40 protein-coding genes and 1 pseudogene are annotated in these 43,247 nt (G+C 61.3%); 25 read left to right on the top strand and 16 right to left on the bottom strand.

Going from position 1 to position 43,247, the window contains the following annotated elements:
* Positions 1-309 precede the first annotated feature (309 nt).
* Positions 310-837 carry an AbiTii domain-containing protein gene (locus BN1115_RS09370; protein ID WP_005356927.1) on the bottom strand — a complete coding sequence of 176 codons (528 nt, stop codon included), beginning with the start codon at positions 835-837 and terminating at the stop codon, positions 310-312.
* 123 nt (positions 838-960) lie between these two features.
* On the bottom strand, positions 961-1,425 hold the full coding sequence (locus BN1115_RS09365; RefSeq protein WP_042656936.1) for a thioesterase family protein: 465 nt from the start codon (positions 1,423-1,425) through the stop codon (positions 961-963).
* 133 nt (positions 1,426-1,558) lie between these two features.
* Between BN1115_RS09365 and recQ the strand changes: the two genes are divergently transcribed.
* Positions 1,559-3,394: an ATP-dependent DNA helicase RecQ gene (gene recQ, locus BN1115_RS09360; protein ID WP_042656935.1), complete on the top strand. Its 1,836-nt coding sequence runs from the start codon at positions 1,559-1,561 to the stop codon at positions 3,392-3,394.
* A 67-nt stretch (positions 3,395-3,461) separates the two neighbouring features.
* Here recQ and BN1115_RS09355 read toward each other — a convergent pair whose 3' ends face one another.
* Complete coding sequence (locus BN1115_RS09355) at positions 3,462-3,764, bottom strand: c-type cytochrome (protein WP_042656934.1); 303 nt, start codon at positions 3,762-3,764, stop codon at positions 3,462-3,464.
* A 105-nt stretch (positions 3,765-3,869) separates the two neighbouring features.
* Here BN1115_RS09355 and BN1115_RS09350 point away from each other — a divergent pair, with 105 nt between their 5' ends.
* From BN1115_RS09350 to BN1115_RS09340, 3 genes are all read left to right on the top strand, one after another.
* The gene (locus BN1115_RS09350; RefSeq protein ID WP_042656933.1) at positions 3,870-5,297 is read left to right on the top strand and encodes a protein adenylyltransferase SelO; all 1,428 of its coding nucleotides are present in this window, start codon (positions 3,870-3,872) and stop codon (positions 5,295-5,297) included.
* 10 nt (positions 5,298-5,307) lie between these two features.
* A complete protein-coding gene (locus tag BN1115_RS09345; RefSeq protein WP_042656932.1) occupies positions 5,308-5,595 on the top strand; it encodes a DUF3630 family protein in 288 nt (95 codons plus the stop codon).
* Positions 5,596-5,754: 159 nt separating this feature from the next.
* Complete coding sequence (locus BN1115_RS09340) at positions 5,755-6,429, top strand: 7-cyano-7-deazaguanine/7-aminomethyl-7-deazaguanine transporter (RefSeq protein ID WP_042059239.1); 675 nt, start codon at positions 5,755-5,757, stop codon at positions 6,427-6,429.
* A gap of 270 nt (positions 6,430-6,699) precedes the next feature.
* On the opposite strand, the gene rraA is transcribed toward BN1115_RS09340, so the two are convergent.
* Complete coding sequence (gene rraA, locus BN1115_RS09335; protein WP_005340678.1) at positions 6,700-7,185, bottom strand: ribonuclease E activity regulator RraA; 486 nt, start codon at positions 7,183-7,185, stop codon at positions 6,700-6,702.
* Positions 7,186-7,332: 147 nt separating this feature from the next.
* On the opposite strand from rraA, the gene BN1115_RS09330 reads away from it, so the two are divergent.
* Both BN1115_RS09330 and BN1115_RS09325 read left to right on the top strand, forming a co-directional pair.
* Entirely contained in the window at positions 7,333-9,186 is a 1,854-nt protein-coding gene (locus BN1115_RS09330) for a methyl-accepting chemotaxis protein (protein WP_042656931.1), read from the top strand.
* Between the two features lie 122 nt (positions 9,187-9,308).
* Positions 9,309-9,959, top strand: a complete 651-nt coding sequence (locus tag BN1115_RS09325; protein ID WP_042656930.1) for a chromophore lyase CpcT/CpeT — start codon at positions 9,309-9,311, stop codon at positions 9,957-9,959.
* A 100-nt stretch (positions 9,960-10,059) separates the two neighbouring features.
* Here BN1115_RS09325 and rpmE read toward each other — a convergent pair whose 3' ends face one another.
* A complete protein-coding gene (rpmE, locus tag BN1115_RS09320; protein ID WP_005340673.1) occupies positions 10,060-10,275 on the bottom strand; it encodes a 50S ribosomal protein L31 in 216 nt (71 codons plus the stop codon).
* A 147-nt stretch (positions 10,276-10,422) separates the two neighbouring features.
* On the opposite strand from rpmE, the gene priA reads away from it, so the two are divergent.
* Positions 10,423-12,630: a primosomal protein N' gene (priA, locus tag BN1115_RS09315; RefSeq protein WP_042656929.1), complete on the top strand. Its 2,208-nt coding sequence runs from the start codon at positions 10,423-10,425 to the stop codon at positions 12,628-12,630.
* 63 nt (positions 12,631-12,693) lie between these two features.
* Here the strand turns inward: priA and BN1115_RS09310 are convergent, their stop codons facing one another.
* On the bottom strand, positions 12,694-13,785 hold the full coding sequence (locus BN1115_RS09310) for a hypothetical protein (protein ID WP_042656928.1): 1,092 nt from the start codon (positions 13,783-13,785) through the stop codon (positions 12,694-12,696).
* Between the two features lie 167 nt (positions 13,786-13,952).
* On the opposite strand from BN1115_RS09310, the gene BN1115_RS09305 reads away from it, so the two are divergent.
* The 5 genes from BN1115_RS09305 (at position 13,953) to dtd (ending at position 19,912) form a co-directional block, all read left to right on the top strand.
* Complete coding sequence (locus tag BN1115_RS09305) at positions 13,953-15,386, top strand: DUF2867 domain-containing protein (RefSeq protein WP_042656927.1); 1,434 nt, start codon at positions 13,953-13,955, stop codon at positions 15,384-15,386.
* A 229-nt stretch (positions 15,387-15,615) separates the two neighbouring features.
* Positions 15,616-16,842 carry an aromatic amino acid transporter gene (locus BN1115_RS09300; RefSeq protein WP_042656926.1) on the top strand — a complete coding sequence of 409 codons (1,227 nt, stop codon included), beginning with the start codon at positions 15,616-15,618 and terminating at the stop codon, positions 16,840-16,842.
* Positions 16,843-17,096: 254 nt separating this feature from the next.
* Complete coding sequence (locus BN1115_RS09295; RefSeq protein ID WP_042656925.1) at positions 17,097-18,338, top strand: malic enzyme-like NAD(P)-binding protein; 1,242 nt, start codon at positions 17,097-17,099, stop codon at positions 18,336-18,338.
* Positions 18,339-18,515: 177 nt separating this feature from the next.
* Positions 18,516-19,388 carry a virulence factor BrkB family protein gene (locus BN1115_RS09290; RefSeq protein ID WP_042656924.1) on the top strand — a complete coding sequence of 291 codons (873 nt, stop codon included), beginning with the start codon at positions 18,516-18,518 and terminating at the stop codon, positions 19,386-19,388.
* Between the two features lie 86 nt (positions 19,389-19,474).
* Complete coding sequence (gene dtd, locus BN1115_RS09285) at positions 19,475-19,912, top strand: D-aminoacyl-tRNA deacylase (RefSeq protein ID WP_042656923.1); 438 nt, start codon at positions 19,475-19,477, stop codon at positions 19,910-19,912.
* Here dtd and BN1115_RS09280 read toward each other — a convergent pair.
* The gene (locus BN1115_RS09280) at positions 19,901-20,581 is read right to left on the bottom strand and encodes a spermidine synthase (protein ID WP_042656937.1); all 681 of its coding nucleotides are present in this window, start codon (positions 20,579-20,581) and stop codon (positions 19,901-19,903) included. The genes dtd and BN1115_RS09280 overlap by 12 nt on opposite strands.
* Positions 20,582-20,751: 170 nt before the next feature.
* Here BN1115_RS09280 and BN1115_RS09275 point away from each other — a divergent pair, with 170 nt between their 5' ends.
* A complete protein-coding gene (locus BN1115_RS09275) occupies positions 20,752-21,660 on the top strand; it encodes a bifunctional GNAT family N-acetyltransferase/hotdog fold thioesterase (protein ID WP_042656922.1) in 909 nt (302 codons plus the stop codon).
* A 54-nt stretch (positions 21,661-21,714) separates the two neighbouring features.
* Here BN1115_RS09275 and BN1115_RS09270 read toward each other — a convergent pair whose 3' ends face one another.
* The 4 genes from BN1115_RS09270 to gntU form a co-directional block, all read right to left on the bottom strand.
* Positions 21,715-23,832, bottom strand: coding sequence for an AsmA family protein (locus BN1115_RS09270; RefSeq protein ID WP_042656921.1), 2,118 nt, complete (start codon positions 23,830-23,832; stop codon positions 21,715-21,717).
* A gap of 31 nt (positions 23,833-23,863) precedes the next feature.
* Entirely contained in the window at positions 23,864-25,933 is a 2,070-nt protein-coding gene (gene recG, locus BN1115_RS09265; protein ID WP_042656920.1) for an ATP-dependent DNA helicase RecG, read from the bottom strand.
* A 190-nt stretch (positions 25,934-26,123) separates the two neighbouring features.
* Positions 26,124-27,473, bottom strand: coding sequence for a CDP-diacylglycerol--serine O-phosphatidyltransferase (gene pssA, locus BN1115_RS09260; RefSeq protein WP_042656919.1), 1,350 nt, complete (start codon positions 27,471-27,473; stop codon positions 26,124-26,126).
* A gap of 150 nt (positions 27,474-27,623) precedes the next feature.
* Positions 27,624-28,964, bottom strand: a complete 1,341-nt coding sequence (gene gntU / locus BN1115_RS09255) for a gluconate transporter (protein WP_042656918.1) — start codon at positions 28,962-28,964, stop codon at positions 27,624-27,626.
* A gap of 244 nt (positions 28,965-29,208) precedes the next feature.
* Here gntU and BN1115_RS09250 point away from each other — a divergent pair, with 244 nt between their 5' ends.
* Genes BN1115_RS09250 through BN1115_RS09240 form a run of 3 tightly spaced genes read left to right on the top strand, consistent with a single transcriptional unit; the run spans position 29,209 to position 32,173 of the window.
* Entirely contained in the window at positions 29,209-29,718 is a 510-nt protein-coding gene (locus tag BN1115_RS09250) for a gluconokinase (protein WP_005340649.1), read from the top strand.
* The gene (gene edd, locus BN1115_RS09245) at positions 29,715-31,511 is read left to right on the top strand and encodes a phosphogluconate dehydratase (RefSeq protein ID WP_042656917.1); all 1,797 of its coding nucleotides are present in this window, start codon (positions 29,715-29,717) and stop codon (positions 31,509-31,511) included. The genes BN1115_RS09250 and edd overlap by 4 nt, the downstream gene beginning before the upstream one ends.
* Positions 31,512-31,531: 20 nt before the next feature.
* Complete coding sequence (locus BN1115_RS09240; RefSeq protein WP_042656916.1) at positions 31,532-32,173, top strand: bifunctional 4-hydroxy-2-oxoglutarate aldolase/2-dehydro-3-deoxy-phosphogluconate aldolase; 642 nt, start codon at positions 31,532-31,534, stop codon at positions 32,171-32,173.
* A gap of 143 nt (positions 32,174-32,316) precedes the next feature.
* Here BN1115_RS09240 and BN1115_RS09235 read toward each other — a convergent pair whose 3' ends face one another.
* Positions 32,317-33,324: a substrate-binding domain-containing protein gene (locus tag BN1115_RS09235; RefSeq protein ID WP_042656915.1), complete on the bottom strand. Its 1,008-nt coding sequence runs from the start codon at positions 33,322-33,324 to the stop codon at positions 32,317-32,319.
* A gap of 89 nt (positions 33,325-33,413) precedes the next feature.
* Between BN1115_RS09235 and BN1115_RS09230 the strand changes: the two genes are divergently transcribed.
* Complete coding sequence (locus tag BN1115_RS09230; RefSeq protein WP_042656914.1) at positions 33,414-34,064, top strand: Qnr family pentapeptide repeat protein; 651 nt, start codon at positions 33,414-33,416, stop codon at positions 34,062-34,064.
* Positions 34,065-34,196: 132 nt separating this feature from the next.
* Here BN1115_RS09230 and envC read toward each other — a convergent pair whose 3' ends face one another.
* Complete coding sequence (gene envC / locus BN1115_RS09225; RefSeq protein ID WP_042656913.1) at positions 34,197-35,546, bottom strand: murein hydrolase activator EnvC; 1,350 nt, start codon at positions 35,544-35,546, stop codon at positions 34,197-34,199.
* A gap of 9 nt (positions 35,547-35,555) precedes the next feature.
* Positions 35,556-37,085 carry a 2,3-bisphosphoglycerate-independent phosphoglycerate mutase gene (gpmM, locus tag BN1115_RS09220; protein ID WP_042656912.1) on the bottom strand — a complete coding sequence of 510 codons (1,530 nt, stop codon included), beginning with the start codon at positions 37,083-37,085 and terminating at the stop codon, positions 35,556-35,558.
* A gap of 246 nt (positions 37,086-37,331) precedes the next feature.
* On the opposite strand from gpmM, the gene BN1115_RS09215 reads away from it, so the two are divergent.
* Genes BN1115_RS09215 through gpsA form a run of 3 tightly spaced genes read left to right on the top strand, consistent with a single transcriptional unit; the run spans position 37,332 to position 39,291 of the window.
* Positions 37,332-37,763: a rhodanese-like domain-containing protein gene (locus BN1115_RS09215; protein ID WP_005340640.1), complete on the top strand. Its 432-nt coding sequence runs from the start codon at positions 37,332-37,334 to the stop codon at positions 37,761-37,763.
* A 50-nt stretch (positions 37,764-37,813) separates the two neighbouring features.
* Positions 37,814-38,284, top strand: a complete 471-nt coding sequence (gene secB / locus BN1115_RS09210; RefSeq protein WP_042059186.1) for a protein-export chaperone SecB — start codon at positions 37,814-37,816, stop codon at positions 38,282-38,284.
* A gap of 2 nt (positions 38,285-38,286) precedes the next feature.
* A complete protein-coding gene (gpsA, locus tag BN1115_RS09205; RefSeq protein WP_042656911.1) occupies positions 38,287-39,291 on the top strand; it encodes an NAD(P)H-dependent glycerol-3-phosphate dehydrogenase in 1,005 nt (334 codons plus the stop codon).
* A gap of 71 nt (positions 39,292-39,362) precedes the next feature.
* Here the strand turns inward: gpsA and nfuA are convergent, their stop codons facing one another.
* Both nfuA and BN1115_RS09195 read right to left on the bottom strand, forming a co-directional pair.
* Positions 39,363-39,941 (bottom strand): Fe-S biogenesis protein NfuA, encoded by a 579-nt coding sequence (nfuA, locus tag BN1115_RS09200; protein ID WP_005340636.1) that lies wholly within the window; start codon positions 39,939-39,941, stop codon positions 39,363-39,365.
* Positions 39,942-40,021: 80 nt separating this feature from the next.
* The gene (locus BN1115_RS09195) at positions 40,022-40,750 is read right to left on the bottom strand and encodes a ComF family protein (protein ID WP_042656910.1); all 729 of its coding nucleotides are present in this window, start codon (positions 40,748-40,750) and stop codon (positions 40,022-40,024) included.
* Between the two features lie 38 nt (positions 40,751-40,788).
* Here BN1115_RS09195 and bioH point away from each other — a divergent pair, with 38 nt between their 5' ends.
* From bioH to BN1115_RS22215, 5 genes and pseudogenes are all read left to right on the top strand, one after another.
* Complete coding sequence (gene bioH, locus BN1115_RS09190) at positions 40,789-41,553, top strand: pimeloyl-ACP methyl ester esterase BioH (RefSeq protein WP_042656909.1); 765 nt, start codon at positions 40,789-40,791, stop codon at positions 41,551-41,553.
* Between the two features lie 71 nt (positions 41,554-41,624).
* The gene (locus BN1115_RS09185) at positions 41,625-41,858 is read left to right on the top strand and encodes a flagellar basal body rod C-terminal domain-containing protein (protein ID WP_042656908.1); all 234 of its coding nucleotides are present in this window, start codon (positions 41,625-41,627) and stop codon (positions 41,856-41,858) included.
* 1 nt (position 41,859) lies between these two features.
* Complete coding sequence (locus tag BN1115_RS09180; protein WP_042656907.1) at positions 41,860-42,627, top strand: putative metalloprotease CJM1_0395 family protein; 768 nt, start codon at positions 41,860-41,862, stop codon at positions 42,625-42,627.
* An 85-nt stretch (positions 42,628-42,712) separates the two neighbouring features.
* Entirely contained in the window at positions 42,713-42,991 is a 279-nt protein-coding gene (locus BN1115_RS09175; protein ID WP_042059175.1) for a hypothetical protein, read from the top strand.
* A gap of 117 nt (positions 42,992-43,108) precedes the next feature.
* Positions 43,109-43,247, top strand: a pseudogene (locus BN1115_RS22215) (IS4 family transposase); the annotation flags it as partial.

Genomic DNA, 43,247 nt, shown 5'->3' with positions numbered 1-43,247 from the left:
TCCGCTATCCGCTATCCGCTTGCGATGGCAACCCACTTTTATTCCGTTCGGGAGGGGATAGAGGGGCGATAAGTCGGTGGGATATGGGAGGGCGGGTAAAGATTGGATATAAGCAGGTGTCCGGGTCTTAGTTGACCACAACAGTTTATGGTGCGCTGGGTTGTCGATAGTGTGGTGGCTGCGGAAATTAAAAGGGCCACCGCTCGGTGGCCCATCGGTGGAGTCTGATCCTGACTCCGGCACTCTAGATTGTGGCAATCTCGCTATGGGTCTTGTCTATGGTGCCCTCCTTGCGCGCCAGGCGCTTACTCAGATATGCCAGTGCTGATGCCGCAAAGCCTTGAAACTGTGTTGAGGCAGCAAGGCCGCGTGCTTGGGGTACTCACTAATGAAATGTTCTATTCCCTCCATCAGTTGTGCACGTAATGAAATCACGGGCTCATGCCAGGCTTGCAGGCATAAATGACCGGGGATCAACTGCTCCTGATAATCTTCCAGCAGCTGCTCTGGCCAAGGTTCAATACCGGAATTGCGTTGCAGTAAATAGTGGGCGGCGGGTTCACGGGCATAAATGAACTGAATTTGGGCCAGATCGCGTTGGCATAGCGTTTGACTGTTGATGTGACAGGTCAAATATTTTCCCGTTTTCAGATCCAGAAAGTGACCGCGTTGCCGACAGGGAACGATGCGATACCAAGGCAGGGGTGAGGATAGAGAATACCCCTCAAGCTCCTGTTCCAACCAGTGGCGACACTCGGGTGTCTGCACCTCGTCGAGCATGGACTCGAGCTGTGTCAACAAGGCTCTGGATGGTTTGATGGCCAGTTTCGCACTCATCGCCTGCAATCCTCCCTCTGCACACAATCCCGACTATCAGTATGGACCTTGTTCGGCCAGAGGGGTAAGGAATCTAATGATTAAAAGTGGATTAGCCGCGTGGTTTTTATGCACTAACTTGGTTCAACCCACCAGATAGGTACCGGTGCCGAAGGCGATGTGGGTGCCCTCTTCGTTGTGCAGCTCCATCCGGGCGACGGCGACCTTGCTGCCAGCCCGGATGATGTGTGCGGTGGCGATAAACTCGTTGCCGCGCCCCGGACGCAGGTAATCCACCCGCAGATCGATAGTGCCTAGGCGGGCGAAGCGCTCCTTGAGATAGCTGGGGGAGAACTCCTCCAGCTCGTCGATGCAGGAGGCTGCGACGATCATGCCGCCCGCTACATCGAGCAGCGTGGCGGTGACGCCGCCGTGCAGGATGTTGTGGAAAGGGTTGCCGATCAGCTTGTCGTCCATCTTGATGCGCAGTTCCACCTTGTCGAAGTCGTAGTGGGTCACCTGCATGCCAATCAGCTTGTTGAACGGCATCTTCTCGGTAAACAGGTTGGCAATGCCACTGAGCGCCATCTTCTTGAGCATCTGTTTCATTCTCTGATCCCAATCCTTGTCATCAAAGCCGAGTAAAAACTCCAGCCAGTCTGCAACAGTTTCTTAACAGTCGCAATGGCAGGTTTATTGTGGGCGGCGGCTGCTTTAGAATGGCGACCCCAAAGGAGAGCCCATGACCGCGATTGCCGAAACCCTGCCAGATCCTCAGCCAGAGAGTCCGCTTGCCTTGCTGCAGGCGGTCTTCGGCTATCAGCAGTTTCGGCCGGGGCAGCTCGAGATCATCGAGCAGATCGTCGCGGGGCGCGATGCGCTGGTGCTCAAGCCCACCGGCGGCGGCAAGTCGCTCTGCTACCAGATCCCGGCGCTGCTGCGGCCCGGGCTCGGTGTGGTGGTCTCTCCCCTTATTTCGCTGATGAAGGATCAGGTCGACAGTCTGCGCGCCAACGGTGTGGCGGCGGTTTATATCAACTCGGCCCTCAGTCGGGAGGAGATGATCCAGAACTTCGCCGCCATGCGTCGCGGCGAGATCAAGCTGGTCTATGTCTCCCCCGAGCGCTTGCTGCAGCACGAGTTTATGGACCGGCTGGCCGAGCTGCCGCTCGGGCTGTTTGCCATCGATGAGGCGCACTGTGTCTCCCAGTGGGGCCACGATTTTCGGCCTGAGTATGCGGCGCTGGGGCGACTCAAGCAGTGGTTTCCGCAGGTGCCGGTGGTGGCGCTCACCGCCACCGCCGACGAAGCGACCCGCAGCGACATGCTGCACCGGCTCGAGCTGAACGATCCCTTTATTCATACCGCCAGCTTCGACCGCCCCAATATCCGCTACAGCCTGGTGGAGAAATTCAAGGCAGCGGAACAGCTGTTGCGTTACGTGCAGAGCCAGAAAGGCAACTGCGGCATCGTCTACTGCTCCAGCCGCAACCGGGTGGAGGAGGTGGCCGAGCGGCTATCCCGCCACGGTTGCAAGGCGGCGCCCTATCATGCGGGGCTGCCGCTCGAGCAGCGCCAGCAGACCCAGGATGCCTTTCTCAAGGATGATGTCGAGATCGTGGTGGCAACGGTGGCGTTTGGCATGGGCATCGACAAGCCCAACGTGCGCTTCGTGGTGCACTACGACATTCCGAAGAACATCGAATCCTACTATCAGGAGACCGGCCGTGCCGGGCGCGATGGCACCCCCGCCGAGGCGCTGCTGCTTTACGATCCTGCCGATATCGGCCGGGTGCGCCGTCTGCTCGACAACATCGAGAATCCCCAGCAGTTGCAGGTGGAACAGTACAAGCTCAACGTGATGGCGGCCTTCGCCGAGGCGCAGACCTGCCGCCGTCAGGTGCTGCTCAATTACTTTGGCGAATACAACGACAAGCCGTGCGGCAACTGCGATATCTGTCTCGATCCGCCCAAGAGCTATGACGGTACCGAAGATGCCCAGAAGGCGCTCTCATGCGTCTGGCGGGTGGGGCAGGCCTTCGGGGTGGGTTATGTGGTGGAGGTGCTGCGCGGCTCGCTCAACCAGCGCATCAAGGATCACGGCCACGACAAGCTCTCGACCTATGGCATCGGCAAGGATCAGAGCCACGAATACTGGATGAGCGTGATCCGCCAGCTGATCCACAAGGGGCTGCTGACCCAGAACATCACCCGCAATCTGGTGCTACAGCTGACCGAAGCGGCCCGCCCCGTGCTGCGTGGCGAGGTGAAGCTGGAGTTGGCGGTGCCCCGCCTGCAGCCTATCTCCAGCCGCAAGGAGAAGCGCAACGGCCTGCTCGACAACGCCAACTACGACAAGCGGTTGTTCAAGGAGCTGCGCGGTCTGCGCAAGCAGATTGCCGAGGACGAAGAGGTGCCGCCCTACGTGGTGTTCAACGATGCGACCCTGGTGGAGATGGCACAGCTGATGCCGATGACCGAAGACGAGATGCTGGCTATCAACGGTGTCGGTCACCGCAAGCTGGAGCGCTTTGGCGAAGCCTTTATGGATCTGATCATCGACTACTGCCGTCGTTAGGGTCGATTAGGCTGCCTAATCGACCACGGTAAGCGTGGCTCGGAAGAACCTAGGGTCAGACGCGAGGTTATTTCAGGCTGGCGTAGAAGGCCGCCAGATTGTCGATATCCGCCTCGGTCAGCGGCGCCATGAAGGGATCCATCAAGGGCTCTTTGCGAGTGCCATCCTTGAACGCTTTCAACTGTTTCACCAGATAGGCGGCATTCTGACCCGCCAGATGGGGGTAGTTGGGGATCATCGCCTTGCCTTCCACGCCGTGACAGGCGGCACAGACCGCCGCCTTGGCTTTGCCGGCTTCGATATCGGCAGCCTTGGCCTGATGACCCCACGCCAGTGCCAGCAAGGGCAGGGCATATACCCATTTTTGCATCTTCTTCTCCTTGAATTGAAAAATGATGGTTGCCAGTGAGCACAAGCGTGGCTGACGGCAGTATAAAGAGTGACACGAGCATACGCAGGGACGAATGGCACAACCATGAAGCTGATCAACACTTTTGCGACCGAGTTGCCCTGGGCCTGTGAACTCGTGGTCCCCCAGCCGCTGCAGCAACCCCGGTTGCTTCATCTCAACCGGGCTTTGCTGGCCGAGTTGGGGCTGGGAGGCGTCAGAGAGGCTGACTGGATTGCCTGCTGTGGCGAGGGAAAAGTGCTGCCCGGCATGCAGCCGGTGGCGCAGGTCTATGCAGGTCATCAGTTCGGGGGCTACAGCCCCCGGCTTGGGGATGGTCGGGCGCTGCTATTGGGTGAGCAGCTGGCGCCGGATGGCAGCCGCTGGGATCTCCATCTGAAGGGGGCGGGTAAAACGCCGTTCTCCCGTTTTGGCGATGGCCGTGCCGTGCTGCGCTCCAGCATTCGCGAGTATCTCGCCTCCGAAGCGCTCCATGCCCTCGGCATCCCCACCACCCGGGCGCTGGTGCTGGTGGGGAGTCAGGAGCCCGTTTACCGCGAGCAGGCGGAGACGGGGGCGACTGTGCTGCGTACCGCTCCCAGCCATCTGCGCTTCGGTCATATCGAGTATTTCGCCTGGAGCGGGCAGGGGGAGAAGATCCCGCCGCTCATCGAGTATCTGCTGCGTCACCATTTCCCCGAGCTGGAGAGTGGCGCCGAACTGTTTGCCGAGGTGGTGCGTCGCACCGCGCGGCTGATTGCCAAATGGCAGGCGGCGGGCTTCTGTCACGGGGTGATGAACACCGACAACATGTCGCTGCTCGGCTTGACGCTGGATTACGGCCCCTATGGCTTTATCGATGCCTACGTGCCCGATTTTGTCTGCAACCACTCGGATCCGGCGGGTCGTTACGCGCTGGATCAGCAGCCCGCGGTCGGTTACTGGAATCTGCAAAAGCTGGCGCAGGCGCTGGCGGGGCATGTCGCCGGTGATGCGCTGGCTGCGGCGCTGGCCCAGTACGAACAGCAGCTGATGTTGCACTACTCCGAACTGATGCGGGCCAAACTCGGGCTGGCGGTGTGGGAGGAGGATGACCCTGCGCTGTTCCGCGAGCTGTTCCGGCTGCTGGCGGCTAACAAGGTCGATTACCACCTGTTCCTGCGTCGTCTCGGTGAAGTGACGCAAGAGGGAGCGTGGCCCGCGTCTCTGCTGGCCCTGTTGCCTGATCCGCGGGGTTGGCAGGCGTGGCTGGAGCGCTATCGGACGCGGTTGGTGCGCGAAGGAAGCGTGGATGCCGTGCGCAAGGCGCAGATGGATGCCATCAATCCCAAGTATGTGCTGCGCAATGCGCTGGCCCAGCAGGTGATCGATGCCGCCGATGCAGGGGATATGCAGCCGTTCGAGCGGTTGTTCACCGCCATGCAGCGCCCCTATGATGAACACCCCGAATATGAGGATCTCGCCACCCCGGCGCCGGCATGGTATTGCGGTGGCGAGCTATCCTGCAGTAGCTGAGAGACAGGGAATGAGCTGGCAGATCAAACAGATAGATAACGAAGCCGCCGTGGTGACGCTGGATTGCCCTGCGCTCGACTGGGACACGTTTCCGGTGTTGGCGCAGGCCTTGCTGCAAGAGTGGGAGTTGCTGCCGCTCGAGCAGGATGTGGGGGCCGACCGCCACAGCTGGCTGCTGGCGTTTGAAGGGAGCCAGTTCCGGCTGGAGTATGAACACTACAGCGGTTGCTGGCTGGAGGCGTTACGCCCGGCGGAGCGGGAGGTGTTGCTCTGGCTCGCCAGGCAACACAAGGAGTAACCATCGCCCGCGAGGCCTGCTCTGTGGCTGGCCAATCCGGGTGCGTATCATCGCATAAAGATTGAACTATCGATTTGGGGGCGTATAATCTCGCCCCTCGATTATCGCCAATGGTGGCGGTATGGGTTCCCTAACCCCATTAACCAAAAAGGTCACAAGATGAATCTGACCCCCGCGCAGTACCAAACGGCGCTTGTTCGCCTGTCGTTGTTCCACATTCTGATCATTGCCAGCAGCAACTATCTGGTGCAGCTGCCGATCACCGTGTTTGGCTTCCATACCACCTGGGGTGCGTTTAGCTTCCCGTTTATCTTCCTGGCCACTGACCTGACGGTGCGGATCTTCGGTGCCGGTCTGGCGCGCAAGATTATCCAGACCGTGATGCTGCCTGCGCTGGCGGTCTCCTATGCGCTCTCCGTGCTCTTCTTCGAAGGGAGCTTCCAGGGTGTTGGCAATCTGGCCGAGTTCAATCTGTTCGTGGCACGCATCGCGCTGGCCAGCTTTATGGCCTATCTGGTGGGTCAGTTCATGGATGTGGTGGTGTTCAACCGGCTGCGACTGATGAAAGCCTGGTGGGTTGCTCCGGCGGCATCCACCCTGTTCGGTAATCTGGTCGATACCATCGCCTTCTTCAGTGTGGCCTTCTGGCGCACCACAGATCCCTTCATGGCGGAACACTGGGTCGAGATCGCAACCGTCGATTACGTATTCAAGTTGCTGATAAGCCTTGGTTTGTTCGTGCCGCTCTACGGCGTCTTGCTGCGTTACCTCAGCCGCAAGCTGGTGGGCGAGGCCGGATTATCCAGCCTGCAGACGGCCACCCGACAAGCCTGATGAAATTGACCACCCTTCGCGGTGGTCAATTTTTTTGCACTTTCTGCAAATAGCGCTTGCCTAGTTAAATGAGAATGATTATTGTTAACTTGTTTTCCGGGAAAGACTTCATTCGTTCCAACGTGATGGACTTCTTGTGAAGGCACGACATTGCTCACATTGCTTCCAGTTAAGGGCCAGTTTATCTGGCCCTCTTTTTTTGTCTTTTTTCAGCAAATTGCAGCCATAAAAAACGGGAGCCAAGGCTCCCGTCGTCACTCTGTCTGTGGCTTACTCGATATCGAGAGCCTCGGGGGAGAGGATCACCCCTGTGGTATCGGCGTAGAGGTGGTCGTCAGGCAGGAAAGTCACGCCACCGAAGTTGACCGGCAGATCGGTCTCCCCTACATCCTTGCTGTCGGCACCGACCGGAATGGCTGCTAGCGCCTGAATGCCGATATCCAGATCTTCCAGAATATCGACCTCGCGGACGCAACCGTAGCAGACAATCCCTTCCCAATCGTTCTCGGCCGCCGTGGTGGCGATGTCGCTGTCGATCAGGGCGCGGCGCATGGAGCCACCGCCATCGATCAGCAACACGCGCCCCAGTCCGTTCTCTTTGACGAGTTCACGGATCAGGCCATTCGATTCGAAGCATTTGACTGTGGTGATGACGCCGCCGAAAGAGGCGCGGCCGCCGAAGGAGCAGAGCATGGGTTCGAGTACATCCACCATGTCCTGATAGATGTCGCACAATTCTGAAGTGTTGTATTCCATAGTGTCAAATCCACGGCTGGAAACAGGTGCAACCAGTATAAGGAGTGGGTGTGGCATTTCAATGAATATTCCTTGCACAGATCACCCGTCGCCGCTTTTCTGCATAAGCTCAATGCAGTCCATTGCCTGGTTTGCGAGAGGTCCATCGTGCTTATACGCCATAAATTGATCCTGAATACCGTGCTGGTGGCGATTGCCATGCTGGTACTGAGTGGCCTGTTTCTCTACTCCAGTCAGGTCAGTCGTCATCTGGCCGATGCCCAGCGCAATGTGGATCAGTTGGAGATCGCCATGCTCAATCTGCGGCGTGCCGAGAAGGATTTTGTGATCCGCAAGGAGATGACCTTCGTCGATCAGTTCAATAAAGTGCTGGCGAGTTTCCATACGCTCAACCGCACTCTGAGTGCCGATGACAATATCAGCGTGGTGCATGGTGAGCTGACCCGGCTGGATCAGCAGATGGGGGCCTATGGCAGCGCCTTCAGCGCCCTGGTCGCTCAGCAGCAGAAGATAGGGCTGGGGCCGGAAGATGGTCTCTATGGCAAATTGCGGGCCGCAGTGCATGAGGTGGAAGATGGCCTCAAGCAGCTGGATCAGCAGGGGCTGCTCATCACCATGCTGCAACTGCGGCGGGCGGAGAAGGACTTTATGCTGCGCTCCGACATCCAGTATCTGGATCGCTTCGAGACCTTGCACAAGAGCTTTCAGGATAGCCTTGCCGCTCTGCCGGAGGCGGATCGCGGCAAGCTGGAGCAGGCCAGCAAGCAATACCGGCAGGATTTTGTCGCCCTGGTGCAGGGAATGCAGGTGCTGGGTCTGAAAGAGGGTGAAGGGTTGCGCAACCAGATGCGGGATCTGGTGCATCAAACCGAACAGGGGTTTGCGACCGTCGACCAACACATTGTCGATGAACTGGAGCGGCAGACCGCTCGCCTCAACAGCTTGATGCTGGTCTGTGGCGGGGTGATTATCGTGCTGATCGGCATCATGAGTGTACTGCTCGGCCGCAGCATCGACCGCCCCATTACCCGGGTGAACGAGACGGTAAATCGCATTCGTCAGGATAATGACCTGCGGCTGAAAATCGAGTTGCAGGGGGCTGATGAAATGGCCCAGCTGGCGGGTAATCTGGACGTGATGCTGGGCGGGTTCCGCACCCTGATCGGCGATGTGAAGCAGAGTGTTCATACCCTGACGGAGGCAGCCGATCACCTCTCGGCCAACGTCCAGCGCACCAGCGAGGGGGCGGCGCGCCAGTTGCAGGAGACCGACATGGTGGCGACCGCCTCCACCGAGATGGGATCCACCATCGAAGAGATCGCCCGCAATACCGAACAGGCCGCCAACAATGCCCAGACCACCAACAACAAGGCGATGGAGGGGCGCACCGCAGTCGAAAATACGGTCAGCCAGATCCGCTCGCTGGCGGGCAATCTGGAAAGCTCGTCCAGGGAGGTGGGGCAACTGCAAAAAGAGAGCGAGACCATCGGCTCAGTGCTGGATGTGATCCGTGGCATTGCCGAGCAGACCAACCTGCTGGCGCTCAATGCGGCTATCGAAGCGGCGCGGGCGGGGGATCAGGGTCGTGGTTTTGCGGTGGTGGCCGACGAAGTGCGCAGCCTCGCCATTCGCACCCAGAAATCGACCCAGGAGATCGCCGGCATCATCAGCTCCCTGCAAAAGCAGACCGGCAGCATCGTCGAGATGATGGCGACCTGCCGTGAGCAGGGCAACCGCAGCTCGGAGCAGGCCAGTACCGCAGGGGAGCTGTTGGGGCAGATCACCCAGGATGTCACCCACATCATGGACATGAGCACCCAGATCGCGGCGGCCATCGAGCAGCAGAGTCTGGTGGCCAACGAGGTGAACCGCAACGTCAACAACATCCGCGACATCGCTCAGGAGTCCAGCACCATGGCGGAGGAAAATGCCAAATCCAGTGATGGGCTCAACAAGCAGGCGCAACTGTTGAATCAGGCGGTGGCGAAATACCGGGTTTAGTGACCGGACTGACATCTTTGCGAGGTTTTCACATCAGAGTGGCAATGATTTGATCGTAATGGCTGTTATTGGGGGCATTCGCTCATATAATCGCCGCCACTATGATGATTCGGAAGGATTCGATGGCAAAGTTGCTGGTGGCCGTATTCGGGCTGTTCTGCACCTGTCTGGTGCTGGCAGGCCCGGCACCCCAGGCCACCCCACTCAAGCCAGGCATGGAGCCGCTGCTCAGCTGGTTCAACGGGGCCTTTACGAGCCGGGAGCAGGCCAGTTACGACAGCCGCTTTACCAGTGCCGAGCTGCGGCTGATGGAGATCTGGCCCGGCTATCAGGGCTACCGCTGGGTCTATGCCGAACAGTACCTGAGCCTGCGCTCCATCCGCCCGTTCCGCCAGCGCATCTACCGCTTCTCCCCCGCCCCTGACGGACGGATCCTGATGGCCGAACTGACCATGCCCCGGGCCACCGATTTTGCCGGCGCCTGGCACGATCCCTCCCTGCTCGACAGCCTGACCCCGCAGCAGCTCTCCTTGCGCCACGGTTGCGAGATCTGGCTGACCCGCACCCCGTCCGGCGAGTATGCCGGTCATACCCGGGTGGGCCACTGCTCCACCGATTTTGGTGGTGCCAGTACTCTGGTGCAGCATATCTGGATTGGCCCCGACAGCGTCAGATTGCTGGATCGTGCCTATGACAACGAAGGACGGTCGCGTTGGGGCAGTCCGGGTGAGGGGTATGTCTATTTGCGTCGTTCCAGAGGATTTGGCCAGTAGGCGTGAATGCGTCTGGCTGCGGGAACGTGAAGGAAGAAAAACAGGGATCGTAAAAAAGGCGCCCGATGGGCGCCTTTTTCAGAATTCTTCAGAAGTAAAATTACTTCTTGGTGGTCATCGCACCGAAACGCTTGTTGAACTTGTCTACGCGGCCGCCGCTAGAAACTTCTTTCTGCTTGCCGGTGTAGAACGGGTGGCACTCGGAGCACACGTCCAGGTTCAGATCTTTACCGATGGTAGAGAAAGTGTTGATGACGTTACCGCAAGAGCACTTGGCGGTGATGGCTACGTAGTCAGGATGGATACCAGCTTTCATGGACAACCTCAATTAATAGGCCGTGTCGCCATCCGATCTCTCGTCGGACACCACACGATTGTTGAACACAGTTTCAAAGGCTGCGAATAATATAGGAAATGCCTGAGATCAGGCAAGTGGCTTCGCAGAAAAAATAGGCAACCCCTGGTGAATTCTTCCCAAACGCTGGATCTGGTTCGTGTCGCTGTCCCGGTACCGTTACGCCGTCACTTCGACTATCTCTCTCCCCTGCCGTTACCTGCCCCCGGTTGCCGGGTCGAGATCCCTTTCGGCCCCCAGACCCTGGTCGGGCTGGTGGTGGAGCATCCGGCCGACAGTCAGGTGCCGCGCAACAAGCTCAAGCCCATCAAGCGGGTACTCGATGCGACGCCGGTGCTGGGGCCGGATATTCTGGCGCTGATGAACTGGAGCGCCAGCTACTACCAGCATCCGCTGGGGGAGGTGTTGCCTCACGCCCTGCCGGTGCTGGTGCGCAAGGGGGAGCCAGCCGCCTATCGGGAGCTGGAGTTCTGGTTTGCCACCGAGGCGGGGATGGCCATCGACCTCAACGAGCTCAAGCGGGCTGCCAAGCAGCAGCAGGCCCTTGCCTTGCTGCGCAAGGGGCCGCAGACCCCCTCCGCCCTCAAGCAGGAGGAGATCCAGAGCGCCGCACTCACAGCGCTGGAGAAGAAGGGCTTGCTGGAGAAGCGCTCGCTGGAGCCAAGCCATGACGGCGACTGGGCATCTCGTTTCGAGCCGGGAGAGGGGCTGCGTCTCAATGGTGAGCAGGCGCTGGCCGTCTCTGCCGTCACCAGCCAGAGCGACAAGTTCGGTGCCTTCCTGCTCGATGGCATCACCGGTTCCGGCAAGACCGAGGTCTACCTGAGCATCCTCGAGCCGTTGCTCAAGGCGGGCAAGCAGGCGCTGGTGATGGTGCCGGAGATCGGTCTTACCCCGCAGACCATCAACCGCTTCCGCCGCCGTTTCAACGTGCCGGTGGTGGCGATGAACTCCGCCATGAACGATCGGGAGCGGCTCGATGCCTGGCTCGCCTGCCGGGATGGCGGCGCCGCCATCCTGATCGGCACCCGCTCTGCGGTGTTCACCCCGTTTCACAACCTCGGCATCATCATCATCGACGAAGAGCACGACGGCTCCTTCAAGCAGCAGGACGGTTTTCGCTACCACGCGCGGGATCTGGCGGTGATGCGGGCCCATCGCGCAGGTATTCCCATCCTGCTCGGCTCGGCCACTCCGTCGCTGGAGACGCTGCACAACGCCCGCACTGGCAAGTATCACCATCTCACCCTGACTCGCCGTGCCGGTAACGCCCAGACTGCCCGTCAGGTGATCCTCGATATCAAGAACGTGCGGTTGCAGGCCGGGCTCTCCCCCCAGCTGGAGCAGCTGATGGCGGAACATCTGGCGGCGGGTAATCAGGTGATGCTGTTTCTCAACCGCCGTGGCTATGCCCCGGCCCTTATCTGCCACCAGTGCGGCTGGAGCGCTGCTTGTGAGCGGTGTGATGCCTGGTACACCTGGCATCAGGCTGGGCGACGACTGCATTGTCACCACTGCGACAGCGTGCGCCCGCTGCCCCATCACTGCCCCGAGTGCGGCAGCAACGAGCTGATTGGCTCCGGGGTGGGCACCGAGCAACTGGAGCAGTTGCTCACCACAGTTTTTCCGCAATATTCCGTAGTGCGCATCGATCGGGACAACACCCGCCGCAAGGGGGAGCTGGAGACCCATCTCGGCGACATCAAGGCGGGCAAGTACAAGATCCTGATCGGCACCCAGATGCTGGCCAAGGGTCACCACTTTCCGGATGTGACGCTAGTGGGCCTGCTGGATGTGGATGGCGCCCTGTTCAGCGCCGATTTTCGCGCCGCCGAGAAGCTGGCCCAGCTCTACACCCAGGTGGCGGGCCGCGCCGGGCGCGCCAGCAAGCCGGGGCTGGTAGTGTTGCAGAGCCACCATCCGGAACATGCCCTGCTGCAGGATCTGACCCAGAATGGTTACGGCCACTTCGCCGATACGGCGTTGAAAGAGCGCCGCCTGCTGGGGCTGCCGCCCTTCAGCTATCAGGGGCTGTTTCGGGCTGAGGCCAACGGCCGTGACGAGGTGCAGCTATTCCTCGCCCGCCTCGCCGATACCCTGCGCAGCGCCCGTTATCCCCATGTTCAGGTGCTGGGGCCCATCAGCGGCTTTATGGAGCGCAAGGCGGGCAAGTTCCGTATGCAGTTGCTGGTGCAGGGGCCGAACCGGGCACCGCTGGCCCAGCTGCTGGATTGGGCGGTGACGGAGCTGGAAGGCTGGCCGGAGACCAAAAAGGTGCGCTGGAGTCTGGATATCGACCCTACCGAACTGAGTTGATGGCGCCGGAGCCGGTCGCTGGCTGTGCTCGTCAGCGACCGGTGGGTGATTCCGTTTTAGGGCTCAGACCCGCAGATCGATCTGCTGTACCCAGCCCCCCTTACCCTGTTCGGTGAGATAGAGGCCTGACTGGCGCAGCACTCCCTGAGTGCCGCTCTCCCCCAGATGGGTGAAGGGGGTGTCGAGAGGGTGCAGCAGGATGGCGCCGATCCCCAGCTCCACCAGAGCGATGGGGGCGTGCTCCGGGTGCCAGAACTGCAGCGCCGAGAACTGGCTATCCCGCGCGTCCAGCACCCCGTTGCCATCCTCATCCAGCGTCGCCAGTTCGCCGAAGCCATTGCCGGAGCGGGCACCAAACAGCTCGCCCCCATCGTCTATGGTGCCGTTGCCATTGCGATCCAGCGCTACAAAGCCGCGCCCTTCCCGCAGACCCGGCAGGCTATCCTCCTTGCCATCCTGATCGATATCGAAAGTGACCCGTGCCTCGGTCAGATCGGCAATCTTGCCATCCAGACTGAGCACCAGCGGATCCTTGAGGGCATTGAGGGTGGTGCGCCGCTGGCTCACCTCCAGCTGACGCCAGTCGAGGACAAAGCCGAGATCGAGCTGAATAGTCTGACCATCCTGAGTCGCTACGCTGGCTGACGCCACCACGTTGAGCTGCTCCTGTTGCAGCAGGGTGTCTGTCACCTCCACCAGTTGATCCGGCTCGGCGGCCTGAGCTGCGGCTTCTCCTTGGGTCACCCCTTCGCTCCCCTCTTCGGTGGGCTTGATCGGCTTGGGCAGCTCGATTTCGTGGCCCAGCATCGCTTCAATCATCAGCTTGATCAGCCGCTGGCGGTTATCCAGCCCATCGTCGGGAATGCCATCCTGCTCTTTGCCGACTTCCGCGGCGGGCGGGGTGGGAGGTGTTGTCGCTTGCTGGCTGGCGGCAGATTGCCTCGCGGCTTGCAGCGTCAGGGCGCTGGCGAGAGTCAGGGTGCTGCGGCGTTCGCCTGCCGCTGCCGTGCTGTTGCCTTCCGGTGGATTGACGGCGGGTGGCACGGGCCCGAGGTTGCGCACCTTACGGCTCTGGGCCTGTTGCTGCCGGTATTGCACCTCCCCCTGGAGGTCGTAGTGATCGATGCGCATACGTTCGCCCTCGGCGCTATACATCTGGTCAGTTATCGACCAGGTAGTGCACAAGGCTTAACACCAAATCGGACTAATCAGGGAGGTGGTTAGTACTAGGTTGCAAGGTGGCGGCGTGGCAGGATGATGGGCATGCGGGTGCTGGCCCGTTTGCCCAAGCGCAGGGCGCAACATGTGAAGAGGAAGAGAGGATGAGAAATTGTCTGGTGATGGGGGCTGCGGGCTACATAGGTTCCTATCTGGTGCCCCACCTGCAAACCCTGGGCTACAGGGTGATTGCCGGGGCGCGCCGTCCCTGCCGCTTGCCGGAGGGGGTGGAGTTTCGCCTCGCCGACAGCCTCAAGCCCATCACCCTGCTGCCTGCGCTGGCCGGTATCGATACCGTGTTCTATCTGGTACACGCCATGGGGGCGGGGGCCGATTTTCACCGGCTGGAGCAGCAAGGGGTGAAGAACTTCGCCGCCGCTGCCCGCGCCGCCGGGGTACGCCGCATCATCTATCTCGGGGCAATCCAGCCCGAGCAGTGCAACAGCCGCCATCTCAACTCCCGCCGCCACTGTGGCGAGCTGTTTCGTGACTCTGGCGTGCCGACGGTGGAGCTGCGCGCCGGCATCATCATCGGGCCCGGCTCGGCGGCGTTCGAGGTGATGCGGGATCTGGTGTTCAACTTGCCGATGATGGTGACGCCGAAATGGGTGCGCTCGCGCACGCCCCCCATCGCGCTCTCCAACCTGCTGTACTATCTGGGCGGGCTGGTGGAGGCTGATGAGGTGGATGGCCGCATCTTCAATGCGGTTGGCCCCGAGCTGCTCAGCTACCAACAGCAGTTGCAGAAGTTCGCCGCCCATATCGGCAAGCGCTGCCCGATTATTCCCATCCCGTTTCTGAGCCCGCGTCTCTCCGCCTGGTGGCTGCAGTTCGTCACCTCGGTGCCGCAGCCGGTGGCCAAGGCGCTTGTGGGCGGTCTCAAGCACGATATTCCGGCCGATGACGGCCCGCTGCGGGCCCTGCTGCCGCAGACCCTGCTCAGCTTCGACGAGGCGCTGGCGGAGAGTCTGGCGCTGGAGCAGAAGCTGGGGGCCGAGCAGCAGGGGCAGGAGACACCGCTTGGCCTGCGCTGGCGCCATCCCGAATATGGCTTCTATGACCGCACCGCCAGCGGCGAGGCGATCTGTCTCGCCTCGCCCGAGGTGGTGTGGCAGGTGTTGCAGCAGCTGGGGGGGGAGAAGCGTTACTTCTACATGAACGAGCTGTGGGTGGTACGCGAATGGATGGATCACCTGATTGGCGGCCCGGCCCGCACCCGTGGCCGCACCAATCCCGATCGCTTCGTGAAGGGGGATATGCTCGACTCCTGGCAGATCCTCGGGGTGGATGAGGGGCGCAGGCTCGATCTGCTGTTCAACATGAAAGCCCCCGGCGTCGGGCGGCTGGAGTTCAACATCCTGCCGGAGGAGTCTGGCCTGACCCGCATCCGGTTGACTGCCCACTGGCATCCGCAGGGCGCCTGGGGGCTGGCTTACTGGCTCGCCATGCTGCCGTTCCACCTCTTCATCTTTCAGGGGATGACCGAGGCGATCGCCAAAGAGGCAGAGGCGAGGGCCGGTATCCCCGTCATGGATTGAACGGGGCGGTCTGACCGTCCCCGTTGCCACACTTTCGCCGTTCACACCACAGCAAGGGGCGCCTTACCAGGGCGCCTTTTATGCCGATTTTATGCATAGTCAGCAAGACTCGTTCGAGGTGAAATCTTCGTTTTCGCCCGATATGGGTGTGCGTCTTGTCGCAAAGACTGGCATCATGCCCTGCTATTTATGCAGTTCAGGTGTGTGACTAATTAATAAAGAAGGGATTATGAAGAAAAAACCGTCAATTTTGGGGGGCGCCTGCATCATCGCCAGCGTCTGCGTGGGAGCCGGTATGCTCGGTCTGCCGAGTTCGGGGGCGGGGGCCTGGACCCTCTGGTCGGTGCTGGCACTGACCGTCACCATGGTGATGATGACGCTCTCCGGCTGGATGCTGCTGGAATCTTTCCAGCACCACGACATGCGGGTCTCCTTCAATACCGTGACCCGCGAGCTGCTGGGGGAGAAGCTCAATCTCCTCAACAACCTCTCGGTCTACTTTGTTGGCGGCATTCTGCTCTACGCCTATATCACCTCCTCCGGTGCCATTTTGCAGGGGGTACTGGGGATCGACAGCAAGCTCGCCTCGGTGCTGTTCGTGGCGCTCTTCTCGCTGGTGGTGTGGCACTCGACCCGCGCCGTTGACCGCATCTCTGTGGTGCTGATCGCCTTCATGATCCTCAGCTTCGCCCTCGGTGTGGCCGGTCTGCTCGGCAATATCAAGCTGCCGACCCTGCTCGATCTGGCGGGCAGCGAAAACCGCTACGCCCCCTATGCCATGGCGATGCTGCCGGTGGCGCTCACCTCGTTCGGCTATCATCACTCGGTTGCCTCCCTGCGCGCCTACTACCAAAACGAGCAGCAGGCCAGATGGGCCATTCTGGGGGGAACCCTGATCGCGCTGGCGCTCTACGTGCTCTGGCTGCTGGGGATCTTTGGCAACCTGCCCCGTCAGGATTTTGCTCCGGTGATTGCCAAGGGAGGTGACGTGAGCGTGCTGCTCTCCGCCCTTTCCGGGGTAATTGAATCGGAGAAGGTGGCCAGCGCCATCAACGGCTTCTCCATGGCGGCCATCCTCTCCTCCTTTATCGGGGTAGGGCTCGGGGTGTTCGACTATCTGGCGGATCTGTTCAAGTTCGACAACAGCCGTGCCGGTCGCAGCAAGACCTGGGCGGTCACCTTCCTGCCGCCGCTGGTGCTTTCGCTGCTCTTCCCGTTCGGCTTCCTGCTGGCCATCGGCTATGCCGGTGCCGCCGCCACCATCTGGACCTGCATCATCCCGGCACTGCTGGTGCTGCGCACCCGGGCACGGGCCGAGCGGGGCGAGGTGACCCCCCACTTCGTCACCCCCGGTGGCAAGCTGATGGCCTGGCTGCTGATCCTGTTCGGATTGGCGACCGCGCTGTTCCACTTCCTGTCGATGGCAAATCTGTTGCCGGTCTATCTGGGCAACTGAGTCAGGTCTACAGCACTGACAGAAAGGGCGGCAAGGCCAACTTGCCGCCCTTTTTGCGCCATTTTTACCCCACATAGCAGGATCTATAACTAAAGTGGTAGGTATGGGTGGGGTAAGGTGCTGAAATAACTGGTCTGATCTGGCTGATGGCAGCATGATCTGCTGGGCATGCCCACCGCTTTCTTTTATGATCCCCGCCCTTCTGCGTGCCCCCTGTCGGCACCTCATTTGCACCAACCACATCGGGGTCCCCCATGTCCGATCTGCGTCAAGAAGCACTCGATTACCACGCCCAGCCCGTACCGGGCAAAATTGCCATCGCCCTGACCAAGCCTGCCGAAACCGCCCGCGATCTGGCGCTGGCCTACAGCCCGGGTGTTGCCGAGCCGGTGCGGGAGATCGCCGCCAACCCGGCCGATGCCTACCGCTATACCGGCAAGGGCAATCTGGTGGCCGTCATCTCCAACGGCACCGCCATTCTGGGTCTGGGCAATCTGGGGCCGCTCGCCTCCAAGCCTGTGATGGAAGGCAAGGCCCTGCTGTTCAAGCGCTTCGCCGGCATCGACGCCATCGACATCGAGGTGAAGCACGAGACCAGCCAGCAGTTTATCGACACGGTGGCGGCTATCGCCGATACCTTCGGAGGCATCAATCTGGAAGATATCAAGGCGCCGGAATGTTTCGAGATTGAAGAGGCGCTGATCGCACGCTGCGACATTCCGGTGTTCCACGATGACCAGCACGGCACCGCTATCGTCACCGCCGCCGGTCTGCTCAATGCGCTGGAAGTGCAGGGCAAGCTCATCAGCGACAGCCGCATCGTCTGTATGGGGGCGGGGGCTGCTGCCACAGCCTGCATGGATCTGCTGATCAAGTGTGGCGCCAGGGCGCACAACATCTTCATGCTGGATCGTCAGGGGGTGATTCACACCGGCCGCAGCGATCTCAACAAGTACAAGCAGCGTTTCGCCAACGATACCCCGCTGCGCACCCTGATGGATGTCATCGAAGGGGCGGACGTGTTTGTCGGCGTCTCCGGCCCGGATGTGCTGCCCGCCGAAGCGGTCGCGCGGATGGCGCCGAACCCGGTGATCTTCGCCTGCTCCAACCCGGACCCGGAGATCAAACCGGCGCTGGCCCACGGGGTACGCAGCGACCTCATCATGGGTACCGGTCGTTCCGACTACCCGAACCAGATCAACAACGTGCTCTGCTTCCCCTTCATCTTCCGTGGCGCCCTCGATGCCCGCGCCAGCCGCATCAACGATGCCATGAAGATCGCCGCGGTCGAGGCGATCCGCGGTCTGGTGAAGGAGCCGGTGCCGGCCGAGGTGCTGACCGCCGCCGGGGTGAGCGCGCTCACCTTCGGCAAGGATTACGTCATTCCCAAGCCGATGGATGCCCGCCTGCTGCCACGGGTCGCCCGCGCCGTGGCGCTGGCGGCGGTGGCCTCCGGCGTTGCTCGCACCGAGCTGCCCGCGGACTACATGCTGTAATCCGGCGTTGCAAACGGCCCCTTTATCGGGGCCGTTTTTGTTGCTGCATTCCGTGATGGCCCAAGGCGCAGCCTGTACGGAAAATGGGCGGACATGGCGGCAATCTTGGCTCAAAGGTGGTCAAACAGCGCTCCCCTCTGACACAATGTCTGCATGACGACGCTTACGAGAATCAAGATGCAGCAGCAAATCAGCGGCCGTTTGGCCCACGCCCTCTCCTTTGTGCGCCATGATGGTCGCCACTTCGCCCAGTTTGTCTGGGGCCGTTTCCAGCAGGACAGATTGACGGTCACCGCCGGTTATCTGGCCTATGTCACCCTGCTCTCGCTGGTGCCGATGATCGCCGTGGTGTTTGGCATGATGTCCGCGTTTCCGGTGTTCCAGAGCCTCAAGCAGGAGATGGAACAGTTCGTCTACCACAACTTCGTGCCGACCGCCGGAGACATGCTCAAGGAGTACATCGACGGCTTCGTCGCCAATGCCACCAACACCACGGCGGTGGGGATCGGGGCGCTGGTGGTGGTGGCGCTGATGCTGATCTCCGCCATCGACAAGAACCTCAACTACATCTGGCGCTCGACCCAGAGCCGCCCGCTGGCGCAGGCGTTTGCCATGTACTGGATGATCCTGACCCTGGGGCCCGTGCTGATCGGAGCCAGCATCGCCATCTCCTCCTACATCTTCTCGCTGCGGCTGTTTGGCGCCGAGAGCCTGTTCGGTATCGGTTATCTGCTGCTGCGCGGTTTGCCGTTCCTCTTCTCGGTGCTCACCTTCCTGCTGGTCTATACCGTGGTGCCCAACTGCAAGGTGCGGCTGATCCACGCCTTTATCGGCGCGCTGGTGGCGGCGACCCTGTTCGAGCTGGCCAAGCGCGGCTTTGCCATCTACATCACCAACTTCCCCTCCTATCAGGCCATCTATGGCGCGTTGGCGACCATTCCGATCCTGTTTGTCTGGGTTTATCTCAGTTGGTTGGTGGTGCTGCTTGGCGCCGAGACCACGGCTTGTCTCGGCGAATATGAGAAACCGGTCAGTGAAGAGCTGGGTTAAGCCATCGCCTTGGCCAGCGGTTTATTGGTAGCATCGACGACCGCCCCTGTGAGGGGGCGGTCGTTCTGTTTTGAGAGGAGAGGGATGTGATTGCATTGATTCAGCGGGTCAGCGAGGCCAGCGTGACCGTCGAGGGCGAAGTGACCGGCGCCATCGGTCAGGGGCTGCTGGTGCTGCTCGGGGTGGAGCAGGGGGATGATGAGGCCAAGGCCGACAAGCTGCTGCACAAGGTGAGCGGCTATCGAGTCTTCAGTGACGAGAACGGCAAGATGAACCTCAATGTCAGCCAGATCGGCGGCAGTCTGCTGGTGGTATCCCAGTTTACCCTGGCGGCCGACACCAAGAGCGGGATGCGCCCGAGCTTCTCCTGCGGTGCCCACCCGAGCGAGGCCGAGCGGCTCTATGACTACTTCGTGGCGAAGGCTTCAGCCAGCGGCATCCCGACTGCAACCGGGCGTTTTGCCGCCGACATGAAGGTGGCGCTGGTCAATGACGGTCCGGTCACCTTCTGGCTACAGGTCTGAGGATGCCTGATCCCGCGGTATGACGTGGACGATCACGTTGATAAGCCCAGCGACCGGATAGGGGGTGGCGGGGCCAATCCACTGTTCTATCAGTGTCAGGGCGTGGGTTAGCTCAAGTTCGGTGCGCGGCAGCAGGTTGATGACCAGAGTGCCGCAGAGGCGGGGAGCCAGCGTCCGGTAGAGCCGCTCCTGAAACAACAGCAGCGGGTTGCCATCCTGACTGAAAAGATCGAGCAGGATGAGGTCGTACTGCTGCTCGCTCTGCTCCAGAAAGGCGAGGGCATCGGCCTGATGGAGTGTCGGAACGGCTTGCCCATCGTGTGCCTGATGCTGGAAAAACTGCTGATAAACGGTCAGCACCTCTTCGTCGAGGTCGACGCACTCGTGGCGGGCATCGGGCCAGCGCTGGCTCAGATGGCGGGTGAGATCGCCACCTCCCAGCCCCAGCTCGAGTATCTGTTTGGCCTGCTCGGGCAGCAGACAGGCAATGACCCGTTGATGGGGCAGACAGAGGGCGGCGGGGTTGACGAGCGACATGGCGGATTGCACCACGCCGTCTATCTCCAGCCAGCGATGGTGGCTATTTTCCTGTACCGTGAGGCGGCGCTGGGGTTTGACGCTGAGGTGTAACAAGTGATCGGCTTGGTACGCTTGCAGATTGAAGTCCATGAATTTGCACGGCAAGATGGTTTCCGACCAGTGTAACTCAAGGATGAAACTATGTACCGGGTAGTCACCCCCCAAACGGCAGCCGAGCCGGGTACTTACTGCAAGCTGCGCTGGAAACGTCTGTGTAAGCCCTTCCATCTGCCAGTTGGCGCAAACTCAAGGATGAAACTATGTATCGGGTAGTCACCCCTCAGACAGCCGCCGAGCTGGATGCCTACTACCAGTTGCGCTGGGAACTTCTGCGTAAACCCTTCAATCTGCCGGTCGGTTCCGAGCGGGACGAATACGATACGGTCGCCATTCACCGGCTGATGCTGGCACCCGATGGCACTCCCATCGCGGTGGGCCGCCTCTTTATCGGCGGTGACGAGGCACAGATCCGCTTTATGGCGCTGCGCCCCGAATATCGCGGGCAGGGGCTGGGCGCCAAAATGGAGGAGGATCTCGAGCAGCTGGCCCGCAGCGAGAAGGTGAAACGGCTGGTGATGAACGCCCGTCAGGAGGCGGTGGAGTTCTATCGCAAGTGCGGTTTTCTCGAAGTGGGGGGCGGCCCCGTCTCCTTTGGCCGGATTCCCCATCGCCAGATGATCAAATCCCTGAGCCCGTTGCAGACCATCCAGTATCGGCCGGAGTGGTGTCAGGATCTCACCACCCGCTGGTCGCGCGGGGTGCCCATCAGCGAGAAGATGGGGATGCACATCAGCCACTACGACGGCCAGACCTTCCATCTCAAGGCCAATCTGGCTGCCAACTTTAACGTGCATGGCAGCATGTTTGCCGGCAGTGTCTACAGCCAATGCGTGCTGGCGGGCTGGGGGCTGATCTGGCTGCAACTTAAAGAGGAGGGGCTGGTGGGCGAGCCGGTGCTGGCCGAGAGCACCATCAAATATCATGGCCCGGTGGATGAAGAGCCGGAGGCGCGGGTGGCCCGCGAGGGGATGCCCGCAGTGTTGCAGCCGCTGAAACGGGGTGAACCTGCCACTTTCAGCCTCAATATCCAGTTGTTCAGTGGCGGCAAGCTGGCGGCCGAGTTCTGTGGTCACTATGTGGTGCAGCCGCCCCGCCGTCCGGGCCAGTAATCGCGTCGTATCCCCATCAAACAACAAGGCCTCGTCATGAGGCCTTGTCTGTTTTTACCCTTGCTGGCTGTCGCTTGTCTGCCCGGCTTGGGTCTGCACTTGGGCTTGGGTTTGAGCTTTCGGCGCGGGAGCAGGTCGCCAGAGCGGGGCACTGTTGCCTTGTGGCGGATAGCGTACTCCTACCTCCCAGCCGCAGGCGTCCTGCTTCTGCGGGAAGCTCCATGCCAGCGTGGGGGCCGTCAGCGGTCCGCGCCACTGGCCGAGCAGCTCGGCACAGCGGTTGCCGTTGAGCACCCCCAGATCGAGCTGCCACTGCTCGTTGACCAGATCGATCCCCCCTTGCAGCGCCAGCAGATGGGTGATGGTGGAGGCGCCAGCCTGCTCGATCTGCAGTTGCCCCTTGTCGATCTTGCCCTGCAGCTTGATGCGGTAGAAGGGGGTGTCACCCTCCTGCATCGCCTGCCACAGCTGATCTGGCGTCAGGACGGGCGGGGTCGCCCCCTTGAACCACTCATCCAGCAGTGGATCTATTTTCACCTTGTCCCAGAACGGCTCGTCGGCATCGAGGGCAAAGCTGCCCTGCAGGGTCTGGCGCCACTCGCCCGCCGCCTTGCCGTGTTCGGCTTGCAGGTCGGCGCTCACGTCCGCCTTGCCAGCGAAGGAGACCGGGGAGTGAAGTATCTTGCCCCACTGCACCAGATCGAGCTTGGTTGCCTGCAGTTGCAGGCGGCTGCTCTGGCCCAGTTCGCGGCCCCATTGTCCACTCAGGTTGAGGGTGCCCTCATCCGGCAGCGAGCTGGTGAGCTTGCCCAGCTGCCACGAGCTGGGGGTGAGTTCGCCATCCAGTTCGCCGTTGCGGGCGCTGAGGCCATCCCACACCAGCTCGAACCACTTGCTCTCGATGCGGGCACGGCCAAGCAGCGGGCCGGGCTGATTATCGCGCAGGGCGAGATCGCTCAGATAGAGCTGCCAGCCGGTCAGCGACAGGGGCAGGGTATCGTCGAAGGAGAGCACCTTGAGCTTGTCGAACGCCAGCTTGCGGATATCCACCTGCTGCGGGCGCCAGCTCTGCCAATCCTGCCACCACCCCTGCGGCAGGCTGATATCCATGCCGCTCAGGGTCATATCCTTGAGGGTCAGCTTCTGCTGCTGGGTGTCGAGGGCCAGATCCAGAGTGAATGCCCCCTCGTAGGCTTTGCCCTGCAGCTCTGCATCGATCTGCTGGGGCGAGAAGGCGAGCTTGCCCTTGATCTCCTCCAGCTGGAACAGGCCGCGGCCCATGTCGCCCAGGGTGCCGGTCAGATAGCCGGTGGGCTGGTTGCCCGCCTGCCAGTTGAAGGCGGTGAGCTGGCCGCTGAAGTTGTTGAAGGAGAGCTCCTGATTGATGTCGTTGAGGCTGACACCGTCCAGCTGGCCGCGATCCAGCGACACGCTTTGCAACGGGAAGCGTTGCGGGAAGCCTTGCTGTGTCAGATCACCCAGCTCCACCCGCAGGCCGCGTGCCTTGAGGTCGTGCAGTTGCAGGGTACGGGCGGGCCAGTCGAGCACCATGCCGGTCTCCAGCAGACCGTCGAACAGGTTGGTCACCAGCTTGTCGGTGCGCAGCACTTCCCCCTCCAGCCGTCCTTGCAGGTTGAGGCGGACGAAGGTGAATTGCGGGGTCTCCAGCTGGCCGATATTGAGGCTCAGGTTGGCCTGTGGCTGCCGTTTCGGGTCGATCAGCTCCCAGTCGCTCAGGGTGGCATTGAGTCCGCGCAGGATCAGCTCGGGGCTCTCCAGGCTGAGCCGGTCGATGGTGCTGTCGCTGATGGTGAGGGAGTGCACCGGCAGGCTCGGCAACTGGTTGGGCAGCGGCAGCTTGATGGCGGGGCGGATCAGATCGAGGTGGGCGATGCGCACGTCGCGGCTCAGCCAGTCGATGCTCTCGATCTCCAGATAGATCTTGTCGAGGGAGACCGCATCGCCGTAGCGCACCTGCTCCGCCAGCAGGGTGTAGGGGTGAAGAGGATTGAACACCAGCCGCCCTATGGTGACCGGCACGCCGGTCTGCTGGCTGATCCAGTTGGCGATGGGGCCTTTGGCGCGCTCGGCGTCGAACAGGCCGAGGGCAACCCAGACAAACAGCAGCAGGAAGGCGAAGGTGTAGAGCAGGCCGCGTAGCCAGGAATTCATGAGTGCTTTCCTCCTGTTTTGGGGTGTGTTGTCAGGCGTTTGAGTAGTGATCTCGCAGACCGAGCCAGCGCCGTATCAAGGGTTCGACATGACTCGGATGCCTATCCATCAGGAAGCGCGCCATCTTCTGTACCTGCGGAATAAGCGGCTGATCTCGCACCAGATCGGCGATCTTGAGGTCGGCCAGACCGGTCTGGCGGGTGCCGAGCAGTTCCCCCGGGCCGCGCAGCTCCAGATCGCGCTGGGCGATCAGGAAGCCATCGTTGGTCTCCCGCAGCACCCCGAGCCGGCTCTGGGCCGTCTTGGACAAGGGGGCATGATAGAGCAGCACGCAGTGGGAGGCCACCGCCCCCCGGCCAACCCGACCGCGCAGCTGGTGTAACTGCGCCAGCCCCAGTCGCTCAGGGTTCTCGATGATCATCAGGCTGGCGTTGGGCACATCCACCCCCACCTCGATGACGGTGGTAGCGACCAGCAGTTGCAGTATGCCTGCCTTGAACTCCTCCATCACCCGCTGTTTCTCGACCGGACGCATCCGGCCGTGTACCAGCCCGATATGCAGGCCGGGCAGCAGGTTCTGCAGCTCGGCGGCGGTATCCTCGGCGGCCTGACACTCCAGCACCTCCGACTCCTCGATCAGGGTGCAGACCCAGTAGGCCTGCTTGCCCTCGGTGCAGGCGAGTTTGACCCGCTCGATCACATCGCCGCGACGGCTGTCGGGTAGCGCGACTGTGGTGATGGGGGTTCGGCCCGGCGGCAGCTCGTCGATGACCGAGGTGTCGAGATCGGCATAGGCGGTCATCGCCAGCGTGCGGGGGATGGGAGTGGCGGTCATGATCAGCTGATGGGGATGCACCCCTTCCCGCTCCCCTTTCTCGCGCAGGGCGAGGCGCTGATGCACCCCGAATCTGTGCTGTTCATCGATGATGACCAGCGCCAGACGCTGGAACACCACCTGCTCCTGAAAGATTGCGTGGGTGCCCACCACCATCTTGACGCTGCCGTCGGCGATGGCGGCCAGCGCCTCTTCCCGCGCCTTGCCCTTCTGCTTGCCAGCCAGCCAGCCGACCCCGATGCCGAGCGGTTCCAGCCACTTGGCGAAGTTGATGGCGTGCTGTTCCGCCAGCAGCTCGGTCGGCGCCATCAAGCCCACCTGACAGCCATTGCCGATAGCTTGCAGGGCGGCGAGTGCCGCAACCAGCGTCTTGCCGGAGCCCACGTCCCCCTGCACCAGTCGCATCATGGGGTGGCTCTGTTGCAGATCCTTAGCTATTTCCGCCACCACCCGGCTCTGGGCGCCGGTGGGCTTGAACGGCAGGGCGCCGAGCAGCTGTTCGACCAGCGCGGGCGCCGGTTTGAGGGCGCGGGCCAGCTGGGTTTGCGCCTGAGCGCGCACCTTCAAGACCGAGAGGTTGTGAGCCAGCAGCTCCTCCAGCACCAGCCGCTGCTGGGCCGGATGCTGGCCGCTTTCGAGCAGCGGCAGCGCCACCGAGGGGGGCGGGCGGTGCAGCAGTTTCAAGGCGGCGGCCAGTTCAATCTGGTGGGGATAGAGACCGGCGGGCAGCAGCTCCTCCACGCCATAGAGGTCGAGCTGGGCCAACGCCTGATCGGTGAGGTTGCGCAGGGTGAGCTGGCGCAGCCCCTCGGTAGTCGGGTAGACGGGGGTGAGCGCCTCTTCGGTTTGACCTGCTTGCTCCTCGCCGAGCAGCTTGTACTCGGGGTGGGCCATCTCCAGCCCGTATTTGCCGGGGCGCACCTCGCCAAAGCAGCGGATCAGACGGCCCGCTGCCAGACTGTTTTTCTGGGTGGCGGTGAAGTTGAAGAAGCGCAGGGTGAGGGTGCCGGTGCCATCGCTGATGCGACAGACCATCATGCGGCGGCGCCCCATCACCAGCTGAGTGTCCTGGATTTCGCCCTCGACAGCGCCGTGCAGGCCGGGCGGCAGATCGCCGATGGGCCACACCTGGGTGCGGTCCTCGTAGCGCAGGGGGAGGTGGAACAGCAGATCCTGTACCGTGGCCAGCCCCAGCCGCTCGAGCTTCTCCAGCATCTTGCTGCCGACACCCTTGAGGCTATCGAGAGGAATTTTATCCAATTTCATCAATTAGATGCCCGAAAACACTGTAAATATGTCCAGATGATAGGGGTTGTTGAGGGGCCGATGCAAGCCGAGTTGCTGCTGGCAGGGCCGCCAACGCGGGAGAAACGGCGGATATAACAAAGGCCTGCCGAAAACGGGAGGCCTTTGTACGGCTGCCAACAGGCGAGGTGCAGGCGCATGGCGCCCAAGGTCAGATGATGCGTTTAAGCAGCAGATGGGCCTTGACCCGATGGATCCGTCCCAGCAGCTTGCGCACCTGTTCCGGGTAGTCCTGGATCTGCTCAACTTGATCGAAGTGGCTGATCCGCTTGGTGTTGGTCAGGATGTTCTCCCGCTCCGCGTTGAACTGGGGACGCAGCAGGTGGCGACGATCGTGCACCAGCAGGCCGTTCTCCAGATCGAGCGCCCAGGCGCGGGGGTTGAGGTTGTTGCCGGTGAGCAGGGCCCACTCGTCATCCACGAAGATCCCCTTGAGATGGTAAGAGTTGCGCTCGCAACACCAGAGCATCAGGTTGAGGCGACCGTCGTCGATGTGACGCTGGTTGCGCTCGGCAAACTTGCGCAGGTTGGTCTCGTAGAGATAGGGCAGGCCACCGATGGTGGAGAACTTCTCTTCCGGCGGAATGAAGAAGTCGTTGGCGGTCTTGTCGCCCACCACGATGGTGACTTTGCAACCGCGCTGCAGCAGATCATCGATATCCTTGCTCAACTCCTTGGGGGGGTTGAAGTAAGGGGTGCAGATGAAGATCTCCCGCTCGGTGGCACGCACCAGATTGCGGATCATCAGGTTGAGCTGGTTGTTGCGCTTGCCCAGACCCACCATGGGGGTGACTGCCACCTCCTGGGTGTTGACCGGCATGGTGCTGAAGCGGTACTGGCTCTGGCGCAGGTTCTGCTTGAAGCGGCGAATCGGCCCCTTCAGCTGCTTGGCGCTGGGGATGTCGCTGTGATCCAGCCGCTGCACTGCGTCGCTCTTCACGAACAGGTCGTCCACATAGTTGACCATGCTGCGGGCCAGCTCCGGGCTGGTGATCTGGTGATAGCGATCGAAGCGGTAGCGATCCTGCTGGTGCAGGTAGATGTCGTTGAGGCTGGCGCCGGAGTAGAGCACCACATCATCAAAGATGAAGCCCTTGAGGTGTAGCACGCCGAGCAGCTCGCGCCCCTTGACCGGCACACCGTAGATTTCGATCTGGTGCTCGTGTTCGGCAGCCATGGCCTGATACATCAGGTGGTTGCCGCCCTGCTTGCCCTTGCCGATCAGGCCGCGCTGGGCACGGTGGAAGTCGACGAACAGCTTGATGTCGAGGGCCGGATTGCGCTGTTTGGCGGCGTAGAGGGCGGAGAGGATCTCCCGTCCTGCTTCGTCATCCTGCAGATAGAGCGCGACCAGATAGATGCGCCGGGTGGCACTGGCGATAAGCGCCAGAATGCGGCGTTTGAAATCCTGTGCGCTGTAGAGCACTTCAAACTGATCCGCCGCGACGGCGATCTGGGGCAGGCGCGCCAGCAGTTGTCGATAATGGGCCGATGAATGCATAGATAAACCTGAAATCACGGGGTTAAGCGTTCCACTCGGAGCGATGAATAGGCGATTCTAGCAATCTCGCCCTCTCAGCCAAAGAAAGAATCATCAGAAAGATGAAAAAGGCCTCACGAGTGAGGCCTTTTTGTCAGCTTTTCGCCCTTGTCAGAGGAAGCTGTAGATGATCATCGCCATCACGCCACCGGTGGTGCCGATGATGGTTTCCATCACGGTCCAGGTCTGCAGGGTCTGCTTCTCGGAGAGACCGAGGTAGCGGTTGGCCAGCCAGAAACCGGAGTCGTTGACGTGGGAGAGCACGATGGCACCGCCGCCGATGGCGATGGTGACGGCCGCCAGCTGGGCGCCGTTCAGACCGAGCGGTTCCAGCATCGGCAGCACCAGACCGCAAGCGGTCAGCATGGCGACGGTGGCAGAGCCCTGAATCACCCGTACTGCAGCGGCCAGAATGAAGGCCAGTGCGACGATGGGCAGACCGGAGTCGGCCAGCATGTTGCCAAGGGCGGCGCCCACACCGGAATCAACCAGCACCTGCTTGAACACGCCACCGGCACCGGTCACCAGGATGATGACACCGGCGGGCTGGATGGCGCTGTTGCAGACGCTCATCACCTCGTCACGGGACATGCCGCGGCGAATACCCAGCAGGTAGAAGGCGGCCAGACAGGCGACCATGATGGCGGTGAAGGGGTGACCGATGAACTCCAGCCAGTTGTGCAGGGTGGAGCCCGCCTCGACAAAGCGGCCGACGATGGTCTTGAGGCCGATCAGCAGCAGCGGCAGACCGATCAGACCCATGGCCAGCCCGAAAGAGGGCAGGGATTTGCTGTCATCGTGGACGCTGTTCTGGGCGTCGGCAGGCAGCGGCACATCGACGATCTTGCTGATGAAGTCACCGAACAGCGGGCCTGCCAGGATCAGTGCCGGTACGGCGGCGATCAGGCCGAACAGGATCATGTAGCCGAAGTCAGCACCCAGCTGGGATGCCACCAGGATCGGGCCCGGCGCCGGAATAAGGAAGGCTTGGCAAGTGGCGATACCCGCCAGCAGGGCGATACCGATCTTCACCACGCTGCCGCCGCCACGACGGACGATGGCGAAGGCGACGCCGATCAGCAGCACCACGGCCACGTCAAAGAACAGCGGCAGGGCGCAGACAAAGCCGGTCAGGGCCATGGCCCAGTTGGCGCGCTTGACGCCGAACTTGCCGAGCAGGGTGTGGGCTACCCGGTCGAGAGCGCCGGTCACTTCCATCACCTTGCCGAACATGGCGCCCAGCGCCACCACCACGGCAACGAAACCGAGGGTGCCACCCATCCCTTTCTGGATGGTGGCGGCGATATCGGCCGGGTTCATGCCAGCGGCGAGACCCGCCACCATGGAGACCAGGATCAGGGCAACCACGGCGTGGAGCCGGGCCTTCATCACCAGGAAGAGCAGCAGCACAATCGAGCCGGCGGCTGTCATGATCAGGGAGAGGTCAGACATTGTTATGCGTTCCTTTTTCCAAGTTCAGAGTGACACCTTGCCGATCCGTCGGCAAACCATATCTTTATGATTTATTTAGATTTATGGCAAGGGCTCAACATCATATGCCCAGGTGACTATGGGTTTGCTCAGTCTGTGGCAGACTTCACATTTTCAATCGTTACCGGTAACATGTTACCGGTAACGTGTTAGATTAGAACCCATCAACAGCTGGTTTTTTGAAAAGTGGGACAGAGGTCAAATTATGGCGGGTAAGTGCATTATCGTGATGGGTGTGTGTGGTAGCGGCAAATCCAGCGTGGGTCTGAAAGTGGCCGAAGCGCTGGGCGCCAAGTTCATCGATGGTGATGACCTGCACCCCAAGGCCAACATCCAGAAGATGGCTGGCGGCAACCCCCTCAACGATGAGGATCGTGCCCCCTGGCTGGAGCGGATCCGCGACGCCGCCTACAGTCTCGAGCAGAAGAACGAGACCGGCATCATTGTCTGTTCCGCCCTCAAAAAGAAGTACCGCGACCAGATCCGCGAAGGCAACGAGTCGGTCAGCTTCATCTTCCTCGATGGCAGCCAGCCGCTGATCCTCGAGCGGATGCGTGCCCGCAAAGGCCATTTCATGCGTGAAAGCATGGTACAAAGTCAGTTCGATACTCTGGAGCGCCCGGATGGCGAAGCCGGTGTATTCCACATTGATATAGACGGCACCTTCGAACAGGTGGTTGACCGCGCCGTCACAGCATTGGAGCAAGCCCAATGATTCATCAGGTAATTTCCGACGTCACCGCCCGCATCCGCGAGCGCAGTGTCGCCCGTCGTCAGGCATTTCTGGCCCGCATCCAGCGCCAGGCAGAGCAGGGCAAGACCCGCGCCGCGCTGGCCTGCGGCAACCTGGCTCACGCCGTGGCGGCCTGCAGCAGTGACGAGAAGGGTCGCATCCTCGACATGACCCGCGCCAACGTCGGCATCGTCACCGCCTACAACGACATGCTGAGCGCCCATCAGCCCTATCAGGGCTATCCAGATCAGATCAAGGCCGTGCTGGCCGAGCTGGGCCACAGCGCCCAGGTCGCTGGCGGCGTGCCCGCCATGTGCGACGGCGTGACCCAGGGTCAGCCGGGGATGGACATGTCCCTCTTCTCCCGCGACCTGATCGCGCAGGCGACCGCACTGTCACTCTCTCACAACACCTTCGATGCCACCCTGCTGCTCGGCATCTGCGACAAGATCGCCCCGGGCCAGATCATGGGGGCGCTCTCCCACGCTCACCTGCCGACTGCATTTGTACCTGCTGGCCCGATGGCGAGCGGTATCAGCAATGACGAGAAGGTGAAGGTGCGTCAGAAGTACGCCGCCGGTGAAGTGGGGCGCGACGCCCTGCTGGAGATGGAGTGTGGCGCCTACCATGCGGCAGGCACCTGCACCTTCTACGGCACCGCCAACACCAACCAGCTGGTGTTCGAGGCCATGGGCCTGATGCTGCCGGGTTCCGCCTTCGTGCATCCGCATAGCGAGCTGCGCCGCGCCCTGACTGCCGAAGCAGCCCGCCGCATCAGCGCCATGATCCCGGGATCCCCGGCCTATCGCCCGCTGAGCGAGGTGCTGGACGAGCGCTCGCTGGTCAACGGTCTGGTGGCCCTGCTCGCCTCCGGCGGCAGCACCAACCACAGCATCCACATGGTGGCACTGGCCCGCGCGGCCGGTCTGGTGCTGACCTGGGATGACATCAGCGATCTCTCCGACGTGGTGCCGCTGCTGGTTCGCATGTACCCGAACGGCCCGGCCGACGTCAACGCCTTCGAACAGGCGGGCGGTGTGCCCGGCCTGATGCGCCGTCTGGCGCAAGAGGGGCTGATCCACATGGATGCCACTCCGGTCTTTGGCGAGATGCAGGATTACCTCAGCCGTCCGGCACTGGTCGATGGCCAGCTGGTATGGCAGCCGGTCGGTGAAAGCAGCGATGCGAGCGTGCTCTCTCCCACGGGTAGCGTATTTAATGCGACCGGCGGCACCAAGCTGCTGGCGGGCAATCTGGGCCGCGCTGTGGTCAAGGTCTCTGCCGTGGCTCCCGAATATCGGGTGATTGAAGCCCCGGCGCGGGTCTTCTCCTCCCAGCATGCGGTGGAAGCGGCCTACAAGGCGGGCGATCTCAATCAGGACGCCGTGATTGTGGTGCGCCACAATGGCCCGGCCGCCAACGGCATGCCGGAGCTGCACAAGCTGATGCCGGTGCTCGGCAATCTGCAAAAAGCCGGTTACAAGGTGGCGCTGGTCACCGATGGCCGTCTCTCCGGTGCCTCCGGCAAGATCCCGGCCGCCATCCACGTCACTCCGGAAGCGCTGCACGGCGGGGCTATCGGCCTGCTTGCCGACGGCGATCTGCTGCGGGTGGATGCGGTGAGTGGTCGTCTCGACTGCCTGACCGATTTGAGCGGCCGCACCCAGGCCGAGATTGACCTCACTCTGGAACAAGAGGGGTGGGGCCGTGAACTGTTCAGCGTGATGCGTCGCGCCGTATCGAGCGCCGAGTGTGGCGCTACCATCTTTGATTAAGAGCTGACTAAGGAAGAGCTATGCAGAACTGGAAAGTGACCCCGGCCGAGGTGTTTGCCGCCTCCCCGCTGGTACCCGTGATGGTCATCAACGAGCTGGAGCAGGCCCTGCCGATGGCCAAGGCGCTGCTCGACGGCGGCATCTGTGTCTTCGAAATCACCCTGCGCACTCCGGTGGCACTCGACGCCATCGCCCTTATCGCCAAGGCGATGCCGGATGCCATGGTCGGTGCCGGGACTGTGCTCAACTGCGCGCAGTTTGACGCAGCCGTCGCCGCTGGTGCCCGCTTTGTCATCTCCCCGGGGATGACGCCGGCCCTGCTGGCCCATGCGGCCAACAGCACCGCACCGCTGATCCCGGGTGTGGCGACCCCGTCCGAAGTGATGCAGGCGCTGGAAGCGGGCTACGACCATCTGAAGTTCTTCCCGGCTGAAGCGAACGGCGGCACCAAGGCGCTCTCCGCCATTGCTGCCCCGCTGCCCCAGGTGAAGTTTTGCCCCACTGGCGGTATCGGCCCGAAAAACGTGGCCGACTATCTGGCGCTCAAGTGCGTGGCCACCGTCGGCGGCTCCTGGATGTTGCCGGCCGATGCGGTCAAGAGCGGCAACTGGGAAGAGGTGACCCGCCTCTCCCGCGAAGCGGTTGAAATGGTTAAACGCTAAGCGTCAGTTATGCAGAAAAACCAGACAGGCCACCCTCGGGTGGCCTGTTTGCTTTTTCATTTCTCCCTCGGTGGGGTCAAATATGTTCGCGCGGCCGATTACGCTGCGCTAATCGACCCTACCCGATCCGTTGTTGTGGGTTATCACCCAAGGCTTTCCCCTTCATAGAGAGAAAAACCGATGTCTTTGCGGGTCTCTGGCAAGGAGTGGCCATTAAGGCGCGCCAGCAGCATGGTGGCTGCCTCCCGGCCGATCGCTTCCCGCGGGGTGGCGATACTGGCCAGCTTGGGGGTCATGGCGTGGCCGATGTCGAGGGCGTTGCAGCCGGCGATTGCGATCTGCTGGGGCACCGGAATCCACTTGGCCTGACACTGCAGCAGGGCGCCTACCGCCAGGTCATCGTTGGTGCAGAACAGGCCGTCGAGGTCGGGATACCGTACCAGCGCCTGATCCAGCAGCTCGCCCCCCAGAGTGAAGCTGGAGGATTGTTCGGTCAGCAGATGCTGGCCGGTGAGGCCGAAGTCGGTCATCGCCTGATAGTAACCCTCCATCCGCAGCTGGGTACGCACGTCGAGCCGCGCCCCCAGATAGACCACCTTGCGTCGGCCCCGGCGCAGCATCTCTGTTACCATGGCCCGGGCGGCGGCGCTATGATCCATGCCGACCACCATGTCGATAGGGGTATCAGACAGATCCATGGTCTCCACCACCGGAATGCCGGCGGTGGCGATCATCTTGCGGGTGCGCTCGGTGTGCTGGCTGTCGGAGAGGATCAGCCCATCCACATGGTAGGAGAGCAGGGATGCGACCTGCTCCTCCTCCCGCTCCGGACTGTAGCCGTAGTGGGCCAGCAGGGTCTGGTAACCGGCCGGTCGGGTCACCGACTCGATGCCGTGGATCACCGCCGAGAAGACCTGGTTGGAGAGGGAGGGGATCAGGATGCCGATCGCCTTGCTGGTCGCGTTGGAGAGAATGTCCGGCGCCCGGTTGGGGATATAGCCCAGCTCTTCCACCGCCGCCGCGATCCGCTCACGGGTCCCCTCCGCCACGGTCTGCGGGTCGCGCAGATAGCGGCTGACAGTCATCTTGGTCACGCCGGTCTGGTCGGCGATATCTTGCAGGGTGGGGCGGCGCTTGCGGGTGGGGCTCATAGGGGTGTCCAGGGTGGATGTTACATGTAACATTACCGTTTTCGGCAGATAAAGTCAGCATATGAAGCCGTTTTTGCAGGAGTTTTCCGATGATCAGAGGCAAGCAGTTTGTGGATGTCCGGTTCGAGCAACAGGATGTGGAGGGGGAGCAGTTCTCGGAGTGCCGCTTTATCGGCTGCAACTTCTCCTGGCTGGATCTGGGCGATAGCCGCTTCATCGACTGCAGCTTCTATGATCGGGAGAGTGAGCGGGGTTGCCTGTTGCAGGGTTGCGACCTGCGCGAGGCGAGCTTTCTGCGCTGCGATCTCACCATGGCCGATTGCAGCCGCAGCCAGTGTCTGGGGCTGGAGATGCGCGACTGTCAGGCGGTCGGCATCAACTTCGGCCACGCCAGCTTCGCCAACCAGATCACCGCCAAAAGCTACTTCTGCGATGCCCATCTGACCGGCAACAACTTCAGTTACGCCAGCTTTGAGGGGTGTCTGCTGGAAAAGTGCGAGCTGACCGAAAACCGCTGGCAGGGGGCCAACCTGTTCGGTGCCTCGCTGGCGGGATCCGATCTCAGCGGCTCCGAGTTTGGCCAGATCGACTGGACCAGCTTCAAGCTGCAGGGCTGCGATTTGCGCCAGTGCGATCTGCCGGGGCTGGATCTGCGTCGGGTCGATCTGCAGGGGGTGCAGATCAACGAGGATCAGCAGCAGACTTTGCTGGAGCAGATCGGTCTGGTTGTCTTTCCCTGAGCCGATCGAAAATTAGGTAATTTTTCATCAAATGGGACCGACAGTGGGGTGTGTTGCTCCTGAAACGACAAAAGCCTGCGTGATGCAGGCTTTTGCTAGTGAGCGTGTGACGCGCTTGTTGGCCGGGTTAACTCAACCCTTGGCCAGCCATTTGGTCGGGTTGATCGCCTCGCCCTGATAGCGGATTTCGAAGTAGAGGCCGGGTCTGTCCTGACCGCCACTGTCACCGACCAGTGCCACCGGTTCACCCTGCTCCACATTCTGGCCAACCTGACGCAGCAGCGACTGATTGTGACCGTAGAGGCTCATGTAGCCCTTACCGTGGTCGATTACCAGCAGCATGCCGAAACCGTCGAGCCAGTCGGCATAGACCACTTGCCCCGGTGCGACCGCCTTGACCTGGGTTCCCTCGCTGGCGCCGATCAGGGTGCCTTTCCACTTGAGCTGGGCGGTGCGCGGCGAACCGTAGGAGATGAGGATCGGCCCCTGTACCGGCCAGCGCAGGCTGCCATTGGTCTTGAGACCGCTGTAGTGACCGGCAGTGCCAATGCCCGATCCACGCTCCGGCTTGGTGCTGGCTACCTCTTCAACCGGTTCTGCCGGTTTGACGGTTTTGTTCTGCTGGGCGGCGAGTCGTTGCTGCTCGGCGCGGCGCTGTTCGGCCAGCTTGCGCTGACGCTCCTGCTCCGCTTTCAGCTTGGCCAGCCGCTCCCGCTCGGCCCGTTCACGGCGCTCCTGCTCTTCCCGCTTGCGGCGCAGCTCTTCCAGCCGGGCTTTCAGCGCTTTCTCCGCCTTGACCAGCTTGGTGAGCTTCTGCTCGTCATCCTGCACCGACTGTTGCAACTGGTTGCGTACCTTGGCCCGGCTCTGCTGGCTGGCCAGCAGGGTCTGGTGATGCTCCTGCTGTTCGGCAAGCAGGGTCTGCAGTCTGGTTTCGGTCTCTTTGGTGGCCAGCTGGTTTTTCGCCAGCTTGTCACGGGTGGCGCGCAGGGCGTCGATGGCCTCGATGCGGGCCTTGTTCAGGTAGTCGTAGTAGTCGAGTGAGCGGCTCAGTTTGGCCGGATCCTGCTGATTGAGCAGCAGTTTGAGGTAGTCGTGGTTGCCCGCCTGAAAGGCGCTTTCCGCCTGCTTGGCCAGCAACTGCTTCTGATGTTTGGCTTGAACTTCCAGCGCCAGCTTGTCTTTTTGCAGGGTCGCCAGCTTCTGCTGGTTCTGCTTCAACTGCAGCCTGGTCTGGTTGAGTTTGGCGGCGGCGGCCGATATGGCCTGCTCGTCAGCCTTGAGCTGGGTATTGAGCTTGGCAAGCTCCTGCTTGCTGAGCTTGATGGTCTTCTGTTGCTCTTTGATCTGGGACTGCATGGTGCCCAGCTGCTGATTGGCGGCAACGGCCGGGGTGGCGCCAAACGACAGGCAAAAAAACAGCGCGCCGGCTAACAGGCCGACGCGACTGGTTTTCTGTGAAATAGCTTCGCATCCCCGCATGGGGAAGGATTATTTCAGAATCATCAGGGGCTTGCCAGTCATTTCCGGCGGCACCGGCAGACCCATCAGGGTCAGCATGGTGGGGGCCAGATCGGACAGTTTGCCACCTTCAGCAACCTCGGCTTTGCGACCGAAATAGATGAGCGGAACCGGCAGATTGGTGTGGGCGGTGTGGGCCTGACCAGTCTCTTCGTCCAGCATCTTCTCGGCGTTGCCGTGGTCGGCAGTGATCAGGCACTCGCCACCCACTTCGGCCAGCGCCTCGGTGACGCGACCCACGCAGTGGTCAACGGCTTCACAGGCTTTGACGGCGGCATCGAACACACCGGTGTGACCAACCATGTCGCCATTCGGGTAGTTACAGATGATGACGTCGTACTTGCCGCTCTTGATGGCCGCAACCAGCTTGTCGGTCAGCTCTTCGGAGCTCATTTCCGGCTGCAGGTCATAGGTCGCCACTTTCGGGCTGGCCACGATCTCGCGATCTTCGCCAGCGAAGCAGGACTCTTCGCCACCGTTGAAGAAGAAGGTGACGTGAGCGTACTTCTCGGTTTCGGAGATGCGCAGCTGGGTCTTACCCTGCTTGGCCAGCCACTCACCCAGGGTGTTGACCAGGGCAGTCGGCGGATAGGCACAGGCGGTTTTGATGTCGGCCGCGTATTCGGTCAGCATCACGAAGTTCAGCGCCGGGGTGGCGGTACGGGCGAAACCGGTGAAGTCGGCGTCAACGAAGGCGCGGGTGATTTCACGGGCACGGTCGGCACGGAAGTTCATGAAAATCAGCGCATCGCCATCTTCCATCGGTGCAGCTTCGCCGATGCGGGTCGCTTTGACGAACTCGTCGTTCTCGTCGCGGGCATAGGCGGCAGCCAGTGCTTCGGTGGCGCTCTCGGCGGTGAACTCGCCCTTGCCCTGAGTCATCAGGTCATAGGCTTGCTGCACGCGATCCCAGCGGTTGTCACGGTCCATCGCGAAGTAACGGCCGATCATGGAGGCGAAACGACCCTTGCCCAGCTTGGCGAACAGGGCGTCGAACAGCTCGATGGAGGACTGGGCGGAGCGCGGCGGCACGTCACGGCCATCCAGGAAGGCGTGCAGGTAGATCTTCTCGGCGCCACGCTTGGCGGCCATTTCGATCATGCCCATGATGTGTTCTTCGTGGCTGTGCACGCCACCCGGGGACATCAGGCCCATGATGTGAACGGCTTTGCCGTTGGTGACGGCAGCGTCAACAGCCTTGGCCAGCTCGACGTTCTGGAAGAAGTCGCCATCCTTGATGTCTTTGGAGATGCGGGTCAGCTCCTGATAGACGATGCGACCGGCGCCGATGTTGACGTGACCCACTTCGGAGTTGCCCATCTGGCCATCGGGCAGACCGACGTCCAGACCGGAGCCGGAGATCAGGGTGCTGGTGTAGTCACGGGCCAGACGATCGAGGTTGGGAGTCTTGGCGGCAGCGACGGCGTTGTGCTCTTGCTTGGTGCTGTAGCCCCAACCGTCCATGATGACCAGAACCAAAGGTTTCTTAGCTGTTGACATAAGACTATGTCCTCTCGGATTGGAAAAAATGCGGGAAATGAAACTAGCGTAATATTACTACATCTGCCGAAATAGTCACCTGATAGCCAAGGGGCGCTCCCGCCGCCCCGCAAGCCACGCCCTTCCTGCCATGCCTGCTGCCCAATGATGATGGGAGCCTGCTCGCGCTTTGCCGCCAAGATGGCTGATCTTATCAATACCCCCATGTATACTCGGGCCCTTGTCTTGGTCCCTGGATAGTAGAAGATGCAAGAGTATTTGGATTTTGCGGCCCGTAACCCGCTGCTGACCGCAGCCTGGTTGGGTCTGGCTGGCACCCTGGTTTACACCACTGTGCGTGCCCGTTTGTCTCCGGTAAAAACCGTCAACAATCACACCGCAACCCTGCTGATCAACCGCGAGAATGCCACCGTGGTGGATATTCGCAGTCAGGAAGAGTATGCCAAGGGCCATCTGGCCGGTGCCCAGCACCTGCCGCTGACCCAGATCCAGAGCAATAATCTGGGCCCGGTTGAAAAGCATAAAGATGCCCCCATCATAGTGGTGTGCGAGTCGGGAATGACTGCGGGCGGCGCGGGCCGTCAGCTGAGCAAAGCTGGCTTCAAGCAGGTTTATGTGCTCGGCGGTGGCATGGCCCAATGGCGTGCAGAAAATCTGCCGGTAACCAAGAAACGCTGATTTAAGCAGGGCCTGAGCCCACTTATCCATATAACAAGGAATCAAACGAAATGGCTGACGAGATCAACAACCAGGAAGTACAACCGGAATTCCACATCCAGCGTGTTTACACCAAGGATGTCTCTTTCGAAGCGCCGAACACCCCGCACATCTTCCAGAAAGAGTGGCAGCCGGACGTCAAGCTGGATATGGATACCAAGACCAACATCCTGGCTGACAACGTGTACGAGGTTGTCCTGACCCTGACCGTGACTTGCAAACTGGAAACCGAAACCGCCTTCCTGTGCGAAGTACAGCAAGCCGGTATCTTCACCATCGGTAACCTGCCGGAGCCGCAACTGGCTCACTGCCTGGCGGCCTTCTGCCCGAACATCCTGTTCCCGTATGCCCGCGAAGCGGTGTCCAACCTGGTGAGCAAGGGTTCCTTCCCGCAGCTGAACCTGGCACCGGTCAACTTCGATGCCCTGTTTGCCCAGCACATGGCGCAAGCACAGGCCCAGCAGGCGACTGCGGAAGCCTGATAATGGCTGACCAGATCGCTATCTCGGTCTTGGGGGCGGGGTCTTATGGCTCCGCCCTTGCCATTTCTCTGGCGCGCAACGGTCATTCGACCCTGCTGTGGGGTCACGACCCCGTTCATGTCGCCGAGCTGGAACAAGACCGTTGCAACAAGGCATTTTTGCCTGATGTCCCTTTTCCTGCCGATCTGCAACTGACTGCGGATCTGCAACGTGCGGTACAGGCTGCCCCCGTGCTGCTGCTGGTCGTGCCGAGCCATGTATTTGGTGATGTGCTGACCCGGATCAAACCCTTCCTGCGCCCCGATACCCGTATCGCCTGGGCCACCAAGGGTCTGGAGCCGGACAGTGGCCGTCTGCTGCAGGATGTGGCCCGCGACGTGTTGGGTGACGAGATACCGCTGGCGGTGATCTCCGGCCCCACCTTCGCCAAGGAGCTGGCTGCCGGTCTGCCGACCGCCATCTCTGTCGCCTCGACCCACGACGAGTTTGCCGACGATCTCTCCCATCTGCTGCACTGTGGCCGCTCGTTCCGGGTCTATACCAATCCGGACTTCGTTGGCTTGCAGCTGGGTGGTGCGGTGAAGAACGTCATCGCCATCGGTGCCGGTCTCTCCGACGGGCTCGGGTTTGGCGCCAATGCCAGAACTGCGCTGATCACTCGGGGTCTGGTGGAGATGCAACGTCTGGGTGCTGCCCTCGGAGCCGATGCCAAAACCTTTATGGGGATGGCGGGGCTCGGGGATCTGGTGCTCACCTGTACCGACAACCAGTCGCGCAACCGTCGCTTCGGGCTGGCCCTCGGGGCTGGCAAGGATGTGAACACCGCAATGACCGAGATCGGTCAGGTGGTGGAGGGGTATCGCAACACCAAAGAGGTGCATCTGCTGGCGGCCCGCTGCGGCGTCGAGATGCCCATCTGCGAGCAGATCTTCAAGGTGCTCTACGAGGGTAAGAACCCGAAAGAGGCGGCCATCGCCCTGCTGTCGCGAGACAAGAAGGACGAGTAATCTGCCGATTGCCCATGCAAAAGGCCCCGCCGGATGGCGGGGCCTTTTCTTTGCGCCGCAAGGGCAGCAAATCAGTAGTAGGAGTGGTCGCCGCGCTGGTGCTCGGTGGCGTCTTTCACGCCGTTGAGCTCGCCCGGGAATTTCTCCAACAGCTGCTTCTCGATCCCCTCTTTCAGGGTGTAATCGACCATGGAGCAACCGTTGCAACCGCCGCCAAACTGCAGAATGGCCAGTTTGTCCTCGGTCAGTTCGACCAGGGTGACCTTGCCACCGTGACCGGCCAGCATGGGGTTCACTTCGGACATCAACACGTACTCGATGCGCTCGATCAGCGGCGCGTCGTCGGCCACTTTACGCATCTTGGCGTTCGGTGCTTTCAGGGTGAGCTGGGAGCCCATCTGATCAGTCACGAAGTCGATGGTGGCATCCACCAGGAAGGGGGCGCTCAGGGGATCGACCATGCAGTCGAAGCCGCTGAAGGGCAGGTGTTGATCTTCCGGGTCCACGGCATCGGGCGGGCAATAAGATACGCCACACTCGGCATTCTGGGTTCCCGGATTGACCACAAACACCCGGATATTGGTGCCATCAGGCTGTTTTTCCAGCAGTTTACGGAAATGGGCCTGGGCGGCGTCGGAAATGCTGATCATCACTATCCTCATAAACCTGAGTGTACGACTAGGGTATTCATGATAACGCGGTTATTAATGCTTGGGTAGCATGCCGATGGCTACTTGCTGTGCCGGAGGGTACGACAGATTGCCCACACTTCTACCTTTGTGATGCCGCTCTCATGGAGCAAGCGGCTGAGCTGACCGGCGGTAGCGCCGGTGGTAACGACGTCATCGAGCAGGGCGACATGGCGATAGTGGTGGGGGCGGATCCGGAATGCCCCACGCAGATTGCGCCGCCGTTGCCCGGCGCTCAGGGTTGTTTGCTGCGGAGTCGCCTTGATGCGCAGCAACAGGGTGTTGTCGCAGGGAATGCCGGTGAGCTCGCCAAGGGCTTGCGCGATCTCCTCCGCCTGATTGAAACCGCGCCGCCACTGCCGCCACCAGTGCAGGGGAACCGGAATGATCGCCTCCGGCGGCTCGCGGCCATCCAGATGATCGGCTAACAGCTGAGCCAGTAGCGGCGCCAGCAGGATCTGGCCGGAATATTTGAGCCTGGGGATCAGCATGGGGTAGGGGGCCTGGTAGTCGCCGATCACCTGCAACCGATCCCAGGGGGGAGGCCTGCGTTGGCAGCGACCGCAGACCGGTATGCTCTCTTCTATATAGTCAGCCAGCGGTGCGGCGCAGAGGCGGCATCTTGGCTGTGACTTGTGCAATGCCTGCCGACACCAGCTGCAGAGCAGGGGCTCGCTGTCACAAGGCTGATGACAGAGCAAGCAGCTCCCTTGCCAGTCGCCGTGGCTGCCGAGCAGCGGGCTTGCTTTAGCGAGCAGTCGCTTTAACATGCTGACCCCAAGAGCATGAACAGGGATCTTGAGTCTAGATGAGCATATCGGTAGAGCAGTTTGGCCAGGGGCCCGATCTGGTGCTGTTGCACGGTTGGGGGATGAACGGTGCGGTCTGGCATGGCATTGCCCAGCAGTTGGCGTCCCACTATCGGGTTCATCTGGTGGACTTGCCCGGTTTTGGCAACAGCCCGCTGGCCGAGGGCGTCGATTATAACCTGCCATGGTTGGCGGAGCTGGTCGCCACCGTGTTGCCGCAGAAGTGCCATCTGTTGGGGTGGTCGCTCGGTGGTCTGGTGGCAAGCCAGCTGGCGCTGACGTATCCCGAGCGGTTGCACTCCCTGATCACCGTGGCCAGCTCCCCCTGTTTCATGGCCCGCGACGAGTGGCCGGGGATCGCCCCCAAGGTTCTGATCGGCTTCAACCAGATGCTGGCGGGGGATTTTCGCCAGACCATAGAGCGTTTTCTGGCGATCCAGGCGATGGGCAGCGAACATGCCCGGGACGATATCCGCCAGTTGCGCCACTGGCTGGCCGAGCGCCCGTCGCCGCAGTTTGCCGCACTCGAGGCCGGACTGACGCTGTTGGCCGACATTGACCTGCGCGAACCGCTGCGGGAGCTGGATCTGCCCTGGTTGCGGATCTATGGCCGACTGGATTCATTGGTGCCCAAGGCAGCCATTCCCCTGCTGGATGATCTCTACCCTGCCAGCCGCAGCGTGACCCTCAATAAGGCCTCACACGCACCTTTTATCTCCCACCCTGCCGAATTCATTGAAATCGTTCGAGATTTTGTTGGCTAAAAAACAGCCTGCAAGCTTCATTAATCCTCTGGTCTGGCGGATAATTAAGCTGTGATCAGAGGAGTAACATCATGCGTATTGATTCTGCTTTCAACAGCGGGGTACAGGGATTTCAGCGAGCCGAGCAGATTGCCGACAAGGCATCCAATCAGATCGCCCGCCTCAACCCCCCCAGCGGGGATCAGGTGCAAGTGACCGATGAACTCGTCAATCTCAAGGTTGCCGAGCAGCAAGCTGGCGCTTCCGCCAAGGTAGTGCAGACCGCCAGCGATATGATGGGAACCCTGATCGACATCCGGGTGTGAGATGAACATCAATGTCAGTCTGCCCCCCCTTATTCCGACACAGCTGCAACCCCAGGTGGAAGCGGCTAGGACGGATAATCGCCGGGCAGAACTGATCCCGCAGGCCCGACAGGGTCAAGCCTCAAGTGCCGAATCCGAAGTCGGCTCCCAGAAAGAGAAATCCAAAGCCGGTCAGGCCTCCAGCAATCAGAGCTCCCAGAACAGCCGTGAAACCGGGCAACCGGCGCCGACGACATTGCCAGACAATCGCTTTGTCGAGGCAACCGGTGAGGATGGTCAGCGCAAACAGCAAGATCCCAAACAGCAGGAGCAGCAACAGCGGCAAGAGCAGCAGGTTCAGGATCTGATCGAGCGTGATCAGGAGGTACGCACCCACGAGCAGGCCCACCAGTCAGCGGGTGGAGAGTACGCCAGCTCGCCCACCTATCAGTTTACCCAAGGGCCGGATGGCAAGCGTTATGCGACGGGTGGCGAAGTCCAGATCGATACCAGTGCCGTGCCCGGTAACCCTGCCGCCACCATCGCCAAAATGCAGCAGATACGCTCTGCGGCGCTGGCGCCTGCCGAGCCCTCCGCTCAGGATCTGGCCGTCGCGCGCAGCGCCGCCGCGAGTGAAGCCAAGGCGCGCAAAGAGCTGATGGCCGAACAGAGCGCGAAATCGGGCGGTGTGCTGAGCGCCTATATGGACAAGCGCAACAGCGTCATCGCGGGCCACTATCAACAGGCCGTCAGCCCGGCCGCTAACCAGTCCCTCAGCCTGCATATCTGAATCACCCTCACCAAACTTTCAGCTGTGTGACCTGTTTTGCAACTAATCTGAAGATCAGGCCCATTCCAATTTCACAGGAGCTGTCATGCATTTCGATGAAGTCAAAGCGGAAGATTTCACCACCTTCTCCCGTGTACCGCCCCCCCACCTGCAGATGGAGCAGTTTCTGATGCAGCTCGGAGGAGGGGGAACCGAAGGAACCCATTTCAAGAAGAAAGTCATGCTGGCGGCTGGCTGGAGCCACACCGGCGTCGTCTCTTACGGCAAGTATCCGCAAGAGGCCTGCAAGGCATTCAATCGACTGCGGGAGGTGCTGGCCCAGCATGGAGAGCCCGAGAGCATTCTTGCCGCCCTGGCCCAGTAATCCTGTACTTCGCGTGTAAAAAAGCCCCTTGCGGTAATGCCGATCAGTTAAGGATCCATTGACCGATCCTGCTGATGTGTAAAAATCCGAAACCAGTTGATTGGTTTCGGATTTTTTATGCATATCGTACAGGCTCTCGACTTCCTCCACGCCAGCAATCCCGCTCAGTTTGAGTCACTCTCCGACCTCATTTCCCCCGAGCTCATCACAACTCTGCTCGCCGAAGAGGATGTCGTGACCCTGCGCCGTCGCCGTA

The organism is Aeromonas allosaccharophila (assembly GCF_000819685.1).
GTDB lineage: Bacteria > Pseudomonadota > Gammaproteobacteria > Enterobacterales > Aeromonadaceae > Aeromonas > Aeromonas allosaccharophila.
Note: the sequence above shows the minus strand (reverse complement) of the source record. Positions and strands in the feature narration are given on the sequence as shown.

Bases quoted from the DNA above. Each gene is read 5' to 3' on its own strand.
- BN1115_RS09370 (WP_005356927.1), bottom strand. From the start codon at position 837: ATGAGTGCGAAACTGGCCATCAAACCATCCAGAGCCTTGTTGACACAG.
- BN1115_RS09365 (WP_042656936.1), bottom strand. From the start codon at position 1,425: ATGAAACAGATGCTCAAGAAGATGGCGCTCAGTGGCATTGCCAACCTG.
- recQ (WP_042656935.1), top strand. From the start codon at position 1,559: ATGACCGCGATTGCCGAAACCCTGCCAGATCCTCAGCCAGAGAGTCCG.
- BN1115_RS09355 (WP_042656934.1), bottom strand. From the start codon at position 3,764: ATGCAAAAATGGGTATATGCCCTGCCCTTGCTGGCACTGGCGTGGGGT.
- BN1115_RS09350 (WP_042656933.1), top strand. From the start codon at position 3,870: ATGAAGCTGATCAACACTTTTGCGACCGAGTTGCCCTGGGCCTGTGAA.
- BN1115_RS09345 (WP_042656932.1), top strand. From the start codon at position 5,308: ATGAGCTGGCAGATCAAACAGATAGATAACGAAGCCGCCGTGGTGACG.
- BN1115_RS09340 (WP_042059239.1), top strand. From the start codon at position 5,755: ATGAATCTGACCCCCGCGCAGTACCAAACGGCGCTTGTTCGCCTGTCG.
- rraA (WP_005340678.1), bottom strand. From the start codon at position 7,185: ATGGAATACAACACTTCAGAATTGTGCGACATCTATCAGGACATGGTG.
- BN1115_RS09325 (WP_042656930.1), top strand. From the start codon at position 9,309: ATGGCAAAGTTGCTGGTGGCCGTATTCGGGCTGTTCTGCACCTGTCTG.
- rpmE (WP_005340673.1), bottom strand. From the start codon at position 10,275: ATGAAAGCTGGTATCCATCCTGACTACGTAGCCATCACCGCCAAGTGC.
- BN1115_RS09310 (WP_042656928.1), bottom strand. From the start codon at position 13,785: ATGTATAGCGCCGAGGGCGAACGTATGCGCATCGATCACTACGACCTC.
- BN1115_RS09305 (WP_042656927.1), top strand. From the start codon at position 13,953: ATGAGAAATTGTCTGGTGATGGGGGCTGCGGGCTACATAGGTTCCTAT.
- BN1115_RS09300 (WP_042656926.1), top strand. From the start codon at position 15,616: ATGAAGAAAAAACCGTCAATTTTGGGGGGCGCCTGCATCATCGCCAGC.
- BN1115_RS09295 (WP_042656925.1), top strand. From the start codon at position 17,097: ATGTCCGATCTGCGTCAAGAAGCACTCGATTACCACGCCCAGCCCGTA.
- BN1115_RS09290 (WP_042656924.1), top strand. From the start codon at position 18,516: ATGCAGCAGCAAATCAGCGGCCGTTTGGCCCACGCCCTCTCCTTTGTG.
- BN1115_RS09280 (WP_042656937.1), bottom strand. From the start codon at position 20,581: ATGGACTTCAATCTGCAAGCGTACCAAGCCGATCACTTGTTACACCTC.
- BN1115_RS09275 (WP_042656922.1), top strand. From the start codon at position 20,752: ATGTATCGGGTAGTCACCCCTCAGACAGCCGCCGAGCTGGATGCCTAC.
- BN1115_RS09270 (WP_042656921.1), bottom strand. From the start codon at position 23,832: ATGAATTCCTGGCTACGCGGCCTGCTCTACACCTTCGCCTTCCTGCTG.
- recG (WP_042656920.1), bottom strand. From the start codon at position 25,933: ATGAAATTGGATAAAATTCCTCTCGATAGCCTCAAGGGTGTCGGCAGC.
- pssA (WP_042656919.1), bottom strand. From the start codon at position 27,473: ATGCATTCATCGGCCCATTATCGACAACTGCTGGCGCGCCTGCCCCAG.
- gntU (WP_042656918.1), bottom strand. From the start codon at position 28,964: ATGTCTGACCTCTCCCTGATCATGACAGCCGCCGGCTCGATTGTGCTG.
- BN1115_RS09250 (WP_005340649.1), top strand. From the start codon at position 29,209: ATGGCGGGTAAGTGCATTATCGTGATGGGTGTGTGTGGTAGCGGCAAA.
- edd (WP_042656917.1), top strand. From the start codon at position 29,715: ATGATTCATCAGGTAATTTCCGACGTCACCGCCCGCATCCGCGAGCGC.
- BN1115_RS09240 (WP_042656916.1), top strand. From the start codon at position 31,532: ATGCAGAACTGGAAAGTGACCCCGGCCGAGGTGTTTGCCGCCTCCCCG.
- BN1115_RS09235 (WP_042656915.1), bottom strand. From the start codon at position 33,324: ATGAGCCCCACCCGCAAGCGCCGCCCCACCCTGCAAGATATCGCCGAC.
- BN1115_RS09230 (WP_042656914.1), top strand. From the start codon at position 33,414: ATGATCAGAGGCAAGCAGTTTGTGGATGTCCGGTTCGAGCAACAGGAT.
- envC (WP_042656913.1), bottom strand. From the start codon at position 35,546: ATGCGGGGATGCGAAGCTATTTCACAGAAAACCAGTCGCGTCGGCCTG.
- gpmM (WP_042656912.1), bottom strand. From the start codon at position 37,085: ATGTCAACAGCTAAGAAACCTTTGGTTCTGGTCATCATGGACGGTTGG.
- BN1115_RS09215 (WP_005340640.1), top strand. From the start codon at position 37,332: ATGCAAGAGTATTTGGATTTTGCGGCCCGTAACCCGCTGCTGACCGCA.
- secB (WP_042059186.1), top strand. From the start codon at position 37,814: ATGGCTGACGAGATCAACAACCAGGAAGTACAACCGGAATTCCACATC.
- gpsA (WP_042656911.1), top strand. From the start codon at position 38,287: ATGGCTGACCAGATCGCTATCTCGGTCTTGGGGGCGGGGTCTTATGGC.
- nfuA (WP_005340636.1), bottom strand. From the start codon at position 39,941: ATGATCAGCATTTCCGACGCCGCCCAGGCCCATTTCCGTAAACTGCTG.
- BN1115_RS09195 (WP_042656910.1), bottom strand. From the start codon at position 40,750: ATGTTAAAGCGACTGCTCGCTAAAGCAAGCCCGCTGCTCGGCAGCCAC.
- bioH (WP_042656909.1), top strand. From the start codon at position 40,789: ATGAGCATATCGGTAGAGCAGTTTGGCCAGGGGCCCGATCTGGTGCTG.
- BN1115_RS09185 (WP_042656908.1), top strand. From the start codon at position 41,625: ATGCGTATTGATTCTGCTTTCAACAGCGGGGTACAGGGATTTCAGCGA.
- BN1115_RS09180 (WP_042656907.1), top strand. From the start codon at position 41,860: ATGAACATCAATGTCAGTCTGCCCCCCCTTATTCCGACACAGCTGCAA.
- BN1115_RS09175 (WP_042059175.1), top strand. From the start codon at position 42,713: ATGCATTTCGATGAAGTCAAAGCGGAAGATTTCACCACCTTCTCCCGT.